General features: G+C 71.2%; 44 protein-coding genes (2 of these 44 only partly in view). 28 read left to right on the top strand and 16 right to left on the bottom strand.

Annotation, left to right across the window (positions count from 1 at the left end):
* Together KRR26_RS24125 and KRR26_RS24120 are read left to right on the top strand one after the other, a co-directional pair.
* Positions 1–417, top strand: partial view of a cupin-like domain-containing protein gene (locus KRR26_RS24125; RefSeq protein ID WP_233577488.1) — the end only. 474 nt of this gene lie to the left of the window's left edge; only the last 417 of its 891 coding nucleotides appear in the window; its start codon lies beyond the left edge, outside the window; the stop codon is at positions 415–417.
* Complete coding sequence (locus tag KRR26_RS24120) at positions 414–1,289, top strand: hypothetical protein (RefSeq protein ID WP_217080961.1); 876 nt, start codon at positions 414–416, stop codon at positions 1,287–1,289. The genes KRR26_RS24125 and KRR26_RS24120 overlap by 4 nt, the downstream gene beginning before the upstream one ends.
* 7 nt (positions 1,290–1,296) lie before the next feature.
* Here the strand turns inward: KRR26_RS24120 and KRR26_RS24115 are convergent, their stop codons facing one another.
* A complete protein-coding gene (locus tag KRR26_RS24115) occupies positions 1,297–4,056 on the bottom strand; it encodes a CHAT domain-containing protein (protein WP_217080960.1) in 2,760 nt (919 codons plus the stop codon).
* Between the two features lie 281 nt (positions 4,057–4,337).
* On the opposite strand from KRR26_RS24115, the gene KRR26_RS24110 reads away from it, so the two are divergent.
* The 4 genes from KRR26_RS24110 (at position 4,338) to KRR26_RS24095 (ending at position 11,060) form a co-directional block, all read left to right on the top strand.
* Entirely contained in the window at positions 4,338–5,342 is a 1,005-nt protein-coding gene (locus KRR26_RS24110) for a DUF6600 domain-containing protein (protein WP_217080959.1), read from the top strand.
* A 151-nt stretch (positions 5,343–5,493) separates the two neighbouring features.
* Positions 5,494–6,060 carry a ferritin-like domain-containing protein gene (locus KRR26_RS24105; RefSeq protein ID WP_217080958.1) on the top strand — a complete coding sequence of 189 codons (567 nt, stop codon included), beginning with the start codon at positions 5,494–5,496 and terminating at the stop codon, positions 6,058–6,060.
* 145 nt (positions 6,061–6,205) lie between these two features.
* Complete coding sequence (locus KRR26_RS24100) at positions 6,206–7,522, top strand: hypothetical protein (protein WP_217080957.1); 1,317 nt, start codon at positions 6,206–6,208, stop codon at positions 7,520–7,522.
* A gap of 58 nt (positions 7,523–7,580) precedes the next feature.
* Positions 7,581–11,060, top strand: coding sequence for a patatin-like phospholipase family protein (locus tag KRR26_RS24095; protein WP_217080956.1), 3,480 nt, complete (start codon positions 7,581–7,583; stop codon positions 11,058–11,060).
* A gap of 12 nt (positions 11,061–11,072) precedes the next feature.
* On the opposite strand, the gene KRR26_RS24090 is transcribed toward KRR26_RS24095, so the two are convergent.
* Positions 11,073–13,616 carry a DUF5916 domain-containing protein gene (locus KRR26_RS24090; protein ID WP_236069135.1) on the bottom strand — a complete coding sequence of 848 codons (2,544 nt, stop codon included), beginning with the start codon at positions 13,614–13,616 and terminating at the stop codon, positions 11,073–11,075.
* 359 nt (positions 13,617–13,975) lie between these two features.
* On the opposite strand from KRR26_RS24090, the gene KRR26_RS24085 reads away from it, so the two are divergent.
* From KRR26_RS24085 to KRR26_RS24075, 3 genes are read left to right on the top strand one after another with little or no spacing between them, the layout of a single operon-like run.
* The gene (locus tag KRR26_RS24085) at positions 13,976–14,806 is read left to right on the top strand and encodes a serine aminopeptidase domain-containing protein (protein ID WP_120210397.1); all 831 of its coding nucleotides are present in this window, start codon (positions 13,976–13,978) and stop codon (positions 14,804–14,806) included.
* Positions 14,803–15,792: an alpha/beta fold hydrolase gene (locus tag KRR26_RS24080; RefSeq protein WP_217080954.1), complete on the top strand. Its 990-nt coding sequence runs from the start codon at positions 14,803–14,805 to the stop codon at positions 15,790–15,792. Before KRR26_RS24085 ends, KRR26_RS24080 begins: the two co-directional genes overlap by 4 nt.
* A gap of 52 nt (positions 15,793–15,844) precedes the next feature.
* Entirely contained in the window at positions 15,845–16,687 is an 843-nt protein-coding gene (locus tag KRR26_RS24075; RefSeq protein ID WP_217080953.1) for a hypothetical protein, read from the top strand.
* Between the two features lie 7 nt (positions 16,688–16,694).
* On the opposite strand, the gene KRR26_RS24070 is transcribed toward KRR26_RS24075, so the two are convergent.
* The 4 genes from KRR26_RS24070 to KRR26_RS24055 are packed head-to-tail and all read right to left on the bottom strand — an operon-like array spanning position 16,695 to position 19,449.
* Positions 16,695–17,243, bottom strand: a complete 549-nt coding sequence (locus tag KRR26_RS24070; protein ID WP_120210400.1) for a GNAT family N-acetyltransferase — start codon at positions 17,241–17,243, stop codon at positions 16,695–16,697.
* Positions 17,244–17,266: 23 nt separating this feature from the next.
* Complete coding sequence (gene nth / locus KRR26_RS24065) at positions 17,267–17,908, bottom strand: endonuclease III (protein ID WP_120210401.1); 642 nt, start codon at positions 17,906–17,908, stop codon at positions 17,267–17,269.
* Positions 17,909–17,966: 58 nt separating this feature from the next.
* Complete coding sequence (locus KRR26_RS24060) at positions 17,967–19,130, bottom strand: iron-containing alcohol dehydrogenase (protein WP_217080952.1); 1,164 nt, start codon at positions 19,128–19,130, stop codon at positions 17,967–17,969.
* A gap of 1 nt (position 19,131) precedes the next feature.
* Positions 19,132–19,449 carry an antibiotic biosynthesis monooxygenase gene (locus tag KRR26_RS24055; RefSeq protein ID WP_120210403.1) on the bottom strand — a complete coding sequence of 106 codons (318 nt, stop codon included), beginning with the start codon at positions 19,447–19,449 and terminating at the stop codon, positions 19,132–19,134.
* Positions 19,450–19,503: 54 nt separating this feature from the next.
* Between KRR26_RS24055 and KRR26_RS24050 the strand changes: the two genes are divergently transcribed.
* Positions 19,504–20,406, top strand: a complete 903-nt coding sequence (locus KRR26_RS24050) for a 1,4-dihydroxy-2-naphthoyl-CoA synthase (protein WP_120210404.1) — start codon at positions 19,504–19,506, stop codon at positions 20,404–20,406.
* Between the two features lie 10 nt (positions 20,407–20,416).
* Here KRR26_RS24050 and KRR26_RS24045 read toward each other — a convergent pair whose 3' ends face one another.
* Positions 20,417–20,917, bottom strand: coding sequence for a GNAT family N-acetyltransferase (locus KRR26_RS24045; protein WP_120210405.1), 501 nt, complete (start codon positions 20,915–20,917; stop codon positions 20,417–20,419).
* Between the two features lie 183 nt (positions 20,918–21,100).
* On the opposite strand from KRR26_RS24045, the gene KRR26_RS24040 reads away from it, so the two are divergent.
* The 3 genes from KRR26_RS24040 to KRR26_RS24030 all read left to right on the top strand — a co-directional run bounded on the left by KRR26_RS24040 (position 21,101) and on the right by KRR26_RS24030 (position 26,084).
* Positions 21,101–24,349: a C45 family autoproteolytic acyltransferase/hydolase gene (locus tag KRR26_RS24040; RefSeq protein ID WP_217080951.1), complete on the top strand. Its 3,249-nt coding sequence runs from the start codon at positions 21,101–21,103 to the stop codon at positions 24,347–24,349.
* Between the two features lie 42 nt (positions 24,350–24,391).
* Entirely contained in the window at positions 24,392–25,357 is a 966-nt protein-coding gene (locus tag KRR26_RS24035) for a 2-hydroxyacid dehydrogenase (RefSeq protein ID WP_217080950.1), read from the top strand.
* 76 nt (positions 25,358–25,433) lie between these two features.
* Positions 25,434–26,084: a hypothetical protein gene (locus KRR26_RS24030; RefSeq protein WP_147423082.1), complete on the top strand. Its 651-nt coding sequence runs from the start codon at positions 25,434–25,436 to the stop codon at positions 26,082–26,084.
* A gap of 4 nt (positions 26,085–26,088) precedes the next feature.
* Here the strand turns inward: KRR26_RS24030 and poxB are convergent, their stop codons facing one another.
* Complete coding sequence (poxB, locus tag KRR26_RS24025) at positions 26,089–27,900, bottom strand: ubiquinone-dependent pyruvate dehydrogenase (protein WP_233577489.1); 1,812 nt, start codon at positions 27,898–27,900, stop codon at positions 26,089–26,091.
* A 150-nt stretch (positions 27,901–28,050) separates the two neighbouring features.
* Here poxB and KRR26_RS24020 point away from each other — a divergent pair, with 150 nt between their 5' ends.
* The 4 genes from KRR26_RS24020 to KRR26_RS24005 all read left to right on the top strand — a co-directional run bounded on the left by KRR26_RS24020 (position 28,051) and on the right by KRR26_RS24005 (position 32,373).
* Positions 28,051–28,683 (top strand): NAD(P)-dependent oxidoreductase, encoded by a 633-nt coding sequence (locus KRR26_RS24020; RefSeq protein ID WP_120210409.1) that lies wholly within the window; start codon positions 28,051–28,053, stop codon positions 28,681–28,683.
* Positions 28,684–28,882: 199 nt separating this feature from the next.
* Complete coding sequence (locus tag KRR26_RS24015) at positions 28,883–29,506, top strand: TetR/AcrR family transcriptional regulator (protein ID WP_120210410.1); 624 nt, start codon at positions 28,883–28,885, stop codon at positions 29,504–29,506.
* A 2-nt stretch (positions 29,507–29,508) separates the two neighbouring features.
* The gene (locus KRR26_RS24010; protein WP_233577490.1) at positions 29,509–31,137 is read left to right on the top strand and encodes a DHA2 family efflux MFS transporter permease subunit; all 1,629 of its coding nucleotides are present in this window, start codon (positions 29,509–29,511) and stop codon (positions 31,135–31,137) included.
* A gap of 3 nt (positions 31,138–31,140) precedes the next feature.
* Positions 31,141–32,373: an HlyD family secretion protein gene (locus KRR26_RS24005; RefSeq protein WP_120210412.1), complete on the top strand. Its 1,233-nt coding sequence runs from the start codon at positions 31,141–31,143 to the stop codon at positions 32,371–32,373.
* Between the two features lie 197 nt (positions 32,374–32,570).
* On the opposite strand, the gene KRR26_RS24000 is transcribed toward KRR26_RS24005, so the two are convergent.
* Entirely contained in the window at positions 32,571–33,056 is a 486-nt protein-coding gene (locus KRR26_RS24000) for a DUF5360 family protein (protein WP_217080949.1), read from the bottom strand.
* Positions 33,057–33,137: 81 nt separating this feature from the next.
* Between KRR26_RS24000 and KRR26_RS23995 the strand changes: the two genes are divergently transcribed.
* From KRR26_RS23995 to KRR26_RS23975, 5 genes are read left to right on the top strand one after another with little or no spacing between them, the layout of a single operon-like run.
* On the top strand, positions 33,138–36,890 hold the full coding sequence (locus KRR26_RS23995; protein ID WP_217080948.1) for a WGR and DUF4132 domain-containing protein: 3,753 nt from the start codon (positions 33,138–33,140) through the stop codon (positions 36,888–36,890).
* Between the two features lie 9 nt (positions 36,891–36,899).
* Positions 36,900–38,015 carry an ATP-binding protein gene (locus KRR26_RS23990; protein WP_217080947.1) on the top strand — a complete coding sequence of 372 codons (1,116 nt, stop codon included), beginning with the start codon at positions 36,900–36,902 and terminating at the stop codon, positions 38,013–38,015.
* On the top strand, positions 38,012–40,348 hold the full coding sequence (locus tag KRR26_RS23985) for a DUF5682 family protein (protein ID WP_217080946.1): 2,337 nt from the start codon (positions 38,012–38,014) through the stop codon (positions 40,346–40,348). Before KRR26_RS23990 ends, KRR26_RS23985 begins: the two co-directional genes overlap by 4 nt.
* Positions 40,345–41,484 carry a VWA domain-containing protein gene (locus tag KRR26_RS23980; RefSeq protein ID WP_217080945.1) on the top strand — a complete coding sequence of 380 codons (1,140 nt, stop codon included), beginning with the start codon at positions 40,345–40,347 and terminating at the stop codon, positions 41,482–41,484. The genes KRR26_RS23985 and KRR26_RS23980 overlap by 4 nt, the downstream gene beginning before the upstream one ends.
* Complete coding sequence (locus tag KRR26_RS23975) at positions 41,484–43,442, top strand: hypothetical protein (protein ID WP_217080944.1); 1,959 nt, start codon at positions 41,484–41,486, stop codon at positions 43,440–43,442. The genes KRR26_RS23980 and KRR26_RS23975 overlap by 1 nt, the downstream gene beginning before the upstream one ends.
* Before the next feature lie 10 nt (positions 43,443–43,452).
* On the opposite strand, the gene KRR26_RS23970 is transcribed toward KRR26_RS23975, so the two are convergent.
* Positions 43,453–44,901, bottom strand: coding sequence for an RCC1 domain-containing protein (locus tag KRR26_RS23970; protein ID WP_217080943.1), 1,449 nt, complete (start codon positions 44,899–44,901; stop codon positions 43,453–43,455).
* Positions 44,902–45,147: 246 nt separating this feature from the next.
* On the opposite strand from KRR26_RS23970, the gene KRR26_RS23965 reads away from it, so the two are divergent.
* On the top strand, positions 45,148–46,029 hold the full coding sequence (locus KRR26_RS23965; protein ID WP_120210419.1) for an ATP-grasp domain-containing protein: 882 nt from the start codon (positions 45,148–45,150) through the stop codon (positions 46,027–46,029).
* Between the two features lie 18 nt (positions 46,030–46,047).
* Here KRR26_RS23965 and KRR26_RS23960 read toward each other — a convergent pair whose 3' ends face one another.
* A complete protein-coding gene (locus KRR26_RS23960) occupies positions 46,048–47,310 on the bottom strand; it encodes an MFS transporter (RefSeq protein ID WP_233577491.1) in 1,263 nt (420 codons plus the stop codon).
* A 151-nt stretch (positions 47,311–47,461) separates the two neighbouring features.
* Between KRR26_RS23960 and KRR26_RS23955 the strand changes: the two genes are divergently transcribed.
* The 3 genes from KRR26_RS23955 (at position 47,462) to KRR26_RS23945 (ending at position 50,362) form a co-directional block, all read left to right on the top strand.
* Complete coding sequence (locus KRR26_RS23955; RefSeq protein ID WP_120210421.1) at positions 47,462–48,466, top strand: cysteine synthase A; 1,005 nt, start codon at positions 47,462–47,464, stop codon at positions 48,464–48,466.
* A 43-nt stretch (positions 48,467–48,509) separates the two neighbouring features.
* Positions 48,510–49,514 (top strand): tRNA dihydrouridine(20/20a) synthase DusA, encoded by a 1,005-nt coding sequence (dusA, locus tag KRR26_RS23950; RefSeq protein WP_236069133.1) that lies wholly within the window; start codon positions 48,510–48,512, stop codon positions 49,512–49,514.
* Positions 49,515–49,660: 146 nt separating this feature from the next.
* Positions 49,661–50,362: a hypothetical protein gene (locus KRR26_RS23945; RefSeq protein ID WP_147423083.1), complete on the top strand. Its 702-nt coding sequence runs from the start codon at positions 49,661–49,663 to the stop codon at positions 50,360–50,362.
* Positions 50,363–50,392: 30 nt separating this feature from the next.
* Here the strand turns inward: KRR26_RS23945 and KRR26_RS23940 are convergent, their stop codons facing one another.
* From KRR26_RS23940 to KRR26_RS23930, 3 genes are all read right to left on the bottom strand, one after another.
* Positions 50,393–51,403, bottom strand: a complete 1,011-nt coding sequence (locus tag KRR26_RS23940) for an NAD(P)H-quinone oxidoreductase (protein WP_233577493.1) — start codon at positions 51,401–51,403, stop codon at positions 50,393–50,395.
* On the bottom strand, positions 51,400–52,614 hold the full coding sequence (locus tag KRR26_RS23935; RefSeq protein WP_217080941.1) for an aminotransferase class I/II-fold pyridoxal phosphate-dependent enzyme: 1,215 nt from the start codon (positions 52,612–52,614) through the stop codon (positions 51,400–51,402). Before KRR26_RS23935 ends, KRR26_RS23940 begins: the two co-directional genes overlap by 4 nt.
* A 70-nt stretch (positions 52,615–52,684) precedes the next feature.
* Entirely contained in the window at positions 52,685–54,319 is a 1,635-nt protein-coding gene (locus tag KRR26_RS23930) for a fumarate hydratase (protein ID WP_120210425.1), read from the bottom strand.
* A gap of 280 nt (positions 54,320–54,599) precedes the next feature.
* Here KRR26_RS23930 and KRR26_RS23925 point away from each other — a divergent pair, with 280 nt between their 5' ends.
* Together KRR26_RS23925 and KRR26_RS23920 are read left to right on the top strand one after the other, a co-directional pair.
* The gene (locus KRR26_RS23925) at positions 54,600–55,412 is read left to right on the top strand and encodes an OmpA/MotB family protein (protein ID WP_120210426.1); all 813 of its coding nucleotides are present in this window, start codon (positions 54,600–54,602) and stop codon (positions 55,410–55,412) included.
* A 25-nt stretch (positions 55,413–55,437) separates the two neighbouring features.
* Complete coding sequence (locus tag KRR26_RS23920) at positions 55,438–56,073, top strand: hypothetical protein (RefSeq protein WP_217080940.1); 636 nt, start codon at positions 55,438–55,440, stop codon at positions 56,071–56,073.
* On the opposite strand, the gene KRR26_RS23915 is transcribed toward KRR26_RS23920, so the two are convergent.
* Both KRR26_RS23915 and KRR26_RS23910 read right to left on the bottom strand, forming a co-directional pair.
* Positions 56,047–56,628 (bottom strand): class I SAM-dependent methyltransferase, encoded by a 582-nt coding sequence (locus tag KRR26_RS23915; protein WP_217080939.1) that lies wholly within the window; start codon positions 56,626–56,628, stop codon positions 56,047–56,049. The genes KRR26_RS23920 and KRR26_RS23915 overlap by 27 nt on opposite strands.
* 12 nt (positions 56,629–56,640) lie before the next feature.
* Positions 56,641–56,947, bottom strand: partial view of an MFS transporter gene (locus KRR26_RS23910; protein WP_120210429.1) — the 3' portion only. Its footprint extends 983 nt past the window's final position; only the last 307 of its 1,290 coding nucleotides appear in the window; its start codon lies beyond the right edge, outside the window; the stop codon is at positions 56,641–56,643.

The raw sequence follows: 56,947 nt of genomic DNA, 5'->3' as shown, positions 1-56,947 counted from the left end.
CACCCCGCGGTCCACGCGCCCGAGTGCGCGCACCTGTGGTTCGGTCCCGCGGGGACTCTGTCCAACCTGCATCATGATCACCTCAGCGTCCTCTTCTGCCAGGTGGTCGGCCGCAAGCGAATCTGGCTGATTCCATCCTGGGAGACGCCGCGGCTGGCGAACGGGCAGGGCCTGTACAGCGACGTGGATATCGAGTCGCCCGATGTCGAGCGCTTCCCGGAGTTCGCTCGGGCGACCCTGTCCACCTGCGAGGTGGGGCCCGGGGATGCGCTGCTCCTCCCGGTGGGTTGGTGGCACGCGGTGCGCGCGCTGGACGTCAGCCTGTCCGTGACATTCGTGAACTTCGATGTGCCCTCGCGCAACACATACTGGCGGGACTATTGGCTGGGGCCGGTGCCCGACGAGGTGGGCCGATGACAGACGTTGTTTCTCGTGACTCGCGCCGTGCGTTGGCGCCGGAGTGGCGTCAGTGGCTGGTGGAGAACCTGCTGCGGGGCACCGCGCCGGAAGACCTGGTGGCGGAGTTGATGGGCGCGGGCGTGCCGGAGGCCCGCGCGCGTGAGGCCGTGGCGGTGGAGCAGGCCGAGCCTCATCTCCAAGGCGCCCTGCGCGCGGTGCAGCGGCAGCGCAAGCTGGAGGGCCTGTTGGATGTGTATGCGGACCTCCATCGGCAGGGCGCGTCCCCGGCCCAGGTCGCGCGTCATGCTTCGCTTTCACCCGAGGCGTTCTTCGCGCGGTACTACTTCCAGAACCTGCCCGTGGTCCTGGGCCCCGAGGCGTGGGCGGGGGGACCGAGTGCGTCCGCGTGGGCCGTGGAGCAGGTGGCGGAGTTGCTGGGTTCGGACTCGGTCTGTCTTCCCTTGTTCGAGGATGCGCGCCTCGCGTCCCTGCGCGACACGCTGACCTTGCCTCGCGGCTACGTGGCGGATCCGGCACGCGCGTCCGAGCCCAAGTTGTGGTGGACGCCGGGTGGGGCCGAAGCGCCGTTGCGTGTCTCGCGACACAACCTCTTGCTCGGGCAGGTGCAGGGCCGCCTCGAGCTCAGCCTGGTCCCCGCGTTCGAGTGGATGCGTGTGCAGGGCGCTGACCCCGAGGGGCGGGCCCCGTTTCGACTCGAGGTGGCGCTGGCTCCAGGCGAGCTGCTCTTGATTCCAGTGGGGTGGTGGTACGCGCTTCACGCGCCCGGGGCCTGCGTGGGGATTTCGTTCGAGGGCTTCGCGACACCGGCGCGCAATGTCCGATGGGCCGACCTGGACGGAGAGCCCGAGCTCACCCCGTTTCCCGGGTAGGACTTCGTCACTGGTACAGCAGCACGGTGTCCACCCACTGCGCGTCGGGCGATTCCTGGAGCCAGTGGAGCCGCTCATCGCGCAGTGCGAGGGCGGGCTCGGCGCCGGCCAGGATTCGCTCGCGCACGTCGCGGAAGAAGCGGCCCGAGGCATCCGGGATGTCCTGCGTGGCCGCGAACACGGCGCGCGCGCCCGAGGCGACGAAGGCCTGTGGGAGCGAGGACGTCTGGTGGAGGATGGGCGGCAGCCGCGCCGCGCCGCAGGCTCCCAGCAGGACGATGGGGGCGCCGTTCAGGTGGATGCGGCGCAGGGCCTCGGCGGTGAGGGCGTAGCGCCCGCCAGGGTCCGGTGCGAGCGCGATGACGGTGGCGTCGGAGAGGCTGCGATCCACCATGCCGTGTGCGTGGATCTCGATGTCCGTGGCGTCCTCCATGTCGGTGAGCACGCGCTCGGGCGTGGCCTGCGCGCCGGTGAGTTCGACGGCGTGGGGGACGGTGGGGGCCTCGGGCTCCCACGCGGGGAGGCGGGGCAACCGCAGCGACGGCGGCGTGTCCACGTTGGCGACGATGAGGCGCAGCGGCGGCCGAGCGGGCGCAGCCACGCGCTCGCCGGGGCCCACGTGGTAGCTCCAGGCGAGGTGCGAGGGCAGGAGTCCCGCGCGGGTATCCAAGGGCGGCGCGGCGAGCACTGCGACACGCGTGCAATCCTGGAGGCGTGAGACGAGGTCCGCGGGAACCAGTCCCGAGAGGTCATCGGGCAAGGGCGCTCGGCGAGCGGCGTCGAAGTGGCCTCGCACCTGACCATCCGCGCCGCGCACCACGGCGACGGTGCGCTCCGCTTCCACCGAGGCGGCGACCACACAGCCATCGGGGATCTGGACGTGCAGACCTTCGGCGATGATCGACAGGGCCTCGGAGAATGCGCCCGCCTTGCCCGCGCTCACCGCCAGCGTCTGATAGGCCACGGCGCGCGCGTCGCGGGCGTCCGCGTCGATGGCGAGCAGTGGCTCGGCCTCGGAGATGGCGCGGCGCAGGGTGGCTTGTCCGGCGCGCCAGTCGCGCTCGACCTGGAAGCGGCCTTGGATGAGGGTGGCCAGCACCCGGCGACCGGGGGACTCACTGGCGGGCGAGACGCGAGCGAGCGCGTCTCGCAGCCGAGGCTCATCGGTGGGACGAGGCTCCAAGCGCGCGAGGTCCGCGAGGATCCACGCGCCGAGCAACCCCGGGGGTTGACCGCAAGAGAGGGCGTCCTCCAGCTCGCGACGCGCCTCACGGGGCCGCAGCCGCATCAGTGCGAGCGAGGCCTGGATGCGGTGCAGTGCCGTCCGCATGCGGCAGCTCTCGGGCTCGCGCGCCAGCGCCTCGGAGAGGACGGCGCGGGCCACGGCGATTCGGACCTGGAAGCGCGCGGCATTGCCGAGCATGTAGAGCGCCAGCTCCTCGCGCTCCCACTCTCCCAGAGCGGTGGCTTCGGTCCAGCTCGCGCGGGCGAACTCCTCGGCTTCGGACAGGCGGTTCGCGGTCGTGGCGCGCAGGCTCATCTGCGCCATCAGGTCCAGGCACCGCAGGGGCAACTTGCTCGCGCGGCAGCTCATCAGGGCCTCGCGCAGGCGCTGGCTGGCGCGCAGCCCCTGGCCCGCGAGGTCCTCCAATCGCGCGGCTTCCTCCTCGACGCGCAGGCGTAGCCACGGGTCGCGTGAGTCGCGAACGAGAGCCTCCAGCTCCTCGAGGTTCTCGGCGAGCAGTGGATTGTGGAGGAGCGCGCCGAGGAGCAGGTCCGGCACGTCCGCGGCGCGCAGGCGCTTCACGAACGACTCAGGGGAGGGGTGCTTGTCCAGCGCGAGCTGCGCGTACTCGCGCGCCAACGCGCCCCGCTTCGAGAAGTCCCGCTGCGCGGCCTCGCGCACGTGCTCGGTGAGCAGCTCCGTCCCCGAGACATGATCCAACTCGGCGGCGAGCGGTAACAGGGCCTGGACCGCGCGCGCGTCCGGGGCGGCGCGCACGAGTTCATAGAAGAGCTCGCGGGCATGTCCCGGGAATCGCCTCGCGGCCTCGACGGGCACGGGGGCGCTGGGGCGGGTGAGGCGCGCGATGAGCGCCTCGTGCGTGACGCTCCAGGCCTGGGCTCGCTCGCGCAGGCGGGTGCGCAGCAGGGTCGCGAGTTGTCGCGCCTCGTCACTCCAGCCGGGCTCCGCCTTGGCGGCCAGGGCCTCGAAGGACTGGGCGGCCATGAGCGGCAGACCCAGCTCGCGCAGCACGAGGCCGCGGTTCCACAGCGCCTGCGGATGTCCCGGCTCCTCTTCCAGCACGGCGTCCAGCAGGGTCAGGGCTTCGTCCAGGTGCCCGCCCATCAAGGCCGCGGCCGCGCGGTCGTTGTCGCGCGCGAGCGAGGCCGGCGTTCGTCGCAGATGGGCGAGGGCCTGCTCGATGTCCCCATGCGTGAGGTACGCCGCCGCGATGGCGAGGGAGTCGTCGCGGGACTCCAGTCGCGCGAGCGCGCGCAGGGGCACGGGCATGGTGTCGGACGTGGGGCCGTGCGGGGGCGCGTAGCGGCGGTAGACATCCGCGGCGGGCACGCTGAGCCGCGCCTCCAGCGGGCGGGTGGGCTCCGAGGCGCGCCACAGCTCGGGGGCATCGCGCTGGCCGCCGAGCTTGCGCCACGACAGCCCCCAGAATCCCAGGCCGAGCAGCACCCCGAGGCTCAAGGCCCAACGTGCGCCTCCCGCGCGACCGGCCACATTCCGCGGCTCGGCCTGCTTCCCCGCCATGCAGGAACCTCCGACTACCCCCGATGTTCGTCGCGAACTCCGAGCCGGATTGTAGGACCAAGAGGCGAAGCCCGGACAGGGAGGGAGTCCGCTTTTTCTCGCGCGCTCGCCATGTCCCGCTGCGTCGAACCTGGACGGCGGCGGGCAGAGCGAGGCCCGGGTGGCGAGTCCGCAGGGGAGTCGTGCCGGAGAGGCTCGGGACGCGAGGGCCTCCAGGGCGCGAGAGACGACACACCTTCGAAGTGAGGTCCCGAGACTCAATCCCCCCGGAAGGAGACGCCATGCGCGCCAGGAAGAGAATCTCGCGGTGGTGCCGCACGAGCGGACTCGGTGCGCTGGTCACCATGGCCATGATGGGCTGCACGGGCCCTCAGGAGGAGCTGGACTTCGGGCCTCAGGCGTCGGCGCAGTCCACGGGGCTCGGGCAGTCAGTGGCCACCTTCCGGGATGTGCTGGGGGACGCGGGCCAGTGGGTGAACCTCCCCTCGGTGGGGTGGGTGTGGCGGCCGGATCCCTCCATCGTCGGGGCGGACTTCGTGCCGTACGTCACCGGCGGGCAGTGGATGGAGAGCGACCGGGGGTGGGTCTTCCAGACGCAATGGGATTGGGGCTGGGCGCCGTTCCACTACGGCCGGTGGTTCGTCCAGCCGGGGTATGGCTGGGTGTGGTGGCCGGATGAGGAGTGGGCGCCCGCGTGGGTGGACTGGCGCTGGGGCGATGGCTTCGTGGGCTGGGAGCCCGTGCCACCTCCGGGGCTCACGCTCGCGCCCTTCTGGAGCTTCGTGACCCTCGCGGATCTGGTGCAGCCGAACCTGTTCCTCTTCGTCGTTCCAAGAGCGCGGGTGGTGGAGCTGCTGCCGAGGACCGTGCCGGTGGGGGAGCGCGTGCAGGGCTTCCGGGGCGCGTGGTCGCGAGGGCCCGCGCCGCGCGAGATTGAGCGCGCCACGGGCCAGCCGCCGCCTCGCGCACCGCCGTCCGCGCCTCCCACGGCGCTGCGCCCTCGTCCCCCGGAGCCGACTCCCGCTCCGCGAGGTGGTGCTCCTCACGGTTCGGCTCGGACTCCCGCGCCCGCGAGGCCGCCTCCGTCCGCGCCTCCGACGAGGCCCGTGGCGCCGGTCCATCCGGCGCATCCGCCGCCGGCCCCCTCGCATCCCTCGGAGGTGGCGCCCGCGCATCCGCCGGCCCCCGCGCATCCGCCAGCCTCGGAGCACACCGAAGCGCCGTCGAGCCCGCCGCCGTCGCACGGCCACTCCGCGTCGCATCCTGAAGGACACCGGCCGAGGTGAGCTCAGCGCTCGGCGCCCGGGTCGCCTCTCCCTGGTGGCTGGGGCTGGCAGGCGCGGGGGCGGTGCGTGGCTCGGTGCGAGGGGTGGGCGACCCCTGGCGGCACTTCATAGGTTTGCGGCCGAACGCATCGCCGTATCAGGGGAGGACGTCATGGCCACCACGCAGACCCAGCCGTTCGTTTCCGACATCAAGGAGATCCGTCGTCGCGCGCGCGAGCACCTGGAGGAGGGCGCGCGGACCACGAACTACGAGGGCAACGTGGACACGACCCTCAAGCTCCTGAATGACGCGCTCGCCACGGAGGTCGTCTGCGTGCTGCGCTACACGTTCCACTACGTGAGCGCCGTGGGCATCCAGAGCGAGGCGGTGAAGGCCGAGTTCGGCGCGCACGCGCGCGAGGAGCAGGAGCACGAGATGCGGCTGGCCGAGCGCATCAACCAGCTCGGGGGCAAGCCCAACTTCAACCCCGAGGGCCTGCTGTCGCGCAGCGCCAGCCAGTACGTCGAGGGCTCGAACCTGGTGGACATGATCCGCGAGAACCTGGTCGCCGAGCGCATCGCCGTGGAGACCTATCGCGACATGATCCGCTACTTCGCCAATCACGACCCGACGACGCGGCGGCTCTTGGAAGACCTCCTCAGCAAGGAGGAGGAGCACGCCAACGACATGCATGACTTGCTCGTGGCGCACCAGGGCAAGCCCATGCTCGACAGCTAGCGCGGGGCAACGTCCGGTCCCCGCCCGCGCATCGACCTTCGGGTGTGTCGCGGGCGGGTGGGCGAGCCCCTGGCGTCCCGTGCGGGCCTGATTGCCGTCCCCCGCCGAGGGGGCGAGGTTTCCCTGGGGCTTGGGGGGACTGCACATGGCGGCGACGCGGCGGACCACGGGGCTCGGTTGGCGGGGAGGCGTGCTGCTGGGAACGCTGGTGCTGGCGTGCGAAGCCGCGCCGGTGGAGGGGGCCCTCGAGCAGGCGAGCCCTCGTGAGGAGGACCCCGCTCCCCCGCGAACAGCGGAGCCGCTGCGCGTGGGCGAGGGGCCGGTACACGAGTCCCAGGGCGCTGAGGGCCGACCGCTCGCGTTGCTGGGCCCCGCGGTGACGTCGGGAGGCCGCGACGCGCTGGTGGCGTGGTGGGACGTGCGCGACGGCGGCGTCTACGGCCAGCGCGTGCGCGCGGACGGCAGCTCCCCCGAGCCGATGGGCATGCGGCTCAACCCCACCACGCGTCCCGGTGGGGCGCCCGCGGTCGCGGATGCGGGCCACTCGTTCGTGGTGGTGTGGGAGGCGACGGACGGCGTGGCGGGCGCGCGGCTCGACCGGAGCGGTGCGCAGGTCCAGCCCTTCTCCGTCATCACGTCCCATCAAGTCGTGGACATCCCCGCGCTCGCCTGTGGTCGCGACGTGTGCCTGGTCGTGTTCATGCTCAAGGATGAGGTGGGCGCCAGCCTGGGCTTCGTGCGGGTGTCTCCGCGCACGGGCGAGGTGCTCGACCCCGAGCCCAATCCCCTCTCGGGCGCGCGGCTGAGCGGCGAGCCCGCGGTGGCGTGGAATGGCCGGGAGTTCCTCGTGGCCTGGACGGACTCGCGCGGGGGGCTCGAAGCGCCGGACATCTACGGGGCGCGGGTCAGGCCCGATGGCATCGTGATGGAGGACGGCGGCTTCCCCATCGGCGCGGCGCCGGGCGCACAGCGCAATCCGAAAGTCACCTGGACGGGCCGGCGCTTCCTCGTGGTGTGGGAGGACCAGCGCCACGGCTCGGACTGGGACATCTACGGCGCGCGGGTGGAGCGGCAGGGCCACGTGGTGGATCCGGAGGGCATCGCCATCGCGACGGGGCCTGAGGACCAGCGCTTTCCTTCCGTGGCGCACCAGAAGTCACGGTCCCTCGTGGTCTGGCAGGACGGCGCGTCGCGCGGGCGCCGCATCCGAGGCGCGCGGCTGACGACTCGCGGCGTGGTGCGGGATGCCGAGGGGCTGTGGTTCTCGGAGAATGAGCACCGCGACGAGTACCGCCCGGTGGTGGGCGCGTGTGGTCGAGGCCGCTTCCTCGTCCCCTATGCGGCCTTCTCGGAGGTGGACGAGGTGTTCGCGCCCCACCTCATCCTCGCGCGTCGGGTGACGCCGGATGCGCGCGTGTTGGATGCCTCGCCCCTGGTGCTGACGCGAGGACCGTCGCGGTAGCCGTGGGAGCGGGTCCGGATAGACTGCGCCGCACTTTTCGTCCCGTTGGGGAGGCGCCGTGCGGCAGTTCCGGGGAATCACGCTGGGAGTCTGGCTGCTGGCGTGCGTGGCGCTGGCGGCCGAGTCGTCGCCGCCCGCGCGGGGAGACATCGCGCTCACCATCAGCGGTGGGGTGAGTCTGGGGGCCTACGAGGCGGGGCTCACCTGGGCCTCGGTGCGCTTTCTGCGGCTGCTCCAGTCGCCCGCGTCCGGCGCGCCCGCCATCCAGCCGCACCTCGCGGGCGTCACGGGCGCGAGCGCGGGCAGCATCAACGCGCTGCTCGCGGCGGCGCTGTGGTGCCAGGCCCCGGACTCCACCGCGGATGACAGCGTGGACTCCAACCTGATGCGGGACACGTGGTTGCCGGTGGGGCTGGATGACCTGTTGCCCGAGGACGCGAGGCGCTATCGCGCGGATGACGGCCTGCTGACGCGGGCCGCGCTGGAGCGGGTGCTCGCGGACGTGCGCGCGAAGGTCTTCCAGCCGCAAGGGTTGCGGCGCTTTCGTCCGGGCTGCGTGGTGCCGCTCGGGTTCAGCGTCACGCGCCTGTCGCCCGAGGTGCGCAACATCGCGGGCCTGCCCTCGGTGACCCAGCGCTTCGTGGTGCCGCTGCTGTTCGAGGTGACGCCCACGGGCCGCGTCCGCCTGCGCTATCAGCCGCTGCCCGAGGGGAGCGATCTGGCGGCCAGCGCGCTGTCGCTCGGAGAGAGCCCGGACCCCGAGGCGCCGGGCACCGCGGTGAGCCCCGCGCAGGTGAGTCAGGCGCTGATGTCCTCGGCGGCGTTCCCGCTGGCCTTCAGTCCTCGCGAGCTGTGCGACTGCGCGGCGGCCTGTCCCGTGTCGCAGCAGGTCCGCCGGGGCACCTGTCCTGGGCCCGTGGCGGGCGAGTCCCTCACCGAACTCACGTGCGCCGCGCGCTCCACGCCGGGGCACGAGGTGACGCTGTGCCGACGGCCCTACGTGGATGGCGGTGTGTTCGACAACGCGCCGGTGGGGCTGGCCATCGAGCTGGCGGAGTCGACGCGGACCGCGCGCCCGTGGTGGCCGGTGACGTATGTCTTCGTGGATCCGGATGTGCGGCGCTTGCAGGGTGGGCTCGGCGCGGGGCCGGCTCAGGAGCCCACGTCCGACGCGAGCCTCGCGGGCAGCCTCGACCTGTTCGCCGGGCTGGTCACCACCGCGCGCAACTCGGAGCTGGGGCGCGCTGCTCGCGCGATGCAGTGGAACCGCACGTCGAGAGACCTGCTGCTGCGGGCCGCGTATGAGAGCCGCCAGTACGCGCGCCTCCATGGCGTGCTGTCCGACCTGGCGCACGAGAAGCTGGAGGCGGTGCGGATGCTCGATGCGCCCGACCCCCGTCCGCGGCTCACCGTGGATGCTCGGCTGTATCGCGGCCGGCTGCTGTTCTCCTGTGTGAGCCGGCTGCGCGGCGCGATGAGCGGCCCCGCTGGAGAAGCCCTGCTGAGAGACTGCGCGCGGGCGCTGCGCGGCGAGTCTGGCGTGGACCCCTTGCGAGCGGATGCCGCGCAGGTGGCGCGCGTGGGGACGCGGCTCTCAATGGACGAGTTGGTGGAGTTGGGCACGGCGCTGGCGGCGATGTTCAGCGAGGGCAACGCCTTCCGGCGTCAGGTGGATGCACCGCTCACCGCGTCGTGGATGCCCGGGGTGGACCGCCTGCGCATCCAGGACGTGGTGCGCGACGGCGTGGAGCTGAGCGCCTCCACGCTGGAGTTCTTCGCGGGCGAGCTGGAGTCCATGGTGCGCGGCGGCCTCACCGAGCTTCAGCAGGTCCGCCTGCGCGGCTCGATGCTGGAGGTGATGCGCCTGTGCCGAGGGCTCTCGTTCGCGACGAACCTCTTGGCCAACGCGGTGCTGGACTCCCAGCTCCAGGGCATGGAGTCCATGCCGCTGTCGTCCGTGGCCATGCCCGCGCACGACGCGCGCGAGGCGCTCCGGTCCAAGCCGCCCGGCGTGCTCTTCGCGCCCGAGGCCCCGAGCCGCGTCGTGGAGGCCGGGTTGGCGCTGCTCGTGGATGAGGAGGTCGCGGCGCTCCAGCGCGAGCCCGAAGGGGGCACCGCGCACGATGCGGACCCCGCGCTGCTCGCGCACCGAACCCGGCTGTTGGGCACGCTGGTGGGGCTGGTGCCCGCGCTTCAGCTTCGGGCCGCGTCGCTGGAGTCGCTCGCCGAGCAGGCCCAGGCGCTCCAAGGTGGGCGCTCTCCGGAGCGGCGGCTGTTCGTCTCCACGCGCTTCGCGCCGCTGGCCAGCTCCCAGCTGGGCAACTTCGCGGGCTTCCTGGACAGGCCGCTGCGCGAGCTGGACTACTACTCGGGCATCTACGATGCGGTGCACTCCTTCGCGGTGGAGGCGTGCGCGCGACAGGACCCTTATGCGCGGGGCTCGCCCATCCCGGTGCGGCGCCCACCGCCCTCGGACGAGTTGGATCTGGCCGCGCCCGACACGCAGCGGTGCGTGGGGCAGGGGATGCACGTGCTCGCCGAGCGGATGGGGCTGCTGGCCTCACCACGCGGCAGGCACGTGCTGGTGACGCTCGCGCGAGAGGAGCTGGCGGCCACGCTGGGCAGTCGCGCGCAGGCGGACGCCCTGCTGGGCGAGTCCTGGTGGGCCTGGGCGAGCGGGGACGTGTCGCTGCCCCACGGGGACTCGGTGGCGGCGGCGTTGGCCGCGGCGCGCTCGCATCGGCGGGCCTGCGGTGAGCGCGACACGGAGGCGCTGTGCCTGGAGGACCCCGGCTTCGATGCGTTCCTCGCGGGGCTGCGCGCGCAGGGCTTCCAGGCTCAGGACCCGAGCATGAAGCTGGCGCTGGAGGACCCCGCGCGCTGGTGGGGGACGACGCTGCGGCGCGTGGTGGATCGCGCCACGGTGGTGGAGCTTCAGGAGACGAACAACGCGCCGGACGCGCCCCCGTCCACGGCGAGGGATGGGGTGCGCTGGGTGCTGGCGGCGGGCCAGCTCTGGACGCGGCGCTCGGCCCTCAACGGCCCGACGCCGCGCTTCGAGTTGGATCCGTCGAGCGTGCCGAGGACCGCCCCGCCGGGGGCCTCCCCGTGGAAGCCGTGGGCGCTGCACCTGTTGCCCTATCGCGTGGCGTTCGATGCCGCGAACGGCGGCGTGGCGGCGGCCTGGCTGGAGCCCGCGCTGCGCCTGTCTCCGAGCCTGTCCCTGGTGTCCCAGGTGGAGCCGATCGACTTCGAGAGCGAGCACAACCGCTTGTCGAGCACCGTGGGGCTTCGGCCCACCGTGCACATCAACGGCGTGTCGCTGGGCCTGGGGCCGCGCGCCTCGGTGCACTGGGCGGGGAGCGAGCGCCGCTTCGACTGGGGCTTCGCGGCGCACGCCGCCATTCTCCAGGACCGCCTGGGCGTGAGCGTCGGCGTGCGCGAGTCACCGTTCCAGGATGGCGGGGCGCTGCGAGGGTTGACGGTGTCGCTGTCCCTCGCGGACCTGAACGGCCTGGCCTACTGGTTCACCCTGTAGGGGCTCGCGGGCTCACGCGCCCCAGTAGTAGCTCCACTTGAGGAGGACGGCGTCGTTGGCCGGACCCGCGAGCAGCCGCTTCGGGAGCAGGGAGGCGGCGGGGCGATCTCCCTCCGCCGCCGGCAGTCCTTGCTGCGCGCGCGAGTACACGAGGAACAGCGTGGAGCCCAGGCGGTACTCCCAGCGCAGCACCACGTTCACGTTCAGCGCCGTGTCGTAGAAGCTGTCCGCGTCGGCGCGGTCGACGGGGGTGAGGTCGGCGAGGCGGATGGGGGCCTTGGCCTCGTTCGAGCTGGCGCTGAAGTAGCGGCCATAGACGCCGTAGTCGGTGAAGAGCTGCGCGTAGCCCTGGAGCGTCAGGTGCGGCGTGAGGATCCACTGCTGGCGCAGCGTGAGCGACAGGTAGTTGGACTTCAGGTCGCCCAGGATGAAGTGGGAGTTGCCCAGGTTCTCCACGAAGCGGGCCACGTAGGGCGTCCGGTCATTGCCCACCTCCACGCGCGTCTCCAGCGACGGATGGGGCCGCACGGAGACGAACACGTCACCGCCCCAGCCCACGCGCGCCGGGGTTGGACCGCCGGCGCGGTGCAGGGCCATGGACGCGTTGCCGCCGATGGACATCGCGCGCTTCGCGTTGCTCTCCACGTAGAAGTTGACGTAGTGGCTGCCCTCGCGCTCCAGCGGCACGCCGGTGCTGTCGAGCGCGCGCACGTCGTAGCCGCCGACGTCGGTGCCCACGTCCAGCTCGATGAGGTCGAACGTGGGCAGGATGGCGATGAGGTTCAGGTCCATGAACGCGCCCCGGAACGTGGCGCGAGAGTCCGCGGTCCACTTCGCGCCACCTGTGACAATGGCCCGGAAGAGCTTGAGCGGCCCCAGTCCGTCCTGCCGCTCGTAGCGCAGGGTGAAGCGGGGCGTCTGCTCGTTCTGCGCGCGCTGGAAGCCCGTGGCCACGAGCGACAGCGTCGGCGACGCGAAGTCGACGCCCACGTCCGCGCGGAACCCGTTGCCGCTGAAGCGGCCGGCGCGCAGATAGCCGCCGACGCCCATGTCCCCGCGCCGCAGCACCGTTCCGTCGTGCAGCGTCCGCTCGGGCAGGCCCCGCACCACTTGCGAGGCATTGAGCTGGCCGTACACCGCCCACTCGCGGTTCGCCGAGCGCAGGTCGAAGTCCATGCCCAGCACGTTGCCGCCGCGCGTCCGGCACTCGGCGGGCTGGCGCGCGTCGTCCAGGGCCGCGTCCTCCTCGCGACACAGCCCGGCCATGGGCAGCGCCGACGCGAAGCTCACGCCCACGCGCGAGGCCGTCCCCACCGGGGCGCGCGCCGCCGCGGCCAGGAAGTTGGTGGTGGCCAGCGGCGCACCGGGCAGCTCCGCGTCCGGCCCCAGGTGCAGCGGCCGGCTGGGGTGCACGCGCAGCCGCCGGTCCGGGTTCGCCTCGTCCTGCGCCTGCCAGGGCCCGGCGACGAGCGCGTCCAGCACGCCCACCTGCACGCCCGGCCCCACCGTGCCGGTCAGCTTCGCCGCGCCGAGGATGGGCGTCTCCAGCCCCACGCGCCGCGAGTAGAACATCGTCAGCGGCGAGCGCCCGCCCTCCCAGCCCACCGGCTGGAACAGCTCCATGCCCTGGGTGAAGAAGGGCCGGCGCTCGCTGTAGTAGGACTCGAAGGTGGAGAGGTTGAGCAGGAGTTGATCCGCCTCCAACTCGCCGAAGTCCGGATTGAACGTGGCGTTGAGCATCAGCCCGCTGCTCAGCGCGCCTCGGACATCCAGGCCCACGTCGAGCACGGGGCTCATCATCCGGGGCGTGGGCTGCGCCGCGTCCGAGAACTGCGGCCGCATCACCCCGCGTGCCGCCACGTAGGGCACCAGCTCCCAGCGGCCCCGGGGTTGGAGGTCCACGAGCCCCGTCAGCCGCCCCAGCCGCGACACGTTCGCGGCCGCCTCGCGCGGGTTCTCGACGGACTCCAGCTCCTCGTTCTTGCGCGCGATGTCCCGGCGCACCGAGAAGCCCCATGACTGCACCGGCGCCTCGGGGAAGCGCAGCAGCGACAGGGGGATGGCGTACTCGGCGACCCAGCCGTCCTCCACGTTGCCCACGGCCGCGTCCCAGACGCCGCCCCAGTCGGTCGTGTAGTTGCGGTCGTCGTAATACAGGCCGTCTTCCTGGATGCCGCCCGCGTTGACCGCGAAGCCGTAGCCGGTCCGCCGGTCGTTCATCGGGTCGATGATGAGGCGCACCGCGTCCGAGTACGGGAAGTCGTCTCGCCGCCCCATGCGCCGGTCGATGAGCGCGGGCTGCGAGTCGTGCGCGACGATGCCCACGTAGAGCGTCTCCGCGTCGTAGAGGACCCGGACCTCGGTGCGCTCACTGGGAGTACGCCCGGACACCGGGAAGCGCTCCACGAAGGCGTCGAACACGGGCGCCTTCGCCCACGCGGGTTCATCGAGACGGCCGTCCACGTGCAGCGGCCCGTCAGCCCTCACGGCCTGAATGGCCTCCGCTGCCTGCGCGACCGTGGCCCCCAACAACACCGCCAGTGCGCAACCCCTCATCACTCCAGACGACATGCCGCTCCTCGATGCGCGCGCTCCGCCCCCAAGCCGCGGCAGCGCATCGCCGCAAACGCTCCAGATGAACTTTCATTTCGCAGGGATTGAGTCAGCGCCGACTCCAACCGCGCGCGGACTCGCAGCCCGTGTGCCCTTATCTACGAATTGATTCGTAGAAGTCAACGAAGGGCTTCGTACTTTGGTGGCTCGCGAGGTCGGGCCCCGCGCTGGCTACGGGATATCCACGGGTCTGAATCACCGGGATGTCTGGGAATGAAGGGCTTATAAACGGAGCGTGAGGGTTTGACCGGACTGGGGGCGCGTCCCTACCATCGCGCTTGGCCGAGGGGGCTGTTCAAGACATGCAGACGTTTCCGGAAACGCCTGGGTACCTGCCCCAGGGCGCGGACTCTCTTTATTTCGTGCATCACCACGCCGTGGGCCCGAGCCGGGCGGCGGTGCTCCTGGTGGGGCCCATGGCCCTGGAGCGGACGCACGGCTACGTCGTCTGGGCTCGCTGGGCGCGCCATCTCGCGCAGCGGGGCGTGGAGGTCCTGCGCTTCGACTATCGCGGCGTGGGCGAGAGCACGGGGCGCTTCGAGCAGATGACGCTGGCGCGGTGGGAAGAGGATGTCCGCGCCGCGCTCGGGCACCTGCGGGCCTCCTGTCCTGGTGTGCCGGTGGTGGTGCACGGCCTGCGGCTGGGCGCGTTGCTGGGGGCGCGCGTGTTCGCGGATGAAGGGCTCGCGGGCCTGCTCATGTGGGACCCGCCCGAGTCCGGCCGCGCGCACTTGATGGACTTGCTGCGGCGCAAGGTGGCCTCGGACAACCTGGAGGGCACGGGGGGACCGCGCCGCTCGCGTGAGGATTACGTGGCGGAGCTGGAGTCCGGAATGCTCATGGAGGTGGAGGGCTATCCGTGGTCGCGCGAGCTGTGGCGCAGCACGGAGTCCTATGGCCTCGCCTTGCCGACGCGCGATGACGCGCGACCGTGGCGGGTGGTGCACCTGGACGGGCGCCCGGCGGAGAAGTGCCTCGTGCCCGGGCGGAGCCTCTCCGCGCGCATCCCGCGGCCCTTCTTCTGGACCGCGAGCAACAAGCTGCTGCCGGACATGTCCCAGGTCTTCGAGGACGGGCTGACTTTCATTGCCGAGGCGAGCGCGCGAACCCAGGCGCAGGAGGCGGTGTCATGAGGGAGCTGTTCGAGGTGGATGTGCTCGGGCACCGACTCTGGGGCACGTCGCATCCGGTGCCCGCTGGCACCCCGGCCCGCACGGTGGGCTTCCTCTTCCTGAACCCAGGGCACGTGCCTCGCGACGGGCACGCGGGCCTGTCCGCGCGCGCCGCGGACCGTCTGTCCGCGCAGGGCTATCCGTGCTTCCGCGTGGACCTGCCGGGCCTGGGGGACACCGAGGGGCCGCTGCCGGACACGACCGCGGAGCTGTACCGGCAGGTGTGTGACGGCGGCTTCGTGCCCGTGTCGCTCGAGTTGGTGGAGGCGCTGTGCCAGCGCCATGGCCTGGACGGGTTGGTGCTCGGCGGCCTGTGCGGCGCGGCCACCACGTCCACGTATCTGGCGGATCGCGACCCGCGCGGCGTCCGAGGTGTCTTCCTCTTCGAGCCCGAGTTCTATGTGACGGAGCCCGTCCAGGACGAGGCGCCGCCCGAGGCATCGCGCCCGCAAGGCCGCCGGGAGCGGTGGCGAGGCCGGGTGCGGCGCGTCACCTCCAAGGTGTTCTCCTTCTGGGGCTGGATGCGCATGCTCACGCTGGAGAATGAGTACTCGCGGCTGTTCCGCTACGTGCCGTTCCCGCGTCAGGCGCTGCTCGACCTCTTGCTCGACCGCGACGTCCTGCCCGACGTGGCCAACGTGCCGTTGGTGCAGGCATGGCAGCGGGTGGTGCAGCGCGGGACGCCCGCGCTGGTGCTCACCGCGGAGGGGAAGCTGCGCGATGTCTTCTTCGAGCGCATCCACCAGGCCGCGCTCGCGCACCTGCCTCACCCCAACGTGTCGCGCTTCAAGCTGACCGGCACCAACCACATCTTCACGACGGGGGGCGCTGGCGAGCGGGCGGTGGAGCATCTGGTGCGCTGGGCGAACCAGCACTTCCCCGCGCGCGGAGAGGGCGTCGGGGCGCGTCCGGAGGGGACGTGGGGGGGCACCCGACTGGCGGGGTGAGGCGCGACGCCGGACGAGCAGCCCGCACCGTCCCGTGATTGAATCGCCGTTCATGCTGGCTCTCCCCCCCTCGCTCGCTCGTCCTGTGCTCGTCCGCTGGCTGTGTCCGTTGCTCCTGGGCGCGCTCTCGGCCTGCGTCACCGTCCCCAGGCCGCCCCCGCCTCCCCCGGACTTGCAGGCCGAGTGTGACGCGGGCCGCGTGTCCTCGTGTCAGGTGCTCGGCGGGCAGCGGATGGGGGAGGGGAACGTGGTGGACGCCGCCGATGCCTTCGCCAAGGCGTGCAATCAGGGCGATGTCGCGTCGTGCATCACCGCGGGCCGCATCCGCATGGAGCACGGCGACCTGGACGGCGCCGAGCCGCCGCTGCGTCAGGGCGTCGACGCGGAGAACGAGGAGGCCACGCTGGCGCTGGCGGACCTCCGCGCGGCGCGAGGCGACACGGCGGAGGCCGAGCACCTGCGCTGGGCGGCGCTCGCCGTGGAGAAGTCACTCGTGGAGGCGGTGCTCGGGGCTCGCCTGGGGCTGGGGGGCGAGACGGGCATGATGTTCGACATCCACGTTCAGCCCATGGCCTTCCTGGCCCGGCGCATCAACCTGGGGCTGAACATGACCGCGATGACGCACCTCAAGTCGGAGCTGAACTCCTACGTGGGCTATCAGCACTTCTTGACGAGCTGGGCGGCGCCCTACGCCCGGATGTTCCTGGGCTCGGGCTGGCATGACAACCGTCCCGAGTTCAACGTCGGCGGCGAGGTGGGCATGAAGCTCATCCTCGGGGAACTCGCCCATATCGGCGTGGCGTTCGGCACCACGTCGGTGGGCGGCTCGTACTTCGGCATTCAGCTCGGGCTCGATTGGAAGCTCGCGCTGGCCATCGCCCTGCAAGTGCACTGAGGCCGACTCAGCTCCAATCCCACGCCACCACGACCCACTCGTCCGTGTCGTCGCGGTAGGTGGTGACGGGCTGGAAGCCCACGCGGGCATGGGCGCGCATGGAGCGCGTGTTGCGCGAGGCGATCTCCGTGAGGCACAGCTCGTAGCGATCCGCGTAGCTCGCGCGGTGCTCGCGGTAGAGCGCATCGAAGATGCCCTGGCCGCGGTAGTCACGCGCCACGCACACCTGGCCCATGACGTAATAGCGGTAGTCGCCCAGGGGCTTGCCCTTCCACGACAGCGTGTCGAAGAGCTGGAACATGGGCTCCAGGATGGGGATGAACGCGCGCGTCTCCACGGGCATCACCAGCGCATAGCCGGCGAGCCGCTCGCCATCCCGGGCGATGATGCTCGGGGCCACCGCGTGCATGCGCTCCAGCGTGTCCAGCGTATGCGCCACCGTGACGAAGCCCTGCTCCAGGGCCTCTTCGGGTGACACGTGGCCGCGCAGGTTCTCGCGCTGGAGGGTGAGCACTTGCTCCAGTTCGGCCGGGGCGGTGACGAGCGTGGTGCGCATGATGGGGCTCCGAAAGAGAGCGGTCAGCGCTCGACGCCGACCTTGGGGCAGATGTCCGCGAGCATGCAGGCGTCGCACTTGGGCTTGCGCGCCACGCACGTATAGCGACCGTGCAGCACCACCGCAGGCCCAAAGAAGGTCCAATCCTCTTGCGGCACCAGGGCCATCAGGTCCTTCTCGATGGCCTCGCCCTTCTCCTGCTTCGTGAGGGCCAGCCGCTGGCTGACGCGGCCCACGTGGGTGTCCACGATGATGCCCGAGGGGATGTTGAACGCGGTGTTGAGCACCACGTTGGCGGTCTTGCGCGCCACGCCCGGCAGCTGGATGAGCTGCTGGATGTCCCGTGGCACCTCGCCCCCGAAGTCCTCCAGCAGGGCGCGGCTCATGGCCTGCACTGTCTTCGTCTTCTGCTTGAAGAAGCCGGTGGGCTTGAGGTCCTCCTCCAACTCGGCGGTGTCCGCGTCCGCGAAGGCGCGTGGGCCCGGGTACTTGGGGAACACCGTGGCGGTGACGCGGTTGACGCGCTCGTCCGTGCACTGCGCCGCCAGGATGGTGGCCACGAGCAGCTCGAACGGCGTGGACCAGTTCAGCTCGTAGCGTGCGTCCGGGTACTTCTCGCGCAGGCGATGGAGCAACTCAGGAATGGGCGGAGGCGTGGGTTTCATGGGGACCGGGAGAAGGTAACCGGCGGCGCGCTGGCCGTCATCGCGAGAGTGGGGCGGGTCACATCGAGCGCGTGACGAGCTCGCGCAGTTCGCTGTCCGTGAGGGGCAGGGGATTGGCCTTCATGCTGCTCGCGGCCCGGGCCTTCTCCACGAGCGTGGGCACGTCCGCGTCGGTGAGCCCTTGGGCGCCGAGGCCAGGGACGCGGAGCGCGTGCACCAGCTCTCGCACCCACGCGATTCCGTCCTCGGCGCGAGCCTCCGCCCGGCCGGTGAGCAGCTCGGCCACCTCCTGGAAGCGCGGCAGGGCGGAGTGCTGGGGCGCCCGGGTGCGCAGGGCATGCAGGTTCACTTCCAATGTGGCGCCGAGGAGCGCGGCGCACAGCGCCCCATGTGCGGCACCGAGCATTCCGCCCAGCGGCGCCGCGAAGCCGTGCACCGCGCCCAGCCCCGCGTTGGCCAGACACAGGCCGCCCAGGAGGCTCGCCAGGGCGAGGTCCTCGCGGCGAGGCGCGTCCAGTCCCTCCAGCACGGCCGCCCGCAGCGAGCGCGCGGAGCGGCGGATGCCTTCGCGCGCCAGCGCATCCGTGACGGGGTTGGCGCGCGCGGAGACGAAGGGCTCGATGAGCTGGGACAGCGCGTCCAGTCCGCCCGCCGCGAGCACGGCCGGGGGCGCGCCCTGGAGCAGGTCGGGATCCACGAGCGCCACGCGCGGCAGCATGTGCGGGCTGCGCAGGCTGGCCTTCACCCGCGACTCCTTCGAGCCCAGCACCGCGTTGCGCGTCACCTCCGAGCCCGTGCCGGCGGTGGTGGGCAAGGCGAGGAAGGGCAGGGAGGGCCTCGTGAGTGGCTGGCCTCGACCGATGACCTCCAGGTAGTCGAGCGGGTCGCCTCCGTTGGCGGCGAGCGCGGCGATGGCCTTGCCCGCGTCCAGCGCGCTGCCACCCCCCATGGCCACCACCGCGTCGCAGCGGGCGGCCACGGCGCGGGCCGTGCCTTCGCGCGCCAACTCCACCGTGGGCTCACCGTCCACGGCGAAGTCCGTGGTGACGATGCCGAGCCGACCGAGGCCCTCGCGCAGCGGCTGGGCGCGCGCGCCGTCCTTGCCGGTGACGAGCAGGACGCGGGTGGCGCCGAGTCCGCGCGCCAGCTCGGGGGCCTCCGCCAGCCGCCCCGGGCCGTAGACGACGCGCGCGGCGGTGGCGAACTCGAAGGCGATGCTCATGTCACCACCCCGCGTCGTCGGGGAAGCGGTTGACGAAGCGGCGGCTGGTCCGCGGCTCGGCCATCATCGGCGCGACGGTGTCCCTCCAGGTGAGGTAGTGCGGCGTCTCCTTGTGCGCGGCGGGGGCCTGGGCGGAGCGGTAGGCCTCGGCGAGCACGAAGCGCGTGGGGTCCTCGGTGTCCTGCACCACGTCGAAGCGCGCGATGCCGGGCTCCTTCACGCTCTCGCGGGCGTTGGCCAGGGTGGCTTGGAGGAAGGCGTCGACGAACTCGGGTTTGACGTGCACCGCGACGTGGATGACGAGCAGGCTGTTGGGCATGCGCGCGAGGCTAACCGGCGCGCGGTGAGGGGGGAACTGGTAGGGTCCGCGCCCATGACTTCTTCCATCTCGCCGCTGTTCAATCCCGCGCGTTGGCGGACCGTGGACGGCTTCAAATTCAAGGACATCACCTTCCACCGCGCGGTGGACCAGGGCACGGTGCGCATCGCGTTCAACCGCCCCGAAGTGCGCAACGCCTTCCGCCCGCGCACCGTGGACGAGCTGTCCCAGGCGCTCGAGGCCACGCGCTTCATGACGGACGTGGGCTGCGTGTTGATTACGGGCAACGGCCCCTCGCCCAAGGACGGGGGCTGGGCGTTCTGCTCGGGCGGCGATCAGCGCATCCGCGGCAAGGACGGCTACAAGTACGAGGGCGACGAAGGCGCGTCGGACCCCGCGGGGCTGGGCCGCCTGCACATCCTGGAGGTGCAGCGCCAGATCCGCTTCCTGCCCAAGGCCGTCATCGCGGTGGTGCCGGGCTGGGCGGTGGGCGGTGGGCACAGCCTCCACGTCGTCTGCGACATGACCATCGCGAGCCAGGAGCACGCGGTCTTCAAGCAGACGGACGCGGACGTGGCCTCGTTCGACGGTGGCTATGGCTCGGCGCTGCTCGCGCGGCAGGTGGGCCAGAAGCGCGCCCGGGAGATCTTCTTCGTCGGGGGCAACTACTCCGCGCAGGAGGCCTTCGACATGGGGATGGTCAACGCGGTCGTCCCGCACGCGGAGCTGGAGGAGTTCGCGCTGAAGTGGGCCGCGGAGATCAACACGAAGAGCCCCACCGCCATCAAGATGCTCAAGTACGCCTTCAACCTGCCGGATGACGGCATGGTGGGGCAGCAGCTCTTCGCGGGCGAGGCCACGCGCCTGGCCTATGGCACCCCCGAGGCCCAGGAAGGCCGCGACGCGTTCGTCCAGAAGCGCAAGCGCGACTTCAAGCGCTTCCCCTGGTCGTACTGACGAAGCCTCTTCAGTCCCGGCCGGACGTGATTCGCCAGCGCAACAGCAGCGGATCCTCGTTCGGCACGGGGCGGAAGCCCACGCGGCGCAGCACGCCGATGGAGGCCGCGTTGTCGCGCGTGCACTCGGCCACCACCGCGCGCACGCCCGGCTGTTGGAACGCCCACGCCACCATGGCGCGGGCCGCCTCGGTCGCCAGGCCCTGCTGGCGGTACTCGGGCACCACCGAGTAGCCCAGCTCCACGTCGCCGTGCTCGTCCGGGCCCCCCTTGAAGCCCATGTCCCCCACGAGCACCGAGTCCCGGGTGTGCACGAGCAGCGTGTCCCACTCGCCGAGCGCGGGCTGGCTCGCGAAGAAGGGCAGGGCCTCGGCGACGTCGCGCCCCGGCCAGGCCGGGTGCACGCGAACCCCCAGCGCGGACTCAAAGCGCCGGCGATCCTCCATCGCCTCGCGCGCGAGGTGCTGCGTGAACGGCTTCAACTCCAGACGCGTGGTGCGCAGGTGCGGCACGGGATGACCTCGCCCGAGGGGACCTCGGAATCGGCGCGCACCGTAGCAGCTCGGGGCAGGGCGCCGCGTCGCGTCAGTCGCTGAGACTCTGCGCGCGGGTTGACCTGGGAAGAAGGAGGCGTGAGAAGTGTTGCCGCGTCCGTCTCCGCACCACCCCCGGCACCCGACCGGGATGGGAATGACATGACCGACTTCCGTCTGAGTTTGACTCGCCAGGGCCTGTTGCTGCCGGCGGTGGTGATGTTCCTCGCGGGCCCCGCGTGGGCCGCATCCGTGCCGGTGAGCAACGCCGGCTTCGAGTCCCTGACCGGAAATGGGATTCCGGCCGGGTGGACCGCGACCGGGTCCGGCAAGGTGTCCGCCAGCTCGGAGTCGCGCTCGGAAGGAGGGCGCAGCCTCGTCATCGAGAACCCGGCGGGCGGCGGTGAGACCTCCGTCCAGTCCGAGCCGCTGAAGCTCCAGGTGGGCCGGCTGTACCGGCTGAGCGCCTGGGTGCGCACGCGCGGCGTGCAGGCGGATCCGCAGGCCCGCTACCCCACGGCGGTGGGCGCATGTCTGGCGATGAAGAGCTTCCCCTTCACCAACTGCACGCCGCCGCAGGGTGCGGACGCGAGCGGGCGCGTGTCGGTGATGTTCTTCGCCACCCAGGCGCAGGACCACGTGCGCGCCTACCTGGGCCACAACGGCAAGGCCACCGGCACCGCGTGGTTCGACGACGTGCGTGTGGAGGAAGTGGACGACATCACCGCGTACATCCCGATGGAGAGCGTGCGCTGGGCGGGCAAGGGCTTCCGGTACGACGACGGCGGGTGGATCTACGTCCACGTCGAGGGCGAGCCTTACGAGCGCGGCAAGCAGTTCGGTGAGCTCGCCTCGCAGGAGATCGTCCGCTACATCGAGAAGCTGGGCATCCAGAAGGACAAGTCGGATGCGAGCAAGGGGTGGGAGCAGACGCGCCTGCTCGCGGACTCGCTCTTCCTGCGCAAGTACGACACCGAGTACCTGGAGGAGATGAAGGGCATCGCGGATGGCGCCAACAAGGGCGGCGCGAAGTTCAAGGACCGCGACCTGGAGCTGCTCGACATCGTCGCGCTGAACTCCGCGGTGGACATCAGCCAGTTGGAGTCCGCGAACAAGGTGACGGCGTCGCCGCTCACCGGCCGCAACTTCGTCAAGGGCGAGGATGAGAACGGCAGGGCCGGAGAGGGCGACCACTGCTCGTCCTTTGTCGCCACGAAGTCCGCGACGAAGAGCGGCCGGGTCGTCATGGGCCAGATCTTCATGTGGAACGGCTACACCGGCGTCCACTGGGACGTGGTGCTGGACGTGCAGCCCACCAAGGGCCACCGCTTCGTGATGCAGACGTTCCCGGGCGGCATCCACAGCGGCGCGGACTGGTTCATCAACGACGCGGGCATCGTCATCGGCGAGACGACGGTGGGCCAGACGCCGTTCAACGCGGATGGCACGCCCCAGTCCAACCGCATCCGCAAGGCGGCGCAGTACGCCTCGTCCATCGATGACGTGGAGCGCATCCTCAAGGACCGCAACAACGGTCTCTACACCAACGATTGGACCCTGGCCGACACCAAGTCCGACGAGGGCGCGTGCCTGCTGCTCGGCACGAACAAGACGAAGCTGTGGCGCACGGGCGGCAATGGCAAGACGAGCGACACGCCGGGCAACCTCAAGGACTTCATCTGGGCCAACAACAACACGCGCGACCCCGAGGTCCGCAAGGAGTACGTGCCCAACCCGAGCAACGCGCCGGTGGACCTGGCGTTCAACACCTGGAACCGCGACATCGCCTTCTGGGACTTCTACGCGAAGAACGGGCAGGGCGGCATCGACGTGGACGTGGCCACGCGGATGATGGCCTCCAGCCCCATCAACCGGCCGCACGCGTGTGACGGGAAGATCACCACGTCGGAGATGACCGAGAAGCTGATGTTCCTCGCGCACTACGGCAAGACGACGCTGCGCGAGAAGATGGTGGGCGGCCGGTGGATTCCCGACCTGCCCGGCGCCACGCCGCACCTGTCGCTGGGCTATACGGCCTTCAGCCCCATCTTCGTGGCGGAGAAGCTCCAGGCGGCCAAGGCCCGCCAGGCCGCCGAGCCGAAGGTGGAGACGCCCAAGCGAGACCTGTCACGCGTGAAGGAGTCGCTGGGCTTCGACGAGAAGCGCCTGTGGGCCAACACGGTGTTCCCCGCCACGGATGCCGACAACTGGTTCTCCAGTGGCTCGGCCGCGTACTGGACCCTCCTGAAGGACCTGCCCGAGGGCGAGGACAAGCTGGACAAGGCCTTCGAGCAGCAGCGCGACGCGCTATCGGACCTGAACACGCGCTTCCTCTACGTCACCTCGCGCGAGGGCGATGTGGTGGCGGGCTCGGCTCGCACTGACTACGGCCGCTATGGCGCCTATCTGGTGCCGCGCGTGAAGGGCACCTTCCTCCTGCACCAGCTCCGGCTCCTCTTGGGCAACAAGCAGTTCGCCCAGGTGATGACTACGGTGCACACGCGCTTCGGGGGAAAGAAGTTCACCACGGCGGACTTCGTGCGCACCGCGAACGAGGTGGCGGGCCGCGACCTCAAGCCCGTCATCAGCCAGTGGGTGGAGCGCGGCGGGCTGCCCGAGCCGCGCATCTCCACGCGCGCGGTGAAGGCGAAGGAGGGCTTCGAGGTGACGCTGAAGGTGGAGCAGTCCGGCGCGCCGTGGCGCTTCTCCACGCTGGTGGAGGTCCAGACGGACAAGGGCTCGGTGTTCGAGCGCGTGGAGGTGAAGGGCGGCAGCGACACCTTCACGGTGCGCACGGCGGACAAGCCGGTGCGCGTGGTGTTCAACGCGTCCAGCGACATCCCGGTGCGCCGCGAGCGCTTCTACACGCTGGGCAACACGGTGGATGACTGGGACCGCCTGCTCTTCGTCTATGGCTCGGCGCGGCAGGTGGAGTCTCAGCGCACGCTGGCGCTCGGCTACCGCGAGGCGCTCGCGGACGCGTCGGCGGAGATCCTCGCCAACGTGAAGCCGGACGCCGAGGTGACGGACGCGGACCTGGCGGAGCGAGACCTGGTCGTCTTCGGCGGCGCGGAGGACAACGGGCTCATCGCTCGGTTGGCCGCGGAGAAGAAGCTGCCGCTGGAGGCGGGGCGTCGCTTCTTCCGTTGGCAGGGCAAGACGTATGGCCGCGCCGATGACGGTCTGGCCATCGCGCTGCCGAACCCGTGGAACCCCAAGCGCGCGCTGTATCTGTTCCTGGCCAACAGCGGCCTGGAGCTGTGGCACATGACGCATGCCTATCAGCGCGGCCTTCAGGGCTGGGCGCTGTACCGCGGCGCGGACGTGAGCACCAAGGGCTACCACGCCCCGGATTCGCTCACCCAGGACGTGTCCGTGGACATCCCCGCCCCCACGCTCGGCATGCGCTGAGGCGTCGTGCCCCGGGCACGGGGCCCTGGGTAGACTTCGGGGATGGTGACACTCCCCGATGCCTCGCTGATTCGCCACGTCACGTTGCCGGAGCAGTGGCTGCTGGATGCGCTCCAGCCACTGCCTCCGGCGCTGCGCGTCGGGCTCTGGGACCTCCAGTCGGAGCCCCAGGGCCTCGCGCTCGGAGACATCGAGGCGGTGGTGCTGCCGTACATCGGCGCGGTGAAGCGACTGCCCGCGCTCCAGCGGGTGCCGCGCCTGCGCCTCGTGCACACGCTGACCACGGGCTATGACGGCGTGCTCGCCGCGGTGGGCGACGACGTGACGGTGGTGACGGCGTCGGGAGTCCACGCCGCGTCCACCGCGGAGCTGGCCATCGGGTTGATGCTGGCCTCGCTGCGCGGAATCGATCTGGCCGCGAGGGATCAACCCGAGGGCCGCTGGAACCACGTCACCCGCACGTCGCTGGCCGACCGCAAGGTGCTCCTCGTGGGCGTGGGCGGCATCGGGCGCGAGATTGCCCGCAGGCTGGCGCCCTTCGAGGTGACGCTGGCGCGCGTGGGCACGCACGCGCGAGACGACGCGGACGGGCACGTGCACGGCGTGACGGAGTTGGTGGCGCTGGCCCGTGACGCGGAGATTCTCGTCGTCATCACGCCGCTCACCGAGTCGACGCGGGGCCTCGTCGATGCGCGCGTGCTCGCGGCGCTGCCGGATGGCGCGCTGGTGGTCAACGTGGCGCGAGGCCCGGTGGTGGACACCGCGGCGCTGACCGCGGAGGTGCTGAAGGGGCGCCTGCGCGCCGCGCTCGATGTCATGGAGCCCGAGCCGCTGCCGCCGGGTCATCCGCTGTGGACCGCGCCGGGCGTGCTCATCACGCCGCACCTGGGCGGAGACACCTCGGCGTTCGCGCCGCGTGCCATCCGGTTGCTGCGCGCGCAGCTCGCTCGGCTCGCCGCCGGCCAGCCCTTGGACAACGTGGTGCGGCCGGGCTTCACGCGCGCGTGACGTTCGCTCGGGTGGATGGTCCTTTCGCACGGCGCGGATTGCATGGGGCGTGGTCCGGCCGGCTATAAGGCTCGCGATGACCACCGTTCTCTATGTCCACGGACTCGAATCGGGGCCGAGGGGAACCAAGGCGCGCATGCTGGAGCAGGCGGGCTTCCGCGTGGTGTCCGCGCAGATGCCCTGCAACCGCTCGGCGGTGGTGCGCGACCCGGTCGTGATTGGCACGGTGCTGGTGGCGCTCGGGGTGTTGGGCGTGGCGACATGGGCGCTCGGATGGGTGGGCGCGCTCGTCGCGGGCGCGGTCCTGCTGGGGCTTCAGCCCTTCGCGAAGCGCTGGCTCGTGCGACGCACCGTCCAGCGCAGCATCGACGTGCAGCTCGCGATGCTGAAGTCGTATCCCGTGGACGTGGTGGTCGGCTCCTCGTTCGGCGGTGCCATCGCGCTGGAGTTGCTGGCGCGCGGCGCGTGGACGGGACGCACCGTGCTGCTGTGCCCGGCGCAACGGCTGGTCGCCGAGCGGGTGGGGCACATCGCGCCCGCGTTGCCGAGCGACGTGTCCCGCATCGTGGTGGTGCATGGGCGCCAGGATGAGACGGTGCCCCTGGCTCACTCGCGGGCGCTGGTGGCGCCTCGGGCCGCGCGGTTGATCGAAGTGGATGATCAGCACCGCCTGGCGAACACCGCCACGCCCGAGAACTTCAAGCAGTGGATCGCCCTCACGGGGTAGGGCCTCAGCGCCAGAGGTTCGTGCGCGCCAGCTCCAGGACCTCGTCGCCTCGGCCGCTCAAGAGGGCCTTCACGGAGAAGAGCGTGAAGCCCGCGGCCATGGCGGCGGTGATGCGCGGAGGCATCACCAGCTCCGAGCGACTCACGACGGCGTCCACGAGCGCGGGGCCCGGTGTGGCGAGCGCCTCGGCCACCGCGGCGTCGACGTCCGCCGGGTCCTCCACGCGGATGCCGCGCATGCCGATGGCCTGAGCCAGCGCCGCGAAGTCGGGGTTGCGCAGCGTCGTGCCCATGTCGAGCAGGCCCGCCACCTGCTGCTCCATCCGCACGAACCCGAGCGAGCCGTTGTTGAAGATGACGACCTTGATGGGCAGCCCGTGCTGCACGAGGCTGAGCACGTCGCCCATCAGCATGGTGAAGCCTCCGTCGCCCGCGAAGGCGATGACCTGCCGTCCAGGGAACGCCTTCTGCGCGCCAATGGCCTGCGCGAGCGCGCTCGCCATGGAGCCGTGGTTGAACGAGCCGAGCAAGCGGCGCTGGCGCGTCATGGTCGCGTAGCGGGCGGCCCAGACAGTGGGCAGGCCCACGTCGCACGTGAAGATGGCGTCCTCGGTGGCGTGGGTGCTGAAGGCGCGCGCCACCTGCGGGGGATGCAGCGGTGTCTTGCCGGGCGTGCCCTCCGCCAGCGCATCCAGCTCCGCGCGGGTCTTCTGGTAGTGCGCGAGCGCCCGGTCCAGGTGCTCCCGCTGCGTCTTCTCCTCGAGGAGCGGCAGCAGGGCGCCGAGCGTGTCCGACACGGTGCCCACCAGGCCCAGGTCCACCGGCGCGCGGCGTCCGATGTTCTCCGGGCGCACATCCACCTGGAGGACGCGGGTGCTCGCGGCGTCGGGATAGAACTGGCGATAGGGAAAGTCCGTGCCGAGCATCAGCAGCACGTCACAGTCGAGCATGGCCCAATATCCGGACGCGTAGCCGATGAGCCCGGTGAGGCCCACGAAGCAAGGGTTGTCCGGCTCCAGGTATTCCTTGCCGCGCAGCGCGGTGACGACCGGCGCCTTCAGCTTGCGCGCCAGTTCCACGACGCGCTCGCTCGCGCCCTCACAGCCCGCGCCGCACAAGAGCGTGACGCGGGCCGCGCCATTGAGCAGCGTGGCCGCGGACTCCAGCAGCGTCGCGCTCGGGAGCACGTGGGGCGCGGGGAGGGTGAGGGACTCGACGCTCGGCATGCGCGCGGCCGTCGCCTTCTGTAGCGCCACGTCGCCAGGAATCACGACGACCGAGACGCCCCGCTGGCCTACCGCCGCGCGGATGGCGATCTCCAAGGTCCGAGGCATCTGCTCCGCGGACGACACCAGCGCGCGGTAGTGGCTGCAGTCGCGGAAGAGCGACTCGGGGTGGGTCTCCTGGAAGTACCCCGAGCCCAGCTCCGGCGACGGAATCTGCGCCGCGATGGCGAGCACCGGAACGCGGCTGCGGTGGCAATCGAACAGGCCGTTGATGAGGTGCAGGTTGCCCGGCCCGCAGCTCCCCGCGCAGACGGCGAGGGTGCCGGTGAGGTGCGCCTCCGCGCCCGCCGCGAAGGCCGCGGCCTCCTCGTTGCGCAGGGCGACCCACTCGATGTCCCCGCGCCGTCGCAGGGCGTCCGTGAGCGCGTTCAGACTGTCCCCCACCACGCCGTAGATTCGCTTCGCTCCGGCCAGCGCCAGGGTCTCCACGAACTGCTCCGCCACGGTGGTCTTCATGCGGTGCGCCTCGCCCGCTCCGGCCTGAACCCGAGCCGCCATCGGAGCGCTCGCGGTGATTCCACGCCAACTCACGGGCCGCTCGGTCACCCAACCCACGCGACGGTTGGACAGCGGACGATGTGGCCGACCCATGCGGTCGGAGACGCCTGTGTTGGCTTTCCGACAGCGCGCCCACCCGCGGGGCAAGTGTCATCGCCCGAGCGGACGGCTCAGCATTCCTCCATGAAGATCGCCCTGTATGGAGCCACCGGCGTCCTCGGCCGTCGCATCGCCCAGGAGGCCCTGTCGCGAGGCCATCAGGTCCTCGCCCTCTCGCGAGACCCGTCCAAGCTCGACCTGAAGAACCCCCAGCTGACGAGCGCCCGCAGCGACGCGAACGACCCCGCCGACGTGGCCCGTCACGTGGCGGGGCAGGACGTGGTCGTCTCCGCGCTCGGGCCGGATGGGAACAACCCCGGCTCGCTCGTCGGACTGACTCGCTCGCTCATCGATGGCGTGCAGCGCGCGGGAGTGCGCCGGCTCCTCATGGTGGGCGGCGCGGGCAGCCTGGAGGTGGCCCCGGGCAAGCAACTCGTGGACGCCCCCGAGTTCCCCGCGGGGTGGAAGCCCATCGCCTTCGCGCATCGGGACGCGCTCGAGGTGCTTCGCCAGTGTCCCCTCGAATGGACGTCGCTGAGCCCCGCCGCGCTCATCCAGCCCGGCGAGCGCACCGGCAGGTTCCGCCTGGGCACCGAGCAGCTCGTGGTCGACGCCAAGGGCGAGAGCCGCATCTCCGCCGAGGACTACGCCGTCGCGCTCGTCGACGAACTGGAGAAGCCGAAGCACCTGCGCAAGCGCTTCACTGTCGCCTACTGAGCACCCGCACCGGGGTGTCACCGCCGCGCGCCGTCCCCTCTTCGCAGGGCACGGCGCGTCGCCTTTTCAGCACCCGCCGAGGCGCCCGGGTGCCTGAGCCGTGCGCCGCTGGACGGCGTGGGCACCCTCGCTCCCTCACTCGGCGGCCGAGCTGCACGCTTGACGGAAGTCCGAGGCCGGGTAAATCATTGCTCAGAAAATGAATCCGGATTCAAAATCTGAGGCGCCTGTCCAGAAACTGCGCTCGCGCATCAAGGAGGCCACCGCCGAGGCCATCCTGAAGGCGGCGGCCGAGGTCTTCGTGGACCAGGGGCTCCACTCGGCGCGGATGGAGTCCATCGCGGAGCGGGCGGGCGTGTCGGTGGGCACGCTCTACAACCACTTCGCGGACCGAGCGGCCTTGCTGGAGGCCCTCAGGACGCAGCGTCGCCAGTGGCTGTTCGACCGCCTGGACGAGACGTTGGAGTCCCTGAAGGGGCAGCCCTTCCAGACGCAACTGCGAGCGTTGGTGGACGCGCTCTTCGCGCACGTCTGCAACAAGGACGCGTTCGCCCGGCTGCTCATGCAGCAGCACGAGGCCGTGGTGCGCAACGCGAGCTACGCGGAGACGCTGGCCGAGTTGCACCGCCGGATGGAGGAGGTGCTCGACGTGGGCATCCGCGCCGGCGAGGTCCGTCCCGAGGGGCGCGCGTTCTATCCCACGCTGCTCATGGGCATGGTGCGCTCGGTCATGCAGCGCCGCGAGGAGCTGGGGGCGGAGGAGATACTGGGTATCTGGGCCGATGAGGTGGTCCGCCTCTTCCTGAAAGGCATCGAGGTCTGACCATGGCTGTATCCGCCGCCTTGCCCATGCCGGTGGCCGCCGCGCCGCGCCGGCCCGTCAACAAGTGGTTGGTCACGTTGTCGGTGACGTTCGGCACGTTGATGGGCGCCATCGACTCGTCCATCGTCAACGTGGCCCTCCCTCAGATTCGCGGCGCGGTGGGCGCCACGGTGCAGGAGATCACCTGGGCCAGCACGGGCTTCGTCATCGCCACGGTGATGGTGATGCCGCTCACCGGCTTCCTCGGGCGCCTCTTCGGACAGAAGCGGGTGTACCTGGCGTGCCTGGTGTTGTTCGTCGCGGGTTCGTTCCTCTGTGGGCTCGCGTGGAACCTGCCCACGTTGGTGCTCTTCCGCTTCCTCCAAGGGTTGGGGGCCGGCGCGCTCCAGCCCACCGAGCAGGCCATCCTCCGGCAGACGTTCCCGCCCAAGGAGCAGGGCACGGCGATGGCCGTGTTCGCCATGGCGGTGATGGTGGGGCCGGCGATTGGTCCCACGCTGGGCGGCTACATCGTCGACAACTGGCACTGGTCCTGGATCTTCTTCATCAACGTGCCGGTGGGCATCCTCGGCTTCTTCATGGTCGTGCGCTTCGTCCACGAGGACGAGGACCTGCGCGCCGCGGCGCAGGCGGAGGCCGCCAGGCAGCGCAAGCACATGGACTGGGCGGGCATCATCCTGCTGTGCGTGGGCCTGGCCGCGCTCCAGTACTTGCTGGAGGAGGGGCAGAGCCATGACTGGTTCGACTCGGCGCTCATCACGGGCTGCACGCTGCTGGCCGTCACGTGCCTCATCGCCTTCGTCATCCGCGAGCTGACGGCGGTGGCGCCGGCGGTCAACCTGCGCCTGTTCAAGGACCCGGTGTTCGCGTCGGGCACGATGCTCAACTCGGTGGTGTTCGCCGTGCTGATGGCGAGCATGTTCCTCTTGCCGTTGTTCATGCAGGAGTTGCTCGGCTTCACCGCGACGCAGTCGGGTCTGGCGCTGATGCCGCGCACGCTGGTGATGCTGGCGATGATGCCGCTGGCGGGCCGGATGTATGGCCGCGTGCCGGCGCGAGTGATGGTGGTGGCGGGCATCGTGCTGGCGGGCCTGGGGGCCTACCAGATGGGCGGCTTCTCGCTCGACACGGGCGCGCGCAACATCATCAGCGCCATCGCGTTGCAGGGCGTGGGCTTCAGCCTCCTGTTCGTTCCGCTGAGCGCCACGGCGCTGTCGAACGTGCCGCGTGAGCGCATGGCGGACGCGACGGGCCTCAACTCGCTGCTGCGCCAGATTGGTGGCTCGGTGGGTCTGGCCATCTTCGCCACCATGCTGACGCGCCACACGGTGGAGGCCAAGGCGGCCATCGCCGCGCACCTGACGCCCGAGCGCGTGGAGGTCGCCGCCCGCGTGGCCATGATGCAGAAGGGGCTGATGGCGCGCGGTCTGGATGTGGTGAGCGCGAAGGCAGCCAGCCTCCAGATGCTGGCGGGCAGTGTCTCGCGGCAGGCCGCGGTGCTCGCCTTCGACCGACTCTTCGTGCTGGCGGCGGCGTTGTTCGTGGTGGTGCTGCCACTCGTTTACTTCCTCAAGGCCGCGCCCAGCGGCGGGGCTCCTCAAGAGAAGCCCCACATCGACGTGGAGATTTGAGACATGACGACGACGACGACAGCGCCCCAGCTCGTGAAGCCCGAGGCGGGAGCACCCGCGGCCGAGGCGGCGGCGAAGCGCGGCAAGCGTGGCTTCTTCATCCTCGGCGGCGTGGTGGTGGCGGTGCTGGTGGCCCTGGGCGGGTTCAAGGTCATCACCGCGGGGCAGGAGACCACGGACGACGCCCAGGTGGAGGCGGACGTGGTCCCCCTGGCCGCGCGCGTGTCTGGCCCGGTGGTGGCGGTGGAGGTGGTGGACAACGCGCAGGTGCACAAGGGCGACGTGCTGGTGCGCATTGATCCGCGTCCGTATGAGGCGCGCGTGAAGCAGGCCGAGGCGGAGCTGGAGTCGGCGCGCGCGCAGGCCGTGGCGGCGGATGCGCAGGCCACGGTGGCGGCGGCGGGCGCGAAGGGCGGTCTGTCCACGGCGCGCGCGCAGGTGTCGAGCAGCACGTCGGCGGTGAGCAGCGCGGAGGCGCAGGTGGCCTCGGCGCGCGCGGCGGTGGCTCGCACGGAGGCCCAGTCGCGCAAGGCGGCGCTGGACCTGGACCGCGCCCGTCAGCTCCACGCGCAGAACGTGGTGTCGCAGCAGGCGCTGGATGACGCGCAGACGGGGCAGGACACCGCGCTGGCGGCGCTCGAAGGGGCGCGGGCGCAGTTGGCGGTGGCCGAGGAAGGCCGGCGCGCTGCGGAGAGCAAGGTGGCCGAGGCGCGAGGCAACCTCGACATGAGCTCGCCCATCGACGAGAAGATCGCCGCGGCCCAGGCCAGCGCGTCGCTCGCGCATGCGCGCGTGAAGGGCGCCGAGGCCGCGCTGGAGCAGGCGAGGCTCCAGCTCGAGGACACCCGCATCGTGGCGCCCGCGGACGGTCAGGCGTCCAAGCTGTCCGTGCACGTGGGGCAGCTGCTGTCGCCCAGCCAGTCGGTCGCGGAGCTGGTGCCGTCGCGCACCTACGTGGTGGCCAACTTCAAGGAGACCCAGGTGGGGCGCATGGTGCCCGGGCAGCACGTCGAGGTGGTGCTGGACGCGTACTCGGGCGAGAAGCTGGAGGGCACGGTGGAGAGCCTGTCGGGCGGCACCGGCGCGCGCTTCTCGCTGCTGCCTCCGGACAATGCGTCGGGCAACTTCGTGAAGGTGGTGCAGCGCGTGCCGGTGCGCATCGCCTGGGTGAATGCGCCCCAGGGACTGGCGCTGCGCGCGGGCCTGTCCGCCGAAGTGACGGTGCACACGAAGTAGCGCGGTATGCCTGGGCTGTTCGGGCGCTCAGGTGTGGCGGCTCGGCGGGCTACACGTGCCGCCGCTGCAACCTGCGCCCTGGGCGCACGGGCTTCGGTTCCTCCAGCAACGGGGTGGTGGAGGACTCGCGTGGCCATGACGCGCAGTCGCGGTGCGCTCGGCGCGGGCACTGCGTCCCCCTTCCCTGAACCGGGTGCTTAGCGCGTAGCGCCACACAGGCACGTCGCCAGCGCCTCGAAGAGGCTCGGGCGCGAGGGGCTGGCGACGGTCGCCTCGGGGGCGCGCAGCAGCGGGCGGACGAAGAACAGTGGCCACAGCATCACGGCCAGGTTCGGCAGCAGCCACGTGGGATCGAACTCGCCCAGGATGGCCCAGTACGCCACCGCCATGAGCCCCGCGCAGAAGGTCAGCGTCAAGGAGACCCACGCCATGGCGCGCCACTCTGCTTGGCCTCGTCCGTGGAGATACACGCTCAGGTATCCGGTCAGCGCGAAGAGCACATCGAGGGGGAGGAAGGACCAGTTCCATGCCACCACCCGCGCGTCGTGGTAGTCCTTGAACAGCCACCCCTCGGGCGGCGCGAAGACTCCCAGCGCGGCCAGGCTCGTGGCCAGCCAGTATGCGAGAAACAGCGTGTCCGTCGTCATCAGGAACGGACGCAGCCGGCGCATCGGGTCAGTCATGCAATGACCCTAATCCTGGATACCCCTTGGAGGGTAGGGTGGCGCATTTGTCACCTGGAGTGGCTATGGTCGCGCCACTCCATGGCTCGCTACGAATTCACCGAAGGCACTTCGCAGAAGTTCTGGGAGATCACCCTCCAGGGCGCGTCGTTCACCGTGCGGTTTGGGCGGCAGGGCACCCAAGGCCAGACGCAGGAGAAGTCCTTCGCGTCCGAGGACAAGGCTCGCACCGAGCACGACAAGCTCGTCGCGGAGAAGGTGAAGAAGGGATACTCGCTGGTGGCGGGCGCGCTGGCCGCCGCCGCGGTGCCCGTCCCAATGGAGCCCGAGGCTCCTGGTGCCGCCGCGGTGAAGGGGGCGAAGGCCCAGGCGAAACAGGCCGAGGTGGCCCCGCCCGCCAAGGAGGCCTCGCCCGCCGAGGTGTCCCCACCCGCCGAGGACCGTGGGCCGGTGCAGAAGTGGACTCCGGAGGAGCTGCCCACGGAGCGCGTGAAGGGCGTGTACTGGACGCCGGCGCTGCGCCACCTGCTGGTGCCCCGGCCCGGTGGCTTGCGCGCGGTGGTGCGGCCGGTGCCGAGCGTCGAGGTGGCGTGGGCCGCCGTGCGCCGCTCCTTCCTGGCGCAGGACCTCATGGCGGTCGAGAAGCTGAAGGATGGCAGTTCCACTGACAAGCCTCGGCAGTGGCAGTGGCGCACGTCCTTCTCCGCGACCGAGCGCGCGCTGGCGGCGCGCTTCGACTCGCTGACGCCTCGCGTGGGCTCCGAGACCGAGGACATGGCGCTGGTGCGCGACCTGTTCGTCCAGTACCGCTATCCCGCCAACTGGTTCGCGGAGTCGCAGCACGAGCGCGTGGCGGACTTCCTGGTGGCCACGGTGGGGCTGGAGCAGGCCATCCTGCGCAGCGTCCGCGCGATGGACGACGAGCTGCCCTACACGGGAGTGGGCCTCTTCGCCCGGTTCCGTGAGTTGCTCAGCCTCACGGACGAGGCCACCTATCGCTCCCTGCGGGCCACGTGCTTGCCCGTCTTCGCGTCATGCGCCGCCGCCATCCGCGAAAAGGATGAGGGCGCGGCCAATGATCTGCTGAGCGCTGCTTCGTTCCTGTTCCCGGTGGGGCCCTGGGCGGGCGAGGAAGAAGAGGCCGCGCTGGAGGCGGCCCTGGAGGCCGTGGGCGAGTTCGGGGACCTCGACGTCACGCACGCCTGTGTCCTGTCGGCGGGAGGCGCGGCGTGCCTGGAGGCGTTCTGCCGGAAGAACCGCAAGGTGCGCCACGAGTTCTGGTCGTTCGATCAGTCGCACCGGCTCTACCTGACCGGCCTGCTCGAGTTGGAGGGCAAGGGCGCGCTGGAGGGACTCATCAAGCTCCAGGTGGGCGACCCGTGGGAGGACGACGGCCACTACCAGGGGCTGTACTGCTTCGTGCTGGCGCACATCGATGACGACGCCGCGATTGGGACCCTCATCAAGCACCTCAAGCGCGAGACGGCGGAGGCGCCCTGGGCGACCGCCGCGCTTCATGTCGCCGCCGAGGTGCAGCGCGCTCGGGTGCTGCGGCTGCTGGAGGCGGCGGGGGACAAGCGCGCGAAGGCGGCGGCACTGTCCATCACCAACGGTTCTTCCTTGCCCCTGACGTTCCGCGTGCGAGACGTCCACGCCCCCGTGATTGGCTCCGGCGACGATGTGCATGTGGAAGGAGTCCCCGTGGACTCGTACGTGGGAACCGTGCCGAAAGAGGCGAAGCCCTATGTTCGGAGGTCCGTGTCGTTCCGCTTCACCGCCGAGCCCGCCATCGTCTGGCGGGACGAGGAGGAGCGCCTGGGATATCTGCCCTCGGGGGACGACGGCGGAGGCCATGAGCAGGAGTGGGACGGCAAGCCGCTGAGCAAGCTCGACCGGGCGGAGACCGAGGCCTACGTGGCCCACCTGGAGCGCTACCAGTTGGAGGTGCCGGACTACGGCGTCGGGCTGCTTCCGCGCGAGCTTGTCCTGCGACTGGTGCAGCTCCCCTATGGCTCGGCCTCCTATGACTTCAACCGGCTGGGCACGTGGATCGCCAGGTACGGACTGGACGTGCTCCCGTGGGCGATGGATGTGGCCGCGGCCGCGTTCAACAACGCGCTCCTGCCACTCGGACACCTGTCGCTGGTGCCGTACTTCGCCGCGTGGTTCGCGGGAAAGAAGGACAAGCCGCGCGCGCGTGCGTGGCTGATGCGCCATCCGCGCATCGCCGCCGCAGGCTGTCTGTCGCTGGCGCTGGATGGCTCGGGCGCGGAGCAGGACGCCGCCACGCGAGTCCTCCGCTACCTGGCGTCCATGGAGCAGCGCGGGCTCATCCTGGAGCTGGCCGCACAGGGCGGGGCGAAGGATGTGGCGGCCGTCACGGCGCTGCTGGACGCGGATCCTCTCGCGGGGCCCAAGGTGAAGAAGCCGGAGCTGCCCGCCTATGCCTCGGCGGCGAAGTTGCCGGCGCTGTCCACGCGCGATGGACGCCACCTGTCCGCGGCGGAGGTGGACACGCTGCTCGTGCAGTTGGCGTTCTCGGTCTCGGATGAACCGCACCCGGGGGTGCTCCATGCACGGGAGACGCTCACCGAGGCGTCGCGTGCCGCCTTCGCCTGGACGCTGTTCGAGGCGTGGGGAAAGGCCAAGTACGACGCCAGGCACGGTTGGTGCCTCCAGGCGGTGGGCTTCCTGGGCGATGCGGAGTGCGCGCGCAAGCTGACGGCGCTGGCTCGGGAGTGGCCCGGCGAGAACGCCAGCAAGCGCGCCGAGGCGGCGCTGGACGCGCTCTACAACCAGGGCAGCGAGACGGCGCTGGTGCTCATCAACCTGCTGGCGGAGAAGTCTCGCTTCCCCGCGTTCAAGACCGCGGCGCGCGAGCGCATCGACTTGCTCGCGCGTCGGCGTGGGCTCACCGCGGACGAACTGGCGGACCGCCTGGTGCCCACCTTCGGTCTGGATGACGCGGGCGGCACGGTGCTGGACTTCGGGCCGAGGAGGTTCTTCGTCAGCTTCGACGAGACGCTGAGGCCCCTGGTGCGCAACGACGCGGGCGAGCTGCTCAAGGACCTGCCCAAGCCGGCGAAGGCCGATGCCGCGGCGAAGGCGAAGGACGCGGCGGCGCGGTTCACGGGGCTCAAGAAGGACGTGCGGTCCGTGGCGAGCCTCCAGGTGAAGCGCCTGGAGCGCATGCTCATGTCGCAGCGGAGCGTGGCCGCGGCGGACTTCGTCGCGTACTTCGTGAAGCACCCGCTGGTGTTCCACCTCACGCGGCGCCTGCTCTGGGCGGTGGTGGACGGCGCTCGGCGCGTGCCCTTCCGGGTGGCCGAGGACGGCACCTTCGCCACGGTGAAGGACGACGCCTTCACGCTGCCCGCGGATGGGCGCGTGGTGGTGGCGCACCCGGTTCATGTGGAGGCCGCGCAGCAGGCAGCCTGGGGACAGGTGTTCGCGGACTATGAGCTCATCGCTCCGTTCCCACAGCTTGTCCGTCCTGTCTTCGTGCCGCAGGCCACGGAGAAGGGGAACGTGTGCCGCCGCTTCCAGGGCGCGAAGGTGCCCACCAAGGCGCTGCGCGGACTGGAGTCGCGGCGCTGGTCGCGGGACATCAGCGATGGCGGCGGCATCTCCACGTACTACTGCGTCGTGGATCGGCCCAACGCGCGGCCCATCATGGCCTGGGTGCACTTCGAGCCGGGCTTCGTCGTCGGCATGGACACGGAAGAGGCCACGCAGACGCTGGGCGAGCTGCGGCTGGACACCTGCGCGCTCCAGGACCTGGACCCCGTGGTCTTCTCCGAGCTGATGCTCGACATCGAGCGGCTGAAGGCCTAGGGCACCCGCATGACGCGCGCGCGACGAAACGAAGCGGCGAAGGCTCCGGCGCTCCAGCGCCCCCCGGCCGAGGTCCTCCACGCGGAGGAGCTGGCGCGGTTGCGCGACGAGGACTCGGGGCCGCGCCCTCCGGGGTGGCAGTTGTCGCTGCAGGCCGTCCGGGCCTTCATCCTGGGCGATGCGGCCAAGGGACTGCGGCGCAAGCTCGTGTGTCCGCCGTCGCTCGTCGAGCGCTGCATGGTGACGCTCGCCACCAACCGGGGCCTGTTGCTGGTGGGCGAGCCCGGCACGGCCAAGTCCCTGCTGTCCGAGCTGTTGGCGGCGGCCGTGTCCGGCGTCTCCACCCTGACCATCCAGGGAGGAGCGGCCACGACGGAGGACCACATCCGGTACTCGTGGAACTACGCCCTGCTGGTCAACGAGGGCCCCTCGCCGCGCGCCTTGGTGCCAGGGCCCATGTACCTGGGCATGAAGCAGGGGCAGCTCGTGCGCTTCGAGGAGATCACCCGCTGCCCGCTGGAGGTGCAGGACGCGCTGCTGTCGCTGCTCTCCGAGCGGGTGCTGGCGGTGCCGGAGCTGGAGGGGCCCGAGGGCATGCTGTTCGCGCGTGAGGGCTTCAACATCATCGCCACGGCCAACACGCGGGACCGGGGCGTCAATGAGATGTCCGCCGCGCTCAAGCGGCGCTTCAACTTCGAGACGCTCTTTCCCATCCTCGATGCGGACGCGGAGCTTCAGCTCGTGAAGGAGGAGTCCGCGCGACTCCTGGCTCGCTCGGGGGTGCCGGTGACGCCCCCCGATGAAGTGCTGGAGGTGCTGGTGCGCACGTTCCGCGAGCTGCGCACGGGCGAGGTGAAGGATGGGCAAGCCGTGGAGAAGCTCTCCACGGTGCTGTCCACGGCGGAGGCGGTGTCCGTGGCGCACGCGGTGGGCGTGCGCGGCTGGTATCTGCGCGGGGATGGGGGCACTCCGGCGGACGTGGTCGAGTGTCTGGCGGGCACGGCGGCGAAGGACAACGCGGAGGACCTGAAGAAGATCCGCCGCTACCTGGAGCAGCGCGTGGGCCATCGGACGGGCGCGCACTGGCGGGCGCTCTACGAAGCGCGCTTCCTCCTGCCGGGATGACGCTCCACGTCCTCGGTATCCGGCACCACAGTCCGGGCTGCGCCCGCGTGGTGCGGCAGGTCATTCGTGAGGTCCGCCCCCGGCATGTCCTCATCGAGGGGCCCTCGGACATGAACGCGCGGTGGGCGGAGCTGCGGCTGGGGCATCGGCTGCCCATCGCGGTGTTCACCTACCTGCATCTCGAGGGGCGCTCCCGCGCGAGCTGGAGCCCGTTCTGCGCGGGGTCTCCCGAGTGGGTGGCGCTGGAGGCCGCGGAGGAGGTGGGGGCCGAGGCGCGCTTCATCGACCTGCCCGCGTGGCACGACGTCTTCACCGGCGTGACCAATCGCTTCGCGGACCGGCGAGGCGAGGCCGGGCGCGAGCGGACGCGGCTGTGGCTGGAGGCGCTGCTGCGCCACTACCGGCTGAATGACGAGGACGCGCTGTGGGACCACCTCTTCGAGCTGCCGTGTGATGCGCAGGTCTTGCGCGAGCGCCTGCGCCAGTACTTCGCGCTGCTGCGAGGCGACGCGCCCGGAGGTCCGAGGGACGGTCCGCGCGAGGACTTCATGGCCGATGCGGTGGCGTGGGCCGAAGGCGACGTCGCTCGCCGCGCGGATGGTCGGGATGGGGTGGTGGTGGTGTGCGGTGGTTTCCATGCGCCGGCGCTGGAGCACCTGGCGCGGGGGCGGGTGCGGGACCGTTTCCCCGTGGCGCCTCCACCGGCGTCTGGGGCGCGGTGGGGAAGCTTCCTGGTGCCGTATGACTCGAAGCAGATGGACGCCTTCGCGGGGTACGACGCGGGGATGCCATCACCGGGGTTCTACGCGCTGGTGCACGAGCACGGGCCGGAGGTGGCCGCCGAGGCTTTGTTGACGCGGGTGGCTCGGCGGCTGCGGGACAAGGGCCAGCCGGTGAGCACGGCGGACCTCATCGCGGCGCGCACCCATGCGGAGGGGCTGGCTCGCTTGCGGGGGCATGCGGCCCTGGCGCGCACGGATGTGTTGGATGGGCTGTCCGCCGCGCTGGTGAAGGAGGGGCTGGAGGTCCCGCCGCCCTGGGCGGGGCGCGGGCCGTTGCCTCCTCGCACGGAGCCGCTGTTCGTGGAGATGGTCGCGGCGCTGGCGGGGGACGCGCGTGGGGAGCTGGACGCGCGCACGCCCCATCCACCGCTCGTGCGGGACGTCGCGGACGTGCTGCGCAAGTGGGACCTGGAGCCCGCGAGTCCGAGTCGCCCGGTGAAGCTGGTGCTCACCGAGTCCGAGGCCCGGGAGAAGAGCCGCGTCCTGCATCGCCTGCGCGTCCTGGGCATCCCCGGCTTCGCGCGCAGCCAAGGGCCGAGCACCCCCACGGGTGTCGTCCTGGAAGAGCGTTGGGACGTGGGGACGCATCCGGAGCAACTGTCGGCGTTGATCCAAGCGGGAGCGCACGGCGCGACGTTGGAGTCGGCGGCGTGGGTGTTGTTGGAGGAGCGGCTGCTTCAGGCCGAGGGGAGATTGGGGGCGCTCGCGGACACGTTGCTTCAGGCGGTGTTCGTGGGGTTGGAGGGGCTCGCGCTGGAGGTGGTTGGCCGCGCGGCGGGGACGGTGGGCACGGAGTCCTCGCTTGGTGAGCTGGGGGCCGCGCTCGGGACGTTGCTCGACGTGTGGCACCACGGGGTCTTGCTGGGGGCGGCTCGGGCGCCGCAGCTCGAGCCGCTGGTGACCCAGGCGGTGGACCGAGGGCTGTGGTTGTTGGAGGGGGCCGGGAGCACGGCCGAGGGGCGTGTGGTCGCGGCGGTGGTGGCGCTGCGAGATGCATTGCGCGCAGGACCGGACCGGGCGCGCGCCCTGGATGTTCGGGCCGATGGCGTCTGGACGCGCAAGACGCTGGATGCGGCGGCGGCGCCCGAGGTGCGAGGCGCGTGTCTGGGTGCGCTGTGGAGTCTGGGACGTTTCGTGGACGGCGCCGCGGAGGTGACGGCCGTGCGTGCGATGCAGGCCCTGGGACTGCCCGCGACGCTGGGGGATTTCCTGGCGGGCCTCGCGGCGGTGGCGCGTGCGCAGATGCTGCAATCGCAGGTGCTGCTGGGCTCCGTCCATGACGTCGTCAAGGCGATGACGGAGGCGGACTTCCTGACGGCACTGCCCGCGCTGCGGCTGGCGTTCTCTTTCTTCCCGCCCATGGAGCGCGCGACCCTGGCGCGTACCGTCCTCCGGCTGGAGGGCGCGGACGAAGGCGCCGCGCACACCTTGCTGGCACTGGACATGGAGGCCGGTCAGGTCGCGCGTGGCATGGCGCTGGAGACGCGCGCGCGCGCGCTGGCCGCGAGATGGGGGCTCTCCGACGCCGCGGACTCCGAGGTGCGTGGATGACGGGCGGACTTCCACCGATTGCGCGCTGGCGGCTCATCCTGGGGGAGGCGGCGGAGGATGCGCTGGGCTGTGGCGTGTCGGACGACGCCCGCGCCATGGACAGCGCGCTGGAGTGGCTCTACGGCCGAGATGAGACGTTGGGCGAGCGTGAGATCCACCGGGGCGACACCCGCGAGGGCGGTCGAGGGGACTCGACGCTGTCGGTGCCGGATTGGGTGAACGCCGTCCACCGCCTCTTCCCGCGGGAGACCATCGAACGATTGGAGCGCGACGCGGTGGAGCGCTTCCGCATCGACGAGATGGTGACGCACCCCGAGGTGCTCCGGCGCGCCCAGCCGAGCACCTCGCTCCTCGCCGCGGTGCTTCGCACCCGCCACCTGCTCAAGCCCGAGGTCCTGGCCTTGGCGCGCGCGCTCGTCGCCGAGGTGGTCCGTGAGCTGATGGAGACGCTGCGCACGGAGGTGAGACAGGCCTTCGGCGGCACGCGGGACCGGCGGAGACCGGGCACTCGGAAGGTGGCGGCGCAGCTCGACTTCAAGCGCACGCTCGCGCGGAACCTGAAGAACTGGCGCCCCGACGAGCGAAAGCTGTACCTGGATCGACTTCGGTTCTTCTCGCGCTCGCGGCGCATGTTGGAGCCGTGGCAGGTCATCCTGCTCGTGGACCAGAGCGGGAGCATGGTGACGTCCGTCATCCACTCCGCGGTGACGGCGGCGTGCCTCTGGGGGCTGCCGGGCGTGCGCACGCACCTCGTGGCCTTTGACACCCACGTGGTGGACCTGACGCGCGATGTGGTGGACCCCGTGGAGTTGCTCATGAACGTGCAGCTCGGCGGCGGCACGGACATCCAGCAGGCGGTGGAGTACGCGCAGGAGTTGGTGGACGCGCCGCGCCGCGCGGTCGTCGTGCTCATCTCCGACTTCTACGAGGGGACGAGCCCCGAATGGTTGGTGCGCCGCGTGCGCGCGCTGGTGGGGCAGGGGACGAAGGTGCTCGGGCTGGCGGCGCTCGATGCGGAGGCCGTGCCGGATTTTGACCGAGCGCTCGCGGCGCGGCTGGTGGAGGCAGGCGCCGAGGTGGCGGCGATGACGCCTGGGCAGCTCGTGGGCTGGCTCGCCGAGAAGATGGGGCGCTGATGCGAAGCGACCTGTTGACGCTGACGGCCGAGTCGCTCGCCGCGCTGGCGAACGTGGGCGTGGTCAAGCGCGCCCAGAAGGAGCTCCAGGAGGGCAAGGGGCCCCAGGTCCACGAAGAGCCGGATGGCACCGTGGTGGGGACCTTCGCCGATGGCGTCGTCACGCGCCTTCCGCCCGGCAAGGCGCTGAAGGATGCCCCCTGCGGCTGCAACGCGAGGCTCGTGTGTCGTCACCGCGTGGCGCTCGTCCTGGCCTATGCCCGCGTCGCCCAAGAGGCAGCTCCCCCCGATGCGCCTGAGACGCGCCAGGACAGCTCACCCGGCACGCTGGCGGATGCCGCGCTGGAGGCGGTGCTCGGCGCTCGGGTGATGAGCGATGCACGGAGTGCCCGGCGACGCGGCGTGCTGTGCGAAGTCCTTCGTCCCGGGGCAGCGAGCGACGTGCCCACGGTGCGATTGCCCTCGGCCACGGTGCGCTTCCTGGCCCACGCGGAGCTGGCGCACGCGCGCTGTGACTGCGTGACGGGTGGGGGCTGCGTGCACGTGGCCCTGGCGTGCTGGGCCATGCGTGAGGCGGACCGTCGAGATGCCTCGCGAGAGTCGCTGTTGCTGGACCTCAAGGACGGCGAGGCGCCCACGGCCGATGATGCCGGGTGGGCGCGGGCGCTGGAGCCTGCGGTGATGCTGCTCCGTGAGGGCGTGGACCAGTCGCGCGCGTCGCTCGGGCAGTCCTTCGCGGTGGCTCGCGCGGAGCTGTCTGGCGCGACGTGGCTGGCGTTCGGTTTGGAGGACATCGAGCAGGCGCTGGGGTGGCACCGGGCGCGCTCGGCGCGTTACCGCGCGGCGGAGCTGCGCTTCCTGCTGGCTGAGCTGTTCGCCCGGGTGCGGGCCGCATCGCCACCCGGAGGCGAGCTGCCCGCGCGCGCCGTGGTGGGACAGGGCGAGGCGCTGGAGACGCGGTTGGATCGCGTGCGTTGGGTGTCGCTGGGCGCGCGGGTGGACTCGGATGGGCGGCGGCGCACGCTGGAGGTGTTCCTGGCGGATCCGGACATGGCCTCGGTGTTCGCGATGGAGCACGCCTGGGACACGCCCGAGGGGGAGCCGCTGCCGGAGGGACCGGACCTGGGGCGGCGTCGCGTCGCGGGCGCCACGTGGGACGTGCTCGCGCGGGGACAGGTGGTGACGCAGGCGGCGGTGCGCCGCGCCAACCGCGAGGTGCGGCTGGAGGGCAGCCGCATCGTGGCCACCTCGGTGACGCTCCAGACCGGGGACTTCGAGTCCCTGCCCCCGCCCGTGCGAGTGGACGACGTGCGCGCGCTGCGAGAGTCGTGGCTCGCGAGGCCCCCTCGAATGCTCCGCCCCAAGGCCCGCGCGGAGGACGTCCACGCCGTGCTCGTCGGGGCCGTGCACGAGGTGGCGTTCGACTCGGCCCGTCAGGAAGTGCGCGCGACGCTGGAGGACGCCCACGGACAATCGTTCACGCTGGTGCGCGGCTTTCGGGCGGCGGCGCCGCGGGCCTTGGAGGTCCTCTCGGCGACGCTGAATGGCGACCACGGCCCCGTGGTGTGGGTGGCGGGACCGATGCGGTGGAGCGGCTCGGGCTTGGAGCTGGAGCCCACGCTGCTCACCGCGGACCGCGTGGTGGTGCCGGACCTGGACGCGGGCGAGGCCGTGCGCCCGTTGCTCGGAGGCCCCTCGCGTAGGGATGCGGCGGAGCCGCTGCGTGCTCGCATCGATGCCATGGCGGGCCTGCTGGAAGAGGCCATGCACCGAGGGTTGCGCCACCTGGAGGGGGACTATCCCGGGCGTGCCCGCGCCCTCGCGGTGACCCTGGAGGACGCGGGGCTGCGAGACCTCGGGCTGCGGCTGCGTCGCCTCGCGGAGTCGATTGTCGCGGGGCGCGAGGCCGCGTGGGACTGGGCCCACGCCGCGGTGCGTCTGGCGCTCCTGGAGGACTGAGCGCCGAGGCTCAGCGGCTCGGCGTGGGCGTCGCGGTCGTCAGCAGATGGGCGGGCACGGGCGTGGCGGTCGCCACGTTCCAACTGTCCGGCCGATTGGCGAGGTCACCCGTGGGGAGCACGCCGTTGCCCAGGATGCCCGTCTTGTTCCGCCCCCAGGAGAACACGCGGCCGTCGGTGGCCACCGCGTAGCAATAGAAGGACTCGCTCGTGGTGGAGATGCTCTGGAAGGTGACGCCCGGGGCGATCTGCACGGGCCGGAAGACGAGCTTCTCGAACAGGCCCCAATCCCACCGGTAGGGCGTGGGGTACGCGGCGAAGTCGAGGATGGCGCCATTGCCCACCTCGCCCATGGCGGAGTCGCCCCACCCCCACAGCGTCCCGTCATCCAGGATGACGTGCGTGGTGTGGCCGGAGGCCGCGACCTGCACGACGCGATGCGCGCCGAACTCGGGGAAGGAGAGCAGCCGAGGCGTGGCCACCGGGTTCCAGCCGCCCGTGGCGCTGCCCAGGCCCAAATACGTTCCGCGAACGCCCCAGCCCCACAGGCGGCCCTGGTCGTCCAGCGCGTATGCGAACGCGTCCCCACCCGGGGCGAGCTGGACGATGCGCGAGGTGATGGCCACCTGGCGCGGCTGGGCGTACTCGGTGGGGCGACCCGTGCCGAGGTTCTCCTGGGCAATGGCGCCGCCGCCCCAGGACCAGGCGTGCCCCTGGTCATCCAGCGCGAAGACGATGAAGTCGTTGGTCTCGATGTCCACGATGCGCGTGCCCGTGGGCAGGGGCACCTTGAACGGCCGCGTCATGTTGCGGCCCACCGTGTCGCCGTCGCCCGCGATGCCGATCGAGTTGCCGACGGCCGTGCCATTCAGGCCCCAGACCCACACCGAGCCGTCCTGCTTCAGCGCCAGGTTGAACAGGAGCCCCGAGCGCACCGCGATGACGCCGTTGAAGGGCTGCCCGCTGGCGTCCTGCGGGATGACGTACGGGATGCCGTTGTTGCCCGGCGCGGGCGAGTTGGGCAGGTCATTCGTCGTCCCGTCGCCCCGCTGACCGAAGCGGTTGTCCCCGAACGTCCACACGCGCCCGAGCACATCCAGCGCGATGCTCTGGTATCCGCCGCCCCACACGCCCTGGAAGCGCAGGGCGGGGTCCACCGCGATGGGCGCCGCCGGCACCTGGTTGTAGGCCACCGAGGTGCCGAACCCGAGCTGTCCCAGCCGGTTCGAGCCGATGCCCAGCACCTTGCCGTCCACGAGATAGAACGCCTGGTACTCGGCGGTGTGGATGCTGAACGCCACCGAGCCCGCGCCCCCATCGGACGGCTCGCTCCCGCCATCCGCGGTGAGCGCGCCCCGGGGCTCCACGCCCGACGAATCCTCCGGCGAGGGGACCGCGACGTCCGAGCAACCCAACCCGGCGCACAGCAGCGCCAGACTCCACATGCGTGAACTTGCCATGGGCGCATCCTCGCTCGCGGCCGTGTGTCATTAAAGCAGCAAAACAAGAAAAATACCAAATTGAATGACTCGGTTTTTCTGTCGCCGGGCGTGTCAGGTGCTGCGGCAGGCCTCGTCGGAGTGCGCCCCCCGCTGTTCCAGGCGAAAGGCGCTCTCGATGCCGCGTGTCTCCTGTGTCGGTGATGGTCCGGGTGTTCTCCCTGCCGTGGCTGTCTTGAACGGGGAGGTGGCGCGAGGAGGTGGGCGATGAGTCCGTCACGCCAGGGGGTCGCCATCGTGTTCGGGCGCAACCCCCACCAGTCCGACCCCTTCGACGTGGAGGCGGACGCGGCGGAGGCGCTCGGGGTCGAGACGTATCCGGTGGACCTCGCGGCCCTCCTGTCCGGAGACGCCGCGCGCGCGGTCGAGCACCTCCCGGCGCGAGGCCGCCTGCGAATGCTCTACCGGGGCTGGATGCTCACCGAGGAGGAGTACGGCGAGCTGGCCGAGGCGGTGGCCGAGCGAGGGCACCGACTGATGACGTCCCCCACGCAGTACGCCGGAGCGCTCTATCTGCCCCACTGGTACCCGAAGCTGGCGCGCTACACGGCCCGCTCGGTGTGGACGGAGGGGACGGACGCGGCCGAGGCGTGGCGGCTCGCGCAATCGCTGGGGCCGCCGCCGTGGATCCTCAAGGACCACGTGAAGTCCGCCAAGGAGCAGTGGGCCGAGGCCTGCTACGTGCCCGAGGGCGCCTCGGCGGAGGACTTTTCCCGCACGTGCGAGAACCTGGTGGACGCGCGCGGTGAGCGCTTCGAGCGGGGACTGGTGGTGCGCCGCTACCTGCCGCTCAAGGTGATGGGCCGCACGCCCACGGGCCCCGCGCACCTGGAGTTCCGCCTGTTCTTCTCCCGGCGGGGCCTGCTGGCCGCGGAGCCGTACCACGAGTTCGACGTGGAGGTGCCGGACTTCACGGCCTTCACCCCGCTGGCGCGGCGCATCGACTCGCCCTTCTTCACGATGGACGTGGCGATGCTCCAGGACGGTGGCTGGGCCGTGGTCGAGGTGAACGACGGCGGCGTCTCGGGGCTGCCGCCGGGGTTGGATCCGCGCGACCTCTTCGAGGCGCTGCTCACGTCGGTCGTGTGAGCGAGCGCCGCGAGGGCCTCAGGCCGTGGCGACGGCGGCCTGGGGCTTCTTGCGCAGGAAGAGCACGAACACGGCGATGACCACGCAGATGCCGCCCATCGTGATGAGCGCGTCGAACGCGATGCTGCCTCGCGCGCCCATGCCCCGGAAGCCCGAGGCCCGGCCATCGAGCGCGGTGGTGTAGCTGATGGCGAAGTTCGAGGCGGCGACGAACAGCGTGTACTTGGTGGTGATGGCCGCGCCCGCGCTGACCATCTCCAGCACCATGCCCGCGAACGCCGCGAAGGCCGCGCCATTGGCGAGGCTGTAGGCCAGCGTGCCCCAGGTGTACGTGGCGGGCGTCATGGGCGCCAGCGCCATGGCGAAGGCGCACAGCCCCGTGGTGCCGCCCATGAGCGCGTAGGCGAGCTTGCGGTTCATCCGGTCCGACAGCCAGCCGCCCGCCAGCGAGCCCAGCGCGCCGCTGATGCCCATGCCCAGGCCGTTCACCAGCTCCACCAGGTGCTCGGGGGCGTGGTACTCGCCGGCCATGGCGCTGAAGAGGTTGGTGAGCGCGCCGCAGCTCACCGGCGCCAGACACAGCACGAGCATGATGATGCCGTCGCGGCTGAGCGCCGTGCGCAGCAGGTCCGTCACGATGCCCTTCACCCGCGCGACGGCGGCGCGCAGCAGCGGCTCTCGGGGGCGCTGCGTGGCGTCCTCGCGCTCGTGAATCCAGAAGATGCCCGCGCTGGTGGCGAGCACCAGCAGGGTGAGGCTGATGCCCGCCACCTGCCGCGAGAACGCGCTCGCCATCCAGATGGCCATGGCGCCCAGGAGGCTCGTCGAGCCCACGTTGCCCGCCATCTGCCAGCCGCCCGCCTTGCCCTTGTCCTCGGGGCGTGTGGTGTTGGCCATCAACCCATTGAGCGCGGCGTGGCCCGTGGTGGCCACGGCCTGCAGCGCGGTGAGCAACACGGTGAGCAGCCCCAAGTGCTGAGTCGGCTCGGAGATGAGCGTGCACGCCAGCAGGAGCCCGGCGGTGAGCAGCGCGCTGACGCAGTACCAGACGCGGCGCCAGGGCCCCAGGTCGATGAGCGGCACCCACAGGAGCTTCCACGCGTGGGGGGTGAACGCGGTGGCGGACAGGACGCCAATCTGCGCCAGGCTCAAGCCGTCCTTCGCCAGCCAGTACGGCACCGCCGTCTGCATCAGTCCCACCGCGGCGCCGAACTGGAAGTCGAGCAGGGCGAACAGGGGCGGCCAGGACCAGCGCGCGGAGGGCGTTGCGGGTAGGGCCACGTCGGTGTCTGTCAAAGCGGGCTCGCGATGGGGTGAGGGGGGATGACAGGGATACCAGCTTCTGTCCGAGGCGTCGCGTGGGGGAGGGGTTGCCTGGGCCGGCGGACTCCATTACGGGGGAGGCCTGCCCTTTTCCCTCGGGGAACCTGACATGGCGCCACGCATTGGAAGACTCTGGGACGCGGTGGGCAACACGCCCCTCCTGCGCATCGGCTCGCTCAGCGACGCCACGGGCTGCGACATCCTGGGCAAAGCCGAGTTCATGAACCCCGGCGGCAGCATCAAGGACCGGGCAGCCAAGGGCATGATCCGCCGCGCCGAGCAGGACGGGCTCTTGAAGCCCGGGGGCACCATCGTCGAGGGCACCGCCGGCAACACCGGCATCGGCCTGGGCCTGCTGGGCCGCGAGCGCGGCTACCGCGTGGTCGTCACCATGCCGGACAACCAGGCCCGCGAGAAATACGAGCTCCTGGAGGCCATGGGCGTGGAGGTCCGCAAGGTCCCTGTCGTGCCCTTCGCCAATCCCAATCACTTCTTCCATCAGGCCCGGCTCCTCTCCGAGCAGCACGGCTGGTTCTGGGCCAACCAGTTCGAGAACCCCGCGAACGGTGACTTTCATTTCGAGACGACGGGGCCCGAAATCTGGGAGCAGTGCGAGGGCCGGGTGGACGTGCTGGTGGCCTCGGTGGGCAGTGGCGGCTCCCTGTCCGGGGTGAGCCGCTACCTCAAGGAGCGCAATCCCGCGCTGCGCGTGGTGCTGGTGGATCCGCTGGGCTCGGGCCTCTACTGCTACGTGCGGGAGGGGAAGCTCGAGTCGACGGGCGGCTCCATCACCGAGGGAATTGGCATCATGCGCATCACGGAGAACTTCCGGCGCGCGCGGGTGGACGAGGCCGTCCGGGTGGATGACCAGGCCATGCTGGAGATGCTGTACCACCTGGCCCGGCAGGACGCGCTCGTGGTGGGCACCTCCGCGGCGCTCAACGTCCGAGCGGCCTGGGAAGTGGCCCGCCAACACGCGGGCGAGGGGCTGCGCATCGTCACCCTGCTGTGCGACCACGGCAGCCGGTACGCCTCGAAGGTGTTCAACCCAGAGTTCCTCGCGACGAAGCAGCTGGAGGTCCGTCCGCTCCGGCTCACCGGACAGGGGGGCTGAAGTCCCCTGGCCGTGGGGCGTCAGTCCGGATATGGGAGGGGCGATGACGACGCCCGCCTCGCCCATGCCGCTGTGTGTCGCGCCGATGATGGACTGGACGGACCGCCATTGCCGGTACTTCCTGCGGCTCATCAGTCCCCGCACGCTGCTGTACACGGAGATGGTCACCACGGGCGCCGTCCTCCATGGGGACCGCGAGCGCCTGCTGGGCTTCTCGCCCCAGGAGCACCCGGTCGCGCTCCAGCTCGGTGGCTCGGAGCCCGCGGACCTGGCGGAGTCCGCCCGCATTGGCGAGGCGTGGGGCTACGATGAAATCAACCTCAACGTCGGCTGCCCGAGCGACCGCGTGCAGTCCGGGCGCTTCGGCGCGTGCCTGATGGCGGAGCCGGACACCGTGGCGCGCGGGGTGGCGGCGATGCGCGAGGCGGTGCGGGTGCCGGTGACGGTGAAGTCGCGCATCGCCATCGACGAGATGGAGGAGTGGCCCACGTTGGAGGACTTCGTGCGGCGCGTGTCCGCCGCGGGCTGCACGCGCTTCATCGTGCATGCGCGCAAGGCGTGGCTGAAGGGCCTGAGCCCCAAGGAGAACCGCGACGTGCCGCCGCTGCGCTACGAGCTGGTGCACCGGCTCAAGGCCGAGTTCCCCCACCTGGACATCTCCATCAACGGCGGCATCAAGACGCTGGACGCGGTGGCCGAGCAGCTCCAACACGTGGACGGGGTGATGGTGGGCCGCGCGGCCTACGAGACGCCGTACCTGCTGGCGGACGCGGACCGGCGCTTCTTCGGCAGCGCGCAGGTGCCGCTCACGCGCCACGAGGTGGTGGACGCGATGCTGCCGTACATCGAGGCGCAGCGCGTCCGAGGCGCGCCGCTGGGCGCCATCACCCGCCACATGCTCGGCCTCTTCCAGGGCCTGTCCGGCGCGCGCGCGTGGCGGCGCCACCTGAGCGAGAACGCCCACAAGGCGGGAGCGGGTCCGGAGGTCGTGGTGGCCGCGGCGGCGTGCGTGCCTCGCGCGGCGCCGGAGCTTCCCGCCGTGGCGTGACGGGTCCACCCGAAGGGCGGGGCGGACAGGGGAGCGACCCCCGGGCCCACGCGCTCCTCGTGGCCTGTCCCGAGGAATGACGGCCTGTCATCCGGTCCATGCGTGCCTACCCTGTGGGGTGCACAACACCGCTCAGGGAGGAGCGCATGGTTTGTTCGACCTGGCGTCGAGGACTCGTGGGGATGTTCGGGGCGGGCCTGCTGGTGCTCGGAGGCTGCAGCACGTCGCGCGCCAACGCGAAGGTGAATGACGAGTGGATGGCGCGCGTCCCGGACGCGCAGCTGGGAGACGTGCGCCAGGCGCAGATGGCGCAACAGAAGGCCGACGAGAGCGTCAAGCGCGCCGCGGTCGAGGTGGAGGACGCGAAGAGCGCCGAGTCGGCGGCCAAGCACAATGAGGACGCGGCCAAGAGCCGCCGGGCCGCGAGCCAGAAGACGCTCGAGGCCGCCATGTCCAAGGGGCGCGCGGAGGCCATCAGCCAGGCCCAGAACGACCTCCAGGACGCGAACGCGAGCGTGGCGGCCGCGTCGTCGGAGGTCGCCTACCGCAAGCGCGCGGTGTCCACCAAGGAGGCCATGCGGACGCTGCGTGAGCGCGAGCGCTCGGTGGCGGATGCGCAGCTCGCGCAGGAGCAGTACCAGGCGCTCAAGAAGAGCGGCGACGTGCGCGCGCAGAAGCTCAACGCCTCCAAGTTCGACGCCGAGCTGGCCGATGCCCGCCGCAAGGAGGAGGAGGCCCAGCGCGACGTGGACGCGCAGCGCCAGCAGGAGCAGCAGGCCCGCGCGGACTGGAAGCAGAAGCAGGAGTCGGCGCAGGGCTACGGCGGCAGCGGCTCGTCCACCAAGTAGGCGCTGTCTGCACCTCGCTGACGCCTCGCGCTACTCGAGCGCGAGGAGGATCTTCCCGAAGTGGGTGCCGTCGGCCATGTGGCGATGGGCCTCGGCCACCCGCTCGAAGGGGAAGACGGAGTCGACGACGGGGCTCACCCGTCCGGCCTCCAGCTCGGGCCCCCACCGCGCCCACGCGCGGTGGGTGATGGCCCGCTTCTCTTCCAGCGGTCGCCCGCGGAAGGCCGTGCCCTTGAGCTGAAGCCGGCGCATCACCACCGCCTCCACGTCGAGCTCCGCGCGCTCGCCCTCCAACAACCCCACGAGCACCAGGCAGCCCCCCATCTTCAGCGCCTGCAGATTGCGCGAGAGCGTGGCGCCGCCCGCGAAGTCCACCACCACGTCCACGCCCGCGCCTTGCGTGTGCTGGAGCACCGCGCCCGCGAAGTCCTCGGCGCCGCGCAGGATGCCCACGTCCCCGCCCAGCGCGCGCGCGCGGCGCAGGCGCTCCGCGGTGCTGACCGTGAAATAGACGGTGGCACCCGCGTGGTGGGCCATCTGGATGCACATGCTGCCCATGCCGCTGGCGCCCGCGTGGACGAGCACCGACTGGCCCGCGCGCAGCCGGCCCAGCTCGAAGAGGACCTCGTCCGCGGTGACGAGCGCCTCGGGCAGGGCCGCGGCGCGGGCGAACGACTCGCCCTCGCGCACGGGCAGGGCCATGCGGTGGTCCATCACGCAGTACTCGGCGTAGCCCCCGCCGTTGACGAGCCCCGCCACGCGCTGCCCGCGCTCGAAGCCGCGCACGTCCATGCCGAGGCCCACCACCTCGCCCGCAACCTCCACCCCCAGGATGGGCGTCATGCCCGAGGGCAGGGGGAACTCCCCCGCGCGAAGCTGGAGGTCCGCGCGGTTGAGCGCCGAGGCGCGCACGCGCACGAGCAGCTCCTCCGGGCCAGGGCGGGGGCGCGTCACCTCGCGCACGTGCAGCACCTCGGGGCCGCCCGTGCCTTCCATCACCACCGCGCGCATGCGCTCCTGCTCCAGGCCCGGCTTCCTCATGCGGCCTTGCCCGCCACGGCGCGCACCGCGTTGCACAGCCGGTTCATGTCGTCATCGGACAGGTTGGCGCGCAGCATCACCCGCAGGCCCGCGCGCCCCCGCGCGACGATGGGGAAGAACACCGCCGAGGTGTAGAAGCCCTTGTCCAGCATGTGCCGCGAGCGCTCCACGGCCTGCTCCTCGGCGCCCACCTCCACCACGCGGATCTGCGACAGGCTGCCCCGGTTGGGCGCCTCCACCTGCGCGTCGAAGCGCTGGAGGTTCGCCCGGAGCGCGCCCTGCAATCGGCCGAGCTCGGGCGTGCGGTGCAGCTTCGCGGAGGCGAGCCCCGCGCCGATGGACGCCACGTTGAGGCCCTGCGACCAGGCCAGCGGTCCACCGAAGCGATGCACGCGGTCCTCCAGGTGGCGCGCGCCCAACATCACCACGCCGCCCGAGGTGCCGAACCCCTTCGCCAGCGAGGCGACCACCAAGGTCAGCGGGTGGATCTCCTCGCCCAGGAGCGAGCGCACGAAGCCCTCGCCGTGCTCGCCGTGCACGGACAGGCCATGCGAGTCATCGAAGTAGAGATAGAGGCCGTAGCGCTCCTGGAGCGCCAGGAGGTCCTTCACCAGCGCGGCCCCGCCCATGGAGTAGAAGCCGTCCGCCACGTAGGCCACGCGCGGGTGCTTGCGGCAGACGTCCTCCAGGAAGTTCAAATCATTGTGGGGACACGTCAGCACCGGCGCCTCGTCGGCGCAGATGGGCTTGATGAGGTTCATCGAGAAGTGGCAGGACTTGTCGAACACCATCACCCGCGGCTGGCCGTCGTCGCAGAGCTGGCCTCCCGCCACCAAGGGGAGCAGCCCCGCGGTGGCCGCGCTCGCGGACACGGCGGTGATGGCGCGCGTGCGCCAGAGCGCGCCCAGCTCCTGCTCCAGCGCGTCCAGGAGTGACAGCCGCACCCGCACGCGCGAGATGCCCGTGTCGATGAGCTTCTCCTGCTGGAGCGCCTCGATGGCGCCATCCAGGACGGCCGGGTGCGCGTCCAGCCCCAGATAGGAACAGGACGAGAGGTTGAGGAACTCGCGTCCGTCCTCCAGACCCAGGCGCCCCCCACCCAGGTGGTGGACGCTCAGGTCAATGACCCCGTGCCGCCGCGCCGCCTCGAAAGACGGGTTGCCCAGGGCCACCATCGCCTCCCCATTCCGGTACCGACGTCTCTCTTCCATGGAGTCCTCGCTATCCCTGTCATTCCGGGAGCGAGGACTCTAGCGGGAGGCGCGGCGGGAAGGCAGCGGCTCAGGCCTTCTTGGGGGACAGCTTGTTGATGTCAGCGAAGAAGTCGTGCCCCTTGTCGTTGACGACGATGAAGGCCGGGAAGTCCACCACTTCAATTTTCCAGACAGCCTCCATGCCGAGCTCCTCGTACTCGAGGACCTCGACCTTCTTGATGCAGTCCTTGGCCAGGCGCGCGGCGGGGCCGCCGATGGAGCCCAGGTAGAAGCCGCCGTGCTTCTTGCACGCCTCGGTGACGGCGGAGGAGCGGTTGCCCTTGGCGAGCATGACGTAGCTGCCGCCCTCGGCCTGGAACTGGTCCACGTAGGCGTCCATGCGCCCGGCGGTGGTGGGGCCGAACGAGCCGGAGGCGTAGCCCTCGGGCGTCTTGGCGGGGCCCGCGTAGTACACCATGAAGTCCTTCATGTACTGGGGCAGGCCCTCGCCGCGATCCAGCCGCTCCTTGAGCTTGGCGTGGGCGATGTCGCGCGCCACCACCATGGGGCCGGAGAGCGACAGGCGCGTCTTGATGGGGTAGCGGGACAGCTCGGCGCGGATGTCGCTCATGGGGCGGCGCAGGTCGATCTTCACCACCTCGCCCGCGAGGTCCCCGTCCGTCGTCTCGGGCAGGTACCTGGCGGGGTCCGTCTCCAACTGCTCCAGGAAGACGCCGTCGCGGGTAATCTTGCCGAGCGCCTGCCGGTCCGCCGAGCACGACACCGCGATGGCCACCGGGCACGAGGCGCCGTGGCGCGGCAGGCGGATGACGCGCACGTCATGGCAGAAGTACTTGCCGCCGAACTGCGCGCCAATGCCCGTGCGCTGGGTGAGCGCGAGCACCTGCTGCTCCAGCTCCACGTCGCGGAAGCCGCGGCCCAGCGCGTTGCCCTCGCGGGGCAGCGAGTCCAGGTAGCGGGCGGAGGCGTACTTGGCCGTCTTCAGCGCGAACTCGGCGGAGGTGCCGCCCACCACGATGGCCAGGTGGTACGGCGGGCACGCCGCGGTGCCCAGCGAGCGAATCTTCGTCTCCAGGAAGGACAGCAGGCTCGCCGGGTTGAGGACGGCCTTGGTCTCCTGGAAGAGGTAGCTCTTGTTGGCCGAGCCGCCGCCCTTGGCCATGAAGAGGAACTTGTAGGCGTCGCCGTCGGTCGCGTAGAGCTCGATCTGCGCGGGCAGGTTGTTGTTGGTGTTGACCTCCCGGTACATGTCCAGCGGCGCCATCTGCGAGTAGCGCAGGTTGGCGGTGCGGTAGGTGTCGAAGACGCCGCGCGCGATGGCCGCCTCGTCGCCGCCGCCCGTCACCACGTACTGGCCCTTCTTGCCCATCACGATGGCGGTGCCCGTGTCCTGGCAGGAGGGCAGCACGCCGCCGGCGGCGATGTTGGCGTTCTTCAGCAGCTCCAGCGCCACGAAGCGATCATTCGCCGAGGCCTCGGGGTCCTTGAGGATGTTCGCGAGCTGCCCGAGGTGCCCGGGCCGCAAGAGGTGGGAGATGTCGCGCATCGCCTCGCGGGTCAGCAGCGTCAGCGCCTCGGGCTGCACCTGGAGGAAGGTCTTGCCGCCCGCCTCGAACGTCGAGACGGCGTCCTTCGTGAGCAGCCGGTACGGCGTCTCGTCCTTGCCGAGCGGCAGCATGTCCTGGAACTGGAAGTCGCTCATCGTGTCGTCACTCCACGGCGCTGGGGTGGGCGAAGGCTTACCTCCATTGCGGCTGGGAGGGGAGATGGTTTGCGCGGCCCCTGGCCGGTGGGCGGCCGGGCGCCGGGCATTTGCGCGCATGCGAGCCACAAGGGGAGTTCATCCCAGCCACCGGCGGTCCGGCGCACAGCTCGGCTGCACGACTGCGCCCGCGTTGTGTCAACGCGTGCATGGTTCGCACCCCGGCCCGTTTTCGCGCACACCCCGCCCTTGCCAGAGTGCGACCCACTGGGAGGGTTCCATGAACCGGACGATTGTCACGCTGGCCGCGGTGCAGCTCCTCGTCGGATGTGGCGTGCCGAAGGCGCAGCTCGACGCCAAGGCGCTGGAGGCGGAGAACTACCGGCGCCAGTACGGCGACGAATCCGAGAAGGTCAAGGCGCTGCAAGCCCGCGTCGCGGAGCTGGAGTCGGGGCAGAAGGACCAGGCCAAGGCCGACGAGGCGCTGACGGCCAGCGAGGCGCGCGTGCAGGAGCTGCAGAAGAAGGTGGAGATGCTCACCGCCCTCAACGCCTCCCTGGCGCAGAGCAAGGACACGCTGGAGAAGGCGCGCGCGGAATTGGAGAAGAAGTCGGAGCAGTACGAGTCGCTCGCCTCCAGCCTCAAGGATGAAATCAAGGCCGGGAAGATCGAGCTGTCCGAGCTGAAGGGCCGGATGGTGGTGAAGATGAAGGACAAGATCCTCTTCTCGTCCGGCAGCGTGAAGATCAACCCGGAGGGCCAGGCGGCGCTCGCGAAGGTGGCCGAGGCGCTGAAGGACGTGACAGGGAAGCTGGTGCGCGTGGAGGGCCACACGGACGACGTGCCCACGGACCCCAAGGGCCCGTTCCCCAGCAACTGGGAGCTGTCCACCACCCGCGCGCTCACGGTGCTCAAGCTCTTGCAGGACAAGGGCGTGTCCGCCGACAAGCTCTCCGCGGTGGGCTACGGCGAGCACCACCCCATCTCCACCAACAAGACGACGCAGGGCAAGAGCCTCAACCGGCGCATCGAGATCGTCCTCGCACCCGAGGACCAGGCCCCCGGCGCGAAGCCCAGGTCCGCGAGTCGGTAACCCCCCCACGAGCGAGGAGACACGCATGACGGTGCGATGGATGGGCATGGCCGCGCTGGCGGCGATGGGACTCTCGGGCTGCGTGGCGGGCGGCGCGCGGCCCGCGGTGCAGATGCGCTTCTTCGAGTCACCCGCGGGCGGCGCGACGCACGAGCGGGTGCACGAGGCAGGCATCTTGAACGCCACGCTGATGGGCGCCGCGAACCTGCGCTACCTGCGGCCCGCGGAGCTGCTGAAGGCCGCGGAGACCGGCGCGGGCCAGGGGGATCCGCAGAAGCTGATGCGCGCGGCGCGCACGCTCGTCCCGGGGGAGGGCGTGGTGCTCCTCGGCACCGTGCGCGGTGAAGCCACGGGAGGCAGCACGGCGACGCGGGCCATCTACTCGCTGGCCCTCGCGTGCGCGCGCACGGACCTGGACAGCCCTGGAGACCTGCGCGACTGCCAGGGGTACGTGCTGCGCGTGACGCGCACGTGGCCCGCGGAGGTGTACGCGCTCCAGGGCGCCACGGTGTCGCTCATCTCCGAGGGCGGCACGGCCCACGGCCGCATCCGCGCGCACAGCGAGCCAGGGGCCTTCAAGGCCGAGTTGGAGGGTGAGTTCGCCGCGAGCGTGCTGGAGCTGGGCGCGGGCGCGTCACTCGCCACCGGCTCGGGGCGCTGAGGCGGGGACCTCGTAGACGTAGAGGGGCGTGCGGTACAGGTCGTCGAGCCGGTGGGTGTGCACGGGGCGCCAGCCATGCAGCGCGAAGGTGTGGCTGACGACGCGCGCGCCCGCCGGCAGTTCGGCGAGCAGCTTCGGGCCGAGCTTCGCCATGGCCCCCGGGTAGAGGTAGCAGACGACCGCGGAGGCGCCCGCGAACGAGGCGCGGAAGAAGTCCTCGCGCGCCACCCGGAGATTGGGCCGGGGCGCGAGGCGCTGGCGCAGCGCGCAGAAGCCCGCGGGCAGCGGTGACAGCTCGTAGGCCACCACCTGCGCCTGAGGGCAGTGGTCCGCCAGCGCGAACGCCAGCGTGCCCCAGCCCGCGCCCAGCTCCAGCACGACACCCCGCGTGTCCGAGGGGACGAGTCCGAGCACTTCGCGGCGGACGCGCGGGGAGGTGGGCATGGGCGAGATGCCCGTGCGCAAGGTGGACAGCACGATGGAGCCCAGGCCCGCGAGGAGCCCCCCGAGCACCAGCAGGAAGAGGACCGCCTCCGTCGTGCCCAGGGTGGCCATGCGGGCGGAGGCTCAGGAGGCCGCGGGGGCGACGTCCTGATTCGCGGCGGCCTGCGCCGCGGCCTCGCGCGCGGCCTTCTCCAGGCGATCCACGCGCCGCAGCTCGGGGAAGGCCCAGGCCCACAGGCCCACCACCACGAGCGTGCCCAACGCGCCGGAGACGACGGCGGGCACCGCGCCCACCTGGCTGGCCAACCAGCCCGCGCGGAACTCGCCGAACTCGTTGGAGGCGCCCACGCACATCATGTTCACCGCGCCCACGCGGCCGCGCATGTCATCCGGCGTGACGACCATCTCCAGCGTGGAGCGCACCACCACG

The organism is Citreicoccus inhibens (assembly GCF_019039035.1).
Classification (GTDB): Bacteria; Myxococcota; Myxococcia; order Myxococcales; family Myxococcaceae; genus Citreicoccus; species Citreicoccus inhibens.
This window is presented reverse-complemented; position numbering and strand designations above follow the sequence as displayed.

Coding starts and splice junctions, on each gene's coding strand:
- KRR26_RS24015 (WP_120210410.1), top strand. CDS start 28,883: ATGAATCCGGATTCAAAATCTGAGGCGCCTGTCCAGAAACTGCGCTCG.
- KRR26_RS24020 (WP_120210409.1), top strand. CDS start 28,051: ATGAAGATCGCCCTGTATGGAGCCACCGGCGTCCTCGGCCGTCGCATC.
- KRR26_RS23920 (WP_217080940.1), top strand. CDS start 55,438: ATGACGGTGCGATGGATGGGCATGGCCGCGCTGGCGGCGATGGGACTC.
- KRR26_RS24090 (WP_236069135.1), bottom strand. CDS start 13,616: ATGAGGGGTTGCGCACTGGCGGTGTTGTTGGGGGCCACGGTCGCGCAG.
- KRR26_RS24060 (WP_217080952.1), bottom strand. CDS start 19,130: ATGAGCATCGCCTTCGAGTTCGCCACCGCCGCGCGCGTCGTCTACGGC.
- KRR26_RS23955 (WP_120210421.1), top strand. CDS start 47,462: ATGGCGCCACGCATTGGAAGACTCTGGGACGCGGTGGGCAACACGCCC.
- KRR26_RS23970 (WP_217080943.1), bottom strand. CDS start 44,901: ATGGCAAGTTCACGCATGTGGAGTCTGGCGCTGCTGTGCGCCGGGTTG.
- KRR26_RS23945 (WP_147423083.1), top strand. CDS start 49,661: ATGGTTTGTTCGACCTGGCGTCGAGGACTCGTGGGGATGTTCGGGGCG.
- KRR26_RS23940 (WP_233577493.1), bottom strand. CDS start 51,403: ATGAGGAAGCCGGGCCTGGAGCAGGAGCGCATGCGCGCGGTGGTGATG.
- KRR26_RS24030 (WP_147423082.1), top strand. CDS start 25,434: ATGACCACCGTTCTCTATGTCCACGGACTCGAATCGGGGCCGAGGGGA.
- KRR26_RS24035 (WP_217080950.1), top strand. CDS start 24,392: ATGGTGACACTCCCCGATGCCTCGCTGATTCGCCACGTCACGTTGCCG.
- KRR26_RS24120 (WP_217080961.1), top strand. CDS start 414: ATGACAGACGTTGTTTCTCGTGACTCGCGCCGTGCGTTGGCGCCGGAG.
- KRR26_RS23915 (WP_217080939.1), bottom strand. CDS start 56,628: ATGGCCACCCTGGGCACGACGGAGGCGGTCCTCTTCCTGCTGGTGCTC.
- KRR26_RS24085 (WP_120210397.1), top strand. CDS start 13,976: ATGCAGACGTTTCCGGAAACGCCTGGGTACCTGCCCCAGGGCGCGGAC.
- KRR26_RS24070 (WP_120210400.1), bottom strand. CDS start 17,243: ATGCGCACCACGCTCGTCACCGCCCCGGCCGAACTGGAGCAAGTGCTC.
- KRR26_RS23980 (WP_217080945.1), top strand. CDS start 40,345: ATGACGGGCGGACTTCCACCGATTGCGCGCTGGCGGCTCATCCTGGGG.
- KRR26_RS24075 (WP_217080953.1), top strand. CDS start 15,845: ATGCTGGCTCTCCCCCCCTCGCTCGCTCGTCCTGTGCTCGTCCGCTGG.
- KRR26_RS23975 (WP_217080944.1), top strand. CDS start 41,484: ATGCGAAGCGACCTGTTGACGCTGACGGCCGAGTCGCTCGCCGCGCTG.
- KRR26_RS23935 (WP_217080941.1), bottom strand. CDS start 52,614: ATGGAAGAGAGACGTCGGTACCGGAATGGGGAGGCGATGGTGGCCCTG.
- nth (WP_120210401.1), bottom strand. CDS start 17,908: ATGAAACCCACGCCTCCGCCCATTCCTGAGTTGCTCCATCGCCTGCGC.
- KRR26_RS24040 (WP_217080951.1), top strand. CDS start 21,101: ATGACCGACTTCCGTCTGAGTTTGACTCGCCAGGGCCTGTTGCTGCCG.
- KRR26_RS23965 (WP_120210419.1), top strand. CDS start 45,148: ATGAGTCCGTCACGCCAGGGGGTCGCCATCGTGTTCGGGCGCAACCCC.
- dusA (WP_236069133.1), top strand. CDS start 48,510: ATGACGACGCCCGCCTCGCCCATGCCGCTGTGTGTCGCGCCGATGATG.
- KRR26_RS24100 (WP_217080957.1), top strand. CDS start 6,206: ATGGCGGCGACGCGGCGGACCACGGGGCTCGGTTGGCGGGGAGGCGTG.
- KRR26_RS24115 (WP_217080960.1), bottom strand. CDS start 4,056: ATGGCGGGGAAGCAGGCCGAGCCGCGGAATGTGGCCGGTCGCGCGGGA.
- KRR26_RS24000 (WP_217080949.1), bottom strand. CDS start 33,056: ATGACTGACCCGATGCGCCGGCTGCGTCCGTTCCTGATGACGACGGAC.
- KRR26_RS23990 (WP_217080947.1), top strand. CDS start 36,900: ATGACGCGCGCGCGACGAAACGAAGCGGCGAAGGCTCCGGCGCTCCAG.
- KRR26_RS23995 (WP_217080948.1), top strand. CDS start 33,138: ATGGCTCGCTACGAATTCACCGAAGGCACTTCGCAGAAGTTCTGGGAG.
- KRR26_RS24010 (WP_233577490.1), top strand. CDS start 29,509: ATGGCTGTATCCGCCGCCTTGCCCATGCCGGTGGCCGCCGCGCCGCGC.
- KRR26_RS24050 (WP_120210404.1), top strand. CDS start 19,504: ATGACTTCTTCCATCTCGCCGCTGTTCAATCCCGCGCGTTGGCGGACC.
- KRR26_RS23925 (WP_120210426.1), top strand. CDS start 54,600: ATGAACCGGACGATTGTCACGCTGGCCGCGGTGCAGCTCCTCGTCGGA.
- KRR26_RS24110 (WP_217080959.1), top strand. CDS start 4,338: ATGCGCGCCAGGAAGAGAATCTCGCGGTGGTGCCGCACGAGCGGACTC.
- KRR26_RS24105 (WP_217080958.1), top strand. CDS start 5,494: ATGGCCACCACGCAGACCCAGCCGTTCGTTTCCGACATCAAGGAGATC.
- KRR26_RS24080 (WP_217080954.1), top strand. CDS start 14,803: ATGAGGGAGCTGTTCGAGGTGGATGTGCTCGGGCACCGACTCTGGGGC.
- KRR26_RS24005 (WP_120210412.1), top strand. CDS start 31,141: ATGACGACGACGACGACAGCGCCCCAGCTCGTGAAGCCCGAGGCGGGA.
- KRR26_RS23930 (WP_120210425.1), bottom strand. CDS start 54,319: ATGAGCGACTTCCAGTTCCAGGACATGCTGCCGCTCGGCAAGGACGAG.
- KRR26_RS24055 (WP_120210403.1), bottom strand. CDS start 19,449: ATGCCCAACAGCCTGCTCGTCATCCACGTCGCGGTGCACGTCAAACCC.
- KRR26_RS23985 (WP_217080946.1), top strand. CDS start 38,012: ATGACGCTCCACGTCCTCGGTATCCGGCACCACAGTCCGGGCTGCGCC.